Raw genomic sequence first — 53,982 nt, forward strand, 5'->3', positions numbered from 1 at the left:
GATGTCATACCAGTCAAGGTCACAACATCATCTCTGAACTCTAAGCACAGCAGGTCAGCAGCGTTCTCATGTCGTAACTACATAGAAGATCGACAACGCTGGCGACCCTCGCCACCGTCCTCGTCCTGGCCCTGACCGGCAACGGCACGGCGGCCGCGGCCGTCGCCGCTGCGGGAGCTACTGCTGGCGGTTTGCAGATCACCGTGCACATCCGGCGATGACTGCTGCCCGGGCACCTGCCGGGGCGCCCGGGCAGGCCCTGCTGGTTCGAGAGATCTCCGCCATCACCTGCTCCTCCCTGTCGTTGCCACAGTAGGACCAGGCACTGACAACGGCCCTTCCAACAGGAGGGACCACCGGCTCCTCCGCCCTTGTCCACGGCCCGACCCCGGTGGTCGGGCCGTGGACAAGGGCGGCACGGCACATCCCGTCTGGAACGACGCCGCCGACTACCAGGACATCTTCGGCAAGGACCGCTACTTCCTGGAGCCGATGGACCACGGCATCGACATCGAGCACCGGGTCCGCGACGGCCTGCTCGACATCGGCAAGAAGCTCGGCATCCCCCCGCTGGTCACCAACGACTCGCACTACTACACCTACGCGCACGAGGCGACCGCCCACGACGCCCTGCTGTGCATCCAGACCGGCAAGAACCTCTCCGACCCCGACCGCTTCAAGTTCGACGGCACCGGCTACTACCTGAAGTCCACGGACGAGATGTACGCCATCGACTCCTCGGACGCCTGGCAGCAGGGCTGCGCCAACACCCTCCTGGTCGCCGAGATGGTCGACACCACCGGCATGTTCGAGGCCAAGAACCTCATGCCGAAGTTCGACATCCCCGACGGCTACACCGAGGTCACCTGGTTCAAGGAGGAGGTCCGCCGCGGCATGGCGCGCCGCTTCCCCGGCGGCATCCCCGAGGACCGCCAGAAGCAGGCCGACTACGAGATGGACGTCATCATCCAGATGGGGTTCCCCGGCTACTTCCTCGTGGTCGCCGACTTCATCATGTGGGCCAAGAAGCAGGGCATCGCGGTCGGCCCCGGCCGAGGCTCCGCGGCCGGCTCGATCGTCGCCTACGCCATGGGCATCACCGACCTCGACCCGATCCCGCACGGCCTGATCTTCGAGCGGTTCCTCAACCCCGAGCGCGTCTCCATGCCCGACGTCGACATCGACTTCGACGAGCGTCGGCGCGTCGAGGTGATCCGGTACGTGACGGAGAAGTACGGCGCCGACAAGGTCGCCATGATCGGCACCTACGGCAAGATCAAGGCCAAGAACGCGATCAAGGACTCCGCGCGCGTGCTGGGCTACCCGTACGCGATGGGCGACCGGCTCACCAAGGCCACGCCCGCCGACGTCCTGGGCAAGGGCATCGACCTCAACGGCATCACCAACCCCTCGCACCCGCGCTACAACGAGGCCGGCGAGATCCGCGGGATGTACGAGAACGAACCGGACGTGAAGAAGGTCATCGACACCGCCAAGGGCGTCGAGGGCCTCGTCCGGCAGATGGGCGTGCACGCCGCCGGCGTGATCATGTCCAGCGAGCCCATCACCGAGCACGTGCCCGTCTGGGTCCGGCACACCGACGGCGTGACCATCACACAGTGGGACTACCCGAGCTGCGAGTCGCTCAGCCTGCTGAAGATGGACTTCCTGGGCCTGCGCAACCTCACGATCATGGACGACGCCATCAAGATGGCGAAGGCCAACAAGGGCCTCGACATCGACCTGCTGTGGCTCCCGCTCGACGATCCGAAGACCTTCGAACAGCGTGCCCCTCGAGGAGGTCCTGGACGTCACCTACGGCCTGATCGTCTACCAGGAGCAGGTGCAGAAGGCCGCCCAGATCATCGTCGGCTACTCGCTCGGCGAGGCCGACATCCTCCGCCGCGTGATGGGCAAGAAGAAGCCCGACGAACTGGCGAACAACTATGACCTCCCTCGACGACGTCCTCGACGAGGGCAGGCGCGTCGCGTTGATCCGGTACCTGGCCGAGGGAGCCGGGCCAGGACGTCCTTTCCCTGGCCACGCGGGGAAACTCAATATTTCTTCTAGGCGGGGACTTTCTTTTTAGAGTGAGATATCGATGTAGTCGATGTCTGTGAATTCGACTTCGAGATGGTCGGCGCGTCGTCCGTGGTCTTTGAAATATGTTTCTTGGATGCCTTCGGCGATAACTTCGTTGAGAGACTGGTCGCCCATGCCCTTCTGGGCGTCGAAGAGGCGCCGGGCGTAGTCGGCGGGGAGGTGCACTGTGATGCGCCGTGTGCGGCCGTCGTCGGTCGTGCCGATCGGCGCGCTGTAGCCGAACCGGGCGCGGGCTTCGACGGTGATACCGGTTGTGGTGGCGGCCTGCTTGCGGCGCCGGTCGCGGACGCGGGGCTGCCAGCGGGCGCGTACGGCCGCGTCGATCCGGTCAGCGATCGCCTCGGGCGGCTGTTTGCGCGCGCCGGTGCGGTAGCGCTCCACGGAGCGCTGGGTGATGCCGAGTTCCTGGGCGACGGCCCTGGTCGTCTTCAGCTGCTTCACCAGGAAGTTGATACGCCCTTTGAGAGTCTTGGGCGGGTCGTGGGTGAAGACTTCCTGGTCGGCCCGCTCGATGGCCTCCTGGACCAGGGCGTCGTCGGCGTCGGCGTTGCCCGGACGGATCCCTCGCACCACGGCCTACTCCCCTTCGTCCGCGACGGCGTCGCCGCCCTTGATGTGGCGGGCGGGGTTGTAGCCCTGTTCCATCAGGTCCACAGCCCACGCCATCTCCTGGACACCCTCCAGCTTGCAGAAGCCCGGGTTCGCCCCGAGACGGAAGGTGCCGTACACCGGCGTGCCCTCGCCGCCCAACGGCAGGAAATCCAGCGGGGAGGGCCCCGGGCTGGCGTAGACGACGCAGTCCGACAGCACGGCGAGCGGGTACCGACCGGTCAGGGCAGCGAGCTTGGCCATCTTGCGGTGCATGTTCACCCGCGCCTTGGCGATGACGGCCGCGCGGATGTCGGGCCGCCAGGTGGGGCGTTCCAGGGCGGGCCAGCGCTCCCCGTCACGGTAGTGGCGGCCCTGGGGTCGTTCGCGGAGTTTGCCGATGCCGCCCTTGACCGTCGACTTGATCGCCGACAGCACCATCGCGCCCTGCCGGTGCCGGCGCACCGCGGCGGGAAGGTTCTCATCACTCAGGTCGGCACGGCCCGGGGGCAGTTCGGCGAGCGCAGCGTGCAGAGCGTCGAGGCGGGTGTCGTCGGCGGCCGTATACGCCTTGTGCAGCGCCATCGCGTCCAGGAACGCCGCCGGGTCGGTGTCCTTGTCGACGGGGATGCTCATGTCGGCGATGGTAGTGAGGTAGGCGTCCTTGAGCCGGTCGTGCCACGGATCCAGGTACGCGCCGGTCTCCTGGCGTAGGTACGCCTCAAGCGGGCGGACCGCGCAGCCCAGTTCCTCCGCGTACGCCAGGGTCGCGGTGGTGTACCAGCCAGGTCCCTCGGGGCGCAGACCACTGGGAGTGAAGGGACTGGGCAGGCGCGCGTCCAGCTCGATGCCAGACAGGTCCACCAGCCAGGTGCCGGGAATCTTCTTGTCGAACACCGGCGTCGTGACGTGGACGGGCCCGGACAGGCCAACTGCGAGGCGGGCGGCGGCGGCGAGGAAGGCCGTGTTGATGTCGATGCCCACCGCCCAGGGCAGCAAGCACTCCTCGTCACTGAGCAGGTGGGGGTCGCGCACCCACTGATAGGCCTCCTCATCCAGGAAGCCGCGCTCCCAGCCCTGGGCGACCGGGTGCTCGAGGGGCGCCTCGGGCGGGGCCGGATCCATGGGATGGGTGAGTGCGCCCGGGTTCGGGCCGGAGACCCACGCACCGGTCACCTCGTCCTTGACCGGACGGGTCGGCGGCCGCAAAGCGGTCATCAACTCAAGCCCGGTCACGGCCATCGAGCCGCGCGGGGTGAGCACCCGGGAGGCAAACACGCCCAGAACGCGGGCGAGGTCGGCGGGATGGAGGGTCGCGGCGTCGCCCCAGGCACGAGTGTCGAGGGCGTCCCAGGAAAGGACCGCCAGTTGCACGCACTGCCGCTGCCCGCCCTGCGCGGGCCGGTAGATCCGCGGCCACGGCCCGAACCCCCGCTGGGTCAACTTCCACTTCGCCTTGGTGAGTTGCTTGATGACCGGGTGGTCCTCGGCCAGGCGCAGGCCCCGGCGGTCCTCCAGTTGCTCCGGCAGCCCGAACCGCGCGGCCGCGGACGCGGTGAGGACGATCAGCGGGTCGGAGTCCTTGCCGTGCCGGTGAAGCCGCGCCTGCCCGAGGCCTGACTCCCCCAACGTCCACTCCACCAACTGCGCAATGGTGGCCGCCGGGCAGTCCAGCAGCACGCCACCCAGGCAGTAGGCGGTGCCGTCCCCGTCCAGCACGGCCAAAGGGCCGTTCGGGAAGCGGGCATCGGATGCGGGCGCGGCGGCCTTGGGTCGCGCCGGACGCCGTGATGTCGACGCTGGCCTCGGGGCGCCGGACGGACCGGATGCAGCCCGAGCAGGCCGGTGGGGGCGCGGGGAACGCTCGGGAGCAGGCGCCATGTCGTCAGCGGGCCCTTCGGCGGGCGCAGGGTGCTGGGGTGGGGGCGTAGGCCCGGCGAAGGTCTCCGGCACGGGCTCGGTGGCCGGTTCGGCCGGGTGCTTCGCCGCCCAGCCCTCCAGCAACCGCAGATAGGCCTCACGGCGCGGCGGGCGCGGCTCCGAGCGGCCGTTCTCCCAGTTCTTCACCGTCTGCGTCGAAGTCCGCAGCACCTGAGCCAGCCGGGCCTGCGTGATACCGGCCGCCTCCCGCAGCCGAGCCCGCTCCGCCGACGGCGGCAACTCCGGCTCACCCGCCAGTAGTTCGTCCACCGCCGCGAACAGCTCATCCTGACTCGGTCGGTCCGCCATCGCCACCTCCACCACGGACCTTAGCATTATTTAACCCTGGATTTAGCCATTGGGCGCTCTTGTGCGGCCTCGTCTGATCACTCGTCACCACATCGCTGCGCTGTCAAAGCAGCAGCTGGAGCCAGTTCGGGAGCTCCGCTCCTGCGGTGCGCCCCAGGCCCGTGGCGATTCCGCCGATGAAGCCGAGGATCACGACCGCGGCGGCGCGGCGTAGGCGGGAGGTCTTGCGCTGGGGAGCTTCTGGAGCCGTTTGGGTCATGCTGCGAGCTTGAGGCGTGCGGAGGGTGGTGCGCAGCGCGCAACAGTTGCCAATGGAGCGCAACGCGTTGCCAATTCGTGCGCAACAGTCTGACAGGCCCAAGTGGCGGCCGACACTGGGTCAGTGACGACCAGTAGACGTCGAAGTGGGGCCGGCGCCCTCGGCCCGCTCCACCCGGATGCGGGCCCGGAGCGCCGGGAACTCGCCCTTGCTCTGCGCGAGTTGTTTCAGAGGCTCGAAATGCCCCTGCGGACGTACGCGAACAAGGAAGCGCGCGCCGCCAGCTCCGTAAGCCGCACGCTCAGTGGCGAGCGGCCCGCGCAGGAGGACTTCGTGAAGAACCTCCTCCACGACGCGGGCGAGCCCCCTCGGCCGCCGCTGTCCGAGGAGGAGACCGCCCGGGTGTGGGCGCTGTTCCGCAAGGACGAAGAGAGCCGCATGGATCCGGCGAGCCGCATCCGGCTCCTTGAGCGCAGCAGGCGCGAACTGGAGGAGCGCCTGCGCGAGTTGGAGGACAGCCGGGCCGCTGCGGACACGGACGGCACCGCGGCCGAGCTGGACTCCCTGCGCCACCGGCTGCACCAGCGCGAGCAGGAGCTGGCCCAGGTCGAGCAGGAACGCGATCAGCTGGCGCGGCGAATCAGAAAGCTACTCGCCGAGGCCGGACTCCAGGACGGCCACAGGCCCGTGGTGATCCGGTCGTCGTTCGCCCGGTGGTACGACCCGGAGGCACGGCCCGATCGGGGGCGGTACTGGCCCGCGTACGTCGACCTCCTGAGGCGGCGGGGGTGGGCGGACCCGAGGGTGGCAGACCTGGACGAGGCGACGGACCAGGTGGTGGAGAAACTGGCCAACCCGAGCGCGGCGGCGGCATACCAGGCCAAGGGCTTGGTGATCACGCCCGTGGGGTCCGGCACGAGCACCCACATCACCGGCACCGTGGCCAAGGCGGTCGACGCGGGCTACCGCCTGGTCATCGTGCTGACGGGACCGAGCAACACGCTGCGATACCAACGGCAGCGGACCCTCGACCGCGATCTGGTGGGGCGGGAGAACATCCTGCGCGGCGCAGACGAGTCCGAGGACTTCGAGTACGGGGACGATCCCGACTGGTTCAAGGCGGACGGATTCCTGCGGCACGGCCGACGTCCCGCCTCGGAGGGTTCGTTCGACATCGTCCGTCTGACGACGCGCGACAACGATTACGCCGGCCTGCGCCAGAGTCTCGCCGCGCTCGAGTACGAGAAGCGGATGCCGCAGCTGCCGCTGAACGATCCTGAGAACCTGCACGCCACGGCCGTACGGCTCATGGTCGTGAAGAAGAACAAGACCATCCTGTCCAAGCTGGTCAAGGACTTGCAGAGCATCCAAACGCCGCTGGTGGAGATCCCCACGCTGATCATCGACGACGGCACCGAGTGGGATCCGGGTGTCGTGAACACCCACAGGAAGGCGACCGGAACGGGGAAGGCGGGCTTCACGTCCGTCCAGACCGCCACGGCGGAACTGCTGGGCCTCTTGCCCAGGGCGCAGTACGTCGCCTACGCCACGTCACCCTTCGTCGGCACCCTCATGGACCCAGCCGCCTCGGAGGACCTGTTCCCGAGGGACTTCATCGTCTCCCTGCCGCGCCCCGCCGGCTACGTGGGTGTGGAGGACTTCCACGACATCGACTCGGACGTCCCGGAGGAGCGGCGGACCTTCGCCAACTCCCCGGAGAAGGCGCACGTCCGCCACCTCGTGCTCCGCGACAAGGACGATGACCAGGGCGAACGACAGGCGATGGACATGTTCGTGCTGACCGGCGCGGTGAAGCTGTACCGGGCCGCGCGTGGCGGGGGCGAAGCAAGAACCGACTATCGCCACCACACCATGATCGTTAACTCTTCGGATCGCGTCATTCGGAAGCGGGAACAGGCAGCGCGCTTGCGCCGCCTCTGGTATGAGGGCTCCTACGACCGGGCCGACGGTCTGGGACGGCTCCGTGAGCTGTACGAAAGGGACGTCGAGCCCGTTTCCTGCGAGCGGGCCGACGGGCTGCCCGTCCCCGAGTCCTTCGACGAGCTCGTACCGTACGTCGTTGCTGCGTGGTCGCGGATCGACTCCGACGGCAACGCCGTCGTAATCGAGAGCGGATCCACACACGACGAACACGGCGGGTACGAGCTGGACTTCACGCGGCGGCACATCTGGAAGATCCTCGTCTGCGGCTCACGGCTCTCCCACGGCGGCACCGTCGAGGGCCTGACCGTCATCTACCAGGGGCCCCGCACCGACAGCGCGGTGGTTCTAGCCGGGATGGGACGCTGGGCCGGCTTCCGTATCGGCTACCAGGACCTGATGCGGCTCTACTTCGCGCGGGTCCCGAACGATGCCGATGAGGGCCTTTTCCACGCCTTCGCGGCGATCTTCCGCGACCAGCGCTCGTTCCAGGAGGATCTGGCACGCTACGCCGTCGAAGTCGACGGCAGGCCACAGCTCACGCCCGCCCAAGTGCCCCCGCTGCTCGCGCAGCACCTGGGCGCGGTGGATCCGGAGCAGCGACGGAACGCTCTCTTCAACGCCGAACTGGTCGAGATCCGCTCGCCCGGCCGGTGGATCGAGCCGCTCGCCCACCCCGTGGACGCGGCGGCGAAAGCCCGGAACGTCCAGCAGTGGCGGCCACTGCTGGACGTCCTGGCGGAGCCCCGCGTGCTCAGCGGTCAATCCACCTCCCTCCGCGCCCGCACCGGCCTGGTCCCGCACGCCCGCCTGATGCATGTCTTCTCCGAGCTGGAGGGCACCGGGCCGCAGCTGCGCCCACACCTCCCCTACCTGGAGCAGCTGGGACGGGAGCCCGGGGGCCAGTGGCTACTGGTCGTGCCGCAACCCGCTGGTGACGGACCCACGGCATCGATTCTCGGCTTTGAATCGCTGCCGCTCTTCCGCCGAGTGCGTCGGGCCCACCGGGGGGACACCTTCGGCAGGATCACGAACCCGTTGCACGAGTCCGCGGTCGAGGCTGCAGTGGGTCGGGCCGACGGGGCGTTGTCACTCCTGGGGGCGGTGCTCCTATATCCCATTCACGAAGGGGAGGACGGCTCCGTCAACGAGGGTGAGGCGGACCCGTCGCAGATCGTCTTGGGGGTCGGCATCTACACCCCGGAGAAGGAGGAGGGCCCTTTGCTTCGCTTCGTGTCCGTACGCAGCCCTTGATGCGACCGGCGTTGAAGCCGGGGATGTCCCCTCGGTCCCTGGGTTGGCGGCGGGACGCCAGTACGACGCAGCAGACCCCCCAGGTTGGCGAGATAAGCGTCAAATTCCTGGCCAACTATGAAGCAAGGTCTCATCAGGCAGCCGGCTCGTGATGGCAATGGGCTGCCGTCCAAGACGCAGGGGATATTTCTGTCAACTCGGCTGCGGCGGCGAGGACTTGAGTTTGGGTTGACTACCCGTATGCAGGCGACGAACGACGCTGTTCGAGGCGGCGGCGATACGGCCGTAGATGCCAGCCGACTCGATGCACGCTTTCGAGACCCGCTGGGGCGCACACACCAGGTCCCGTGGCTTGAGGCTGCGCAGGACGTCGTCTTGGAGGACCGTCCTGCGGTACGGCCTTTCCCCGTCCGGCACGGGCGGCGGGTTGCTCCGGGCTGGTGGTGGTCGTCGACGACCGGGCGGCTGGTGGCGTACGGGTCCGGTGTCATGCGGACCCAGCTCATGCTGCTGGACCGGGAACCGGCGGTGGTGGCGCTGGCCTGCCGGCCGGTGGAACTCGTGTGGCGCGAGGACGGCAAGGTCGTCGGTCATGCACCGCAACTGATGGCCAGACTGCAGGGCGGCAGCGGCCTGTTGCTCGACTGCGCCGGACGCAGCGGGCCCTCTGCCCGGCTGGCGGCGCGGGCACGGGTTGTGGCGGATGCTGCCAAGGCAGTGGGCTGGTCCTACCGGCTCGCGAGGCCGCCGGATCCGGTGCTGGTGGCCAATGTGCGGTGGCTGGCGGGTTACCGGCATCCCCGGTACGCCGCGGGATCACGGATGCCCGCTCTGATGGAGGCGTTCGGCAGTCCGCGGCCGGCGGTAGAGGCGGTGCGGGAGCTCGGTGACCCGATCGCCGTGTGGCCCGCGGTCTTTCACACGCTGTGGAGCGGCGTGCTGAGCGTGCGGCTGGACGAACCGCTGCACGAGCGCGTTGTCGTCTCGGTCGCTCGGCAGGAGGCCGAAGCGGCATGACGCAGGCGGTTGTCGAGGTCGGGGCGCGGGTCCGCTACGACGGGCGGCTGTGGACGGTCGCTGTGCTGGAGGGTGCCCGGGTCTCGCTGGTGACCGACGAGGGTGCCTCGGCGGTGGTGTTGCTGCCCTACCTGTTCGCCGATCCGTCCTTCGGGGTGGAGGGCGGGTGGGCGCCAGGGAAGGTGGCGCCGTTCGGGCTGCTGGAAGCGCTGCCTGTGGGGGTACGAAAGCGGGCTCTGGCGTGGCAACGGCATGTGCGGGAGGTGGAGACCGGCTTCCCCGACGCGGTGGGGCAGGGCGCCCCGCGTGAGCAGTTCGACCCGGCGACGCGGAGCCTGGCGCAGCGGGAGCAGGCGAAGGCCGAGGAGTTGAGGGCGGCGGGCTGGGTGGCGAGTGCGGCGACGGTGCGCCGGATGCGGGCGCGCTACCGCAGCGAAGGCCTGTGGGGGCTGGTGGACGGCCGGGCGGTGCGGGAGCGGTCGGCGGTGGGGCGGGCCGATGAGCGGGTGGTCGCGGCAGTCAGGAAGGTGCTGGAGGGGCAGCAGGAGCGGTCGACGGGCACGCTGGTGCGGCTGCGCCGCCAGGTGGGGTGGCTGCTGGAGGAGGAGTACGGCGCGGGGGTGGTGGCCCTGCCGCCGGCATCGACGTTCAACCGGCTGGTGCACGCGGTCGCCGACGGGCAGGGGCTGCTGGGGACGGCGGCGCAGCGGCGGTGGCATGCGTCGCGTCCGGCCCCGCCGTTCACGCCGACGGTGGCACTGCGGCCGGGCGAGCTGGTGATGCTGGACAGCACGCCGCTGGATGTACTGGCGGTGCTGGACGACGGTGTGACCGGCCGCCTCGAACTGAGCATCGCGCTGGACGTGGCGACGCGCAGCATCTGCGCCGCGGTGCTGCGTCCAGTGGGCACGACGTCGGTGGACGCGGCGATGCTGCTGGCGCAGATGGTGGGGCCGGCGGCGATGCGGCCGGGCTGGGACGCGGCCCTGTCCATGCAGCGGTCGGTCATCCCTTATGACCGGCTGGTGGCGTTGGACGCGCGGCTGGAGCAGGCGGCCGCCCGGCCGGTGATCATGCCGGAGACGGTGATCGTGGACCAGGGCCGGGTGTACGTGTCGGCCTCGTTCATCTCCGCGTGCGAGAGCCTGGGAGTGTCGGTGCAGCCGGTGCCGCCGGCGAACGGCCCGGCGAAGGGAAACGTGGAGCGGACCTTCCGCGCCATCGCCGACGGCTTCAGCCAGTACCTGCCGGGCCACACCGGCTCCGATGTCTCCCAGCGGGGCGCGGCCGCGGAACAGGATGCCTGCTGGAGCCTGACGCAGCTTCAGGAACTGCTGGACGAGTGGGTCATCTGCGCGTGGCAGGAACGCCGGCACGAAGCGCTGCGGCACCCGATGATGCCGAAGGTCGCCGTCTCCCCCAACGAGATGTGGGCAGCTTTGGTGGCGTTGACCGGGCATGTACCGGTGCCCTTGTCCGCCGACGACTACGTCGAGCTGCTACCTCTTCGGTGGCAGGCCGTCAACGACTACGACATCCGCTTCAGCTACCGCACCTACGACCACCCCGGTCTGAACCCCTACCGGCGCCGGCGCTCGCCGCGGGCGGACAAGAACGGACGGTGGGAGGTCCACCACAACCCCTACGACCCGAACCGGGTGTGGGTGCGCCTGCCCGAGGGATGGCTCGAGGTGCCGTGGGTCCACGCGGAGGCGGTCCGGCGCCCGTTCACCGCGTTCACCTTCGACCACGTCCGCCGCACCGTGGAACGCCGACAAGGCCGTGAAGAGCACGAGGCGGCCATCGCCCAGGCACTCGATACGCTGCTGCGCCGTGCCAGCCAGGGACTGGGCAGCAGGCGGGAGCGGACGGTAGCCGCCCGGGCCCAGGCGGCCGCGCAGATGACCGGCCCCTCCCCCGCCACCACCCCGCAGCAGTGGCCTGCGCCTCTCGCGCCGGGGGCGTCGTTCGAGCTGCCCGGCTCCTTCACCGTCCCGTTTCAAGATGCCGACGGCTGGGACGCCGACGACAGCCTGGACGACATCGAGGACAACGCGAACGACGAGGACTACCTTCTCGCCGCCCTCGCCGACGGCCAGGACACCGCGGCAGACCACGCGGATGAGGCCGAAGCCTCCCTGCCGACGGCCGAAACGGCCCGGGACCAGGCCGCTGAGCAGACGCCGGACACCGCCGCGGCGGGCGGCATGCGCATCTACGACCCGTACCAGGAGGCCCAGGCATGGTGACAGCGGCCCAGCCCGCCACCACGAGCACGTTCAGTCCGCTGACCACGTGGGACGGATGGCAGCAGTTCGTCGACACGCCCCACGCCCCGGCGCTGGACGTTGGCGACCAGGAATGGACGCTGGAGCAGCGGGAGGACTACCACGCACGGTTCGTGGTGCTGAAGACCCCCGCGATGGACATCATCTCCACCGCGGTACGCCGTCTGCTGCTGCTCAACCGCGGCCAGCAGGGCGGAGCCAGACGCGGCCTGATCATCTCCGGGCCCGCCACCACCGGGAAGACCACCGCCATGCAGCAGCTCGGGCGCACCGTCGAACTCGCCGACCGGCGCCGCCACCCGAACCAGGACGGGCGGCTGCCGGTCCTGTTCATCACCGTGCCGCCGTCCTCCACCCCGAAGATGCTCATCAGCGAGTTCGCCCGCTTCCTCGGCCTGCCGACGCTGGAGCGGATGAACCAGATCCAGATCACCAACGCCGTGTGCGAGCTGCTGTGCGAGATGGGCACTCAGCTGGTCCTGGTCGACGACGTGCACCTGATGGACACCCGCAGCCGGGCCGGCGCCGAGACCTCCGACCAGCTGAAGTACCTCGGCGAGCGGATCCCGGCGACCTTCGTCTACTCCGGCATCGACGTCGAATCCTCGCCGCTACTGACCGGCGTGCGCGGCTCCCAGCTCGCCGGCCGCTTCAAAATCGTGCGCAACCAGCCCCTGCGCTACGGCAGCCCGGCCGACAAACAGATCTGGCACGACCTCGTGCACAGCATGGACAGCGCCCTGCGGCTGCGCCACCACCGGCCCGGCACCCTGCCCGCGCACGCCGCCTACCTCCACGCCCGCACCGGCGGCCGCATGGGCAGCCTCTCCCACCTCATCCGCGAAGCCGCCCTGGTCTCCCTGCTGGACGGCACCGAGAAGATCACCAAGAAGCTTCTCGAACAGATCGAACTCGACACCGCCGCCGAACAACGCGCCCGGGCACCACACCGCCGCCGGACGCCCACGCAACGTCAGCCCTGACCCACGGCGTCTTCCTCAACTCTCTGTCCCGCCCCCCGTTTGCCCACTGCTCGGATGCCGGTACATCCGAGCCCGCCAGGAACGACCTCTGCTCCCTGATGCACGACTCTCTTCCACGACAGCCGCAGCCGCCGCGTACGGCCGCGGCACGACCGGGGCCGGTACGGCTCGCGCCACTGCAGGGCGAGACGAACCTGTCGTACCTGGACCGGCTGGCCGACCGCTACCGACTCGGCGTCCGAGACCTCATCCCAGCACTCCTCCAGGTCGGCGGAGGCCTGTTCAAGGGGTATCGGACGGACGGCGAGATGTATCTCAACGCCGAAGCCCGGGCCCGCATATCGGTGTTCTGCCGCGTGCCCGAAGAGATCCTTGGGCGGGCCCTGCCCGCCTGGGCCGCTCAGGAGCCCCTCGCGCCGGACGGGGAGGGGGCGGCCGGGCGGTTCCGCTTCGGGAGCGTAGTGCCGGCCGCGGGAGAAGGCTGCCGACTGTGCACGGCCGCACGCACCGGACGGACCAAGCCCACCCGGCTGTACCTGAAACCGCACACCCGCATCTGCCCACGCCACCGGCGCTGGATGCTCGGCACCCACTGGGTCGACGGCGTGCCGGTCGACACCGAGCAGATCGATCTGACCAGGCTGCCGGAATTGCTCTCGGCACACCGGCAGCACCGAGACCTGCTGCGCCATCGGCCGGACGCGGTCGCGGCGTTCGAGGTCGCCCATGCCGTGGCCGTCTCCTGGTGGGCGCAGCGGTGGCCCGAGGAGGAGCAGTGGCCGCGCCGGGAACGCCGGGCCGCTCCGCCGGGGGCTGATCCTGGCTGGTGGCGGCTGCTGGTGCGGGACGCGGTCACCTACCCGGAGGCCGTCGCCCTCGCCTCGGTCCTCACCGACAACCGCACCAGACAGCGGCTGCTCACCGACACCGGCGGGCACCTGCCGCACACACTCGCGCACGCCCCGGAACTCGTCGCCGAGCTGGCGCGGGTCACGCGGCGGCCGTGGCTGCCCGAGCGGATCGCCTCAACTTCGGCCGGTCCCCTGCTGGTGTGGGTGCAGCAGCGAGTACGGGCCGACGCGGACGCAGCCGTCGCCGAGCGTCTGTGGATGCTGCACATGGCGCACCGGCCCCGCCCCATCGCCCGCGAACTCACCGCCTACCGCAACGCCGCACAGCAGCCGGAAGAGACGGCGGGCGCAACGCGGCTGCACCTGGGGCTCCGGCACACCTCGGACCAGGCATTCACTACCGGCCTGGCCCACGCCCGCGCCTACGCCGCCGTCCACGGCCACCTCGCCGCCCCGATCGGCGAGCGATTCAACGGCTTCACGCTCGGCCGATGGCTGTCAAATCACCGGAAATTCCCCGCGATGCCCCCCGAACACGTCGCGGAACTCGAGGCGCTGGATCCCTGGTGGAGACCCCCATGGACAGTGATGTGGCAGCGTTCCTACTACGAAGCCCGCGACCATGCCCGCGCCAGGGGCGGCCTGCGGCCCGAACGCGGCTTCCCCACCACCACCTTCGGCCTGGGCGAATGGCTGTACAACCAGTGCACCGGCTACGACGACCTGCATCCCGGCCAGCAGCGCCTCCTGGCCGACATCGGCCTCACCCACGAGACCGTCCGAGCCGCCCGGCCCCGCCGCAAGCACATGGCCACCCACTTCCAGCGTGTCCTCGCCTGCGCACGCGCCTACGCCGACACCCACGGCAGCCTGGTCAACGCGACCGCCGACACCGTCCAGGACGGGCTGAAGCTGGGGCAGTGGCTGTCCAACCAGCGCAGCAAGGACCGCGCCCACCAGCTGCGGCACGGCACCCCCTCACCCCGCGCGCTGGCACTGTCGGCGATCGACCCCTGGTGGAACCCGCCATGGACCCTGGAATGGCAGCGCTCATGGCACCAGGCACACACCCGCGTCCAAGACGGCCACGTCCTGGACACCGCAGCCGGATTCCCCGGTATCACCAGCGCGCTCGCCACGTGGCTGACCACCCAGTGCGCCCAGTACGACACCCTCCAGCCCGACCAGCAGAACCTCCTCACTCGCATCGGAATCACCGCGGACCAGGCCCGCAGCGCCGCCGCACGACCCGCCGAACGCGAAGCCGACTTCGCCGTCGGACTCGGCTACGCGCGCTCCTACCACGCGACGCACCGAACCCTCGCTGCCGCGATCGGCACCGTCCACAACGGCTTCCAGCTCGGACGGTGGCTGCGCCGGCAACGGCAGCACGCCCGTACCGACCGGGGTACACCTCCCTCTGCCGCGGCGAAAGCGCTGGCCAGGATCGACCCCTGGTGGTGCCCGCCCTGGACCCTGGCCTGGCAGCGCGCCTGGCAGCACATCCACGACCAGATCAAGGCCGGCCACCACCTCGACGCCGACCACAACTTCCGCAGCTTCGCCCCCACCCAGCGCGCCTGGCTACGCCTGCAGCGCACCCACTACGACGGCCTCCACCCCGACCAGCAGCGCCTCCTGACCAACATCGGCCTCACCCACGAGGCCGCCCGCACCCGGCCCCTCAATCCCTACGCCGAAACCGCACTCGCGCATGCCCGCGCCTACGCCGCCGCCCACCACACCCTGGCCGTGGCCTACTCCACCGTCCACGACGGCTTCCCCCTCGGCCGCTGGCTCAACGACCAACGCCAACAAGCCCGACGCGAGACCACCCCCAACGCCCGCCACCAGGCCCTGACCGCGATCGACCCGTGGTGGAACCCGCCCTGGGACCTGGCCTGGCAGCGCGCCTGCACCCGCGCCCGCACCACCCAGGCCTGGCCAGGCGGCCCGCCGGCCGACGTACGCGCGTGGACGGCCGCACAGCGCACCGCCCGAAACCGTCTACGCCCCCAACAGCAGAAGCTCCTAACCGAGCTGGGAATCGCGCCCGGCACCGCGGACACCGCCGGCCGACGGCGTAGGACCAGCCGCGTCTACCCACCCAGCCCCGGACTCGACCACGCCCGCGCCTACGCCCAGGCCCACGGCCACCTCTCCCCCAGCGCCGACACCCACCACGACGACTTCCCCCTGGGCCGCTGGCTGGTACAAACACGCCGCAAAGCCCGACAAGGACGCCTGGCCCCCACCACCACCCACGCACTCGACACCCTCGACCCCTGGTGGAACCCACCCTGGCCCCACACCTGGCAACGCACCTACCAACAGGCCAAGTTGCACCAGATCAACGGCCAGCCCTACTCCCCCACCCTGAAGCAATGGACCGAGCAGCAACGCACCCGCTGGAACACCCTCCACCCCCAGCAGCAACACCTCCTCACCACCATCGGCATCCACCCGAACGTCTGACCGCCTCGACCAATCTGCAGCGAGGCAACAACGCGGTCAGGCACGCTATGCCGATGAGCGACGCGCGCTTCTTCAACGACGAACCGTTCCTCGATGACGAGGGGTCCGACCTGCTGGGGCGTGAACAGTACGCGCGGCACGCGGTGGAATTGCTGGGGCGCGTTCGGGCTCAGACCGAAACCGGCGTCCTGGCTTTGATCGGTTCCTGGGGTTCTGGAAAGTCGACGGTCCTGGGCAAGGTGATACGCCTCCTGCAGCGACAGGACGGCGGCGAGGACTGGCTGATCGCGGAGCTCAACCCATGGCTGTAGCTCCGATCTGGAATCGCTGACCGCCGCGCTGTTCAGCGAGATCCGCGCCGCCCTTCCCAAGGAAGAGCGCTGGTCGGAAGTCCGCCAGAGGATCGGTGGCTTCGGACAAGCCATCAGCCCCCTGGGCAAGCTCACCGCGCTGGCCGGCCTGGACTCGGAGGGCTTGATCCAGTCGTTCAGCGACCGCATCACTGGCGACACCAGCGCCTCGGCCGCCAAACGAAAGGCCGAAGACGCCCTGCGGCAGGCGGGGCAACCCGTCCTGGTCGTCATGGACGACCTGGACCGCCTCACCCCCGACGAACTGCTCCTCGTCTTCAAGCTGGTGCGCTTGGTAGGCCATCTACCGAACGTCTACTACCTGATCAGCTTCGACGAGCAGACGCTGCTGGATGTCCTGCAGCGCAGCGACCTCGTAGGAAACAGCGAGGGCAGGGCCCGCGAGTTCCTGGAAAAGATCATCCAGGTGCGGCTCGACCTTCCCGCATTCCGCGAACGCGACGCCGCCGCCATGAGTATCCGCGCCCTCAACACCCTGCTGGACTCCCACAGCCTGTCCATGACACCAGGCGAGGAACGACGCTTCTCCGGCCTACTTCCGGCACCTGCAAGAAAGGCTCCAGACGCCACGGGCCGTCAAACGCTACTTCGGGCAGGCCGACGCCACCCTCGGCTCCCTCGCCGGAAATGTAGACCTGGTCGACTTCCTGATCGTCACCTTCCTGCGCGCCAACGAGCCTGGCGTCTACCGACTCCTGAAGCGGCACCGCGCCGTACTGACCGGCAGCAGCATCGACCCAGCCCAACGGCGCAGCACACAACAGCCCGGCGAACGAGCCGAACGCTGGCGCAGCCGCCTGCGCGAAGCCGGCGTGGCCGATGAGCACATCGAAGGCGTGCTCAGCCTGTTGGCCCAGATGTTCCCCACAGTCCAGCAGGATCTCGGCAACGGCAGCGACACGAAAGCCACCGCCCAGCGCCGTGGGATCGGCAGCGCCGACTACTTCGACCGGTACATGGTCTTCGGCATCCCCGACGACGACCTCCCCGAAACAGTCTTCGACCAGGCCCTGGCCCAACTGGCTGCCGACACCCCCGAAGAAGCAGCAGCGGACCTACTGCTCCGCCTCCGCGAAGACACCCACCGCATCACACGCCGAATCGAACAGCGCCGCAACACCGGCAACTCCGTCCCCGCCGCCCCGCTGCTGAAGGCCATGGCAGACAGCTACGGGCAGCTGACCGCCGAACCGGAAATGATGGGCCTGGTCAACAGCGGCATGAGCATGCAATTCCTGGCCCGGGACCTCCTCACCGACCTCCCACCGGAACAAAGAGCCCCCGTACTGGCCGCCATGGCCGCCACCCCAGACGGAGCAGTCCTCGCAACGCGGACCCTGCACCGCGCCACCAACGCGGACGACAACGACTCCGAAGAAGTACAGACCACCGAAAACTGGTCTCTTCAGGCCCGCGACACCGTAACCGAGCAGATCGCCCAGCACCTCGCGCCCACCACGGGCAGACCCGCTGAGGAACTCACCGAGTCCGACACCGACCTGATCTGGATGTGGCGCCACACCCACCCCAGCACCCTGCGCCCCTGGCTGCGCCAACGCCTCAACAACGGATGGGATGCCCTCCCCCTCCTGGGCAAACTCCTCCACCCCACCTCACGCCCGTTCCGTCTGATCGACGAGAGTGTCCTGGCCAGCCTCGACGCGATGTTCGGCCTCGACAACCTCTACACACGCCTGGACCCCCTCCTCCAGGCCGAGACCGGCAACAGCCCTGCCGACGAACACCACGCCAACATCCTCCAAGCACTCCGCGAGCACCGCCCCAGCCAACCCTCACCCCACAACGGCACCACCACCTGACCACCCTGAAAGAAAGGGCCCGCGCTCCTTCTTCAAGTAGCGGCCCAATCCATCTGCATGCCACCCAGGCAAACTGCACAACCCCAGGCCAGCAACCAACAGAACCCCGTCAGGCCGCCCTCAACAGCACTATCAGCACCAAAATACGAACCACTAAAACTGAGAAAGTCCAGCTCAGAGGGCACACACCACGCACAAAAAACGACCCGCGACAGCCGAACACACACACCGCGCCCTGAACCGCCATCGCCTGCCCGACCGCCTCGGCCACCGCCCGCACCGACGACGTCCGCACCAGCTGCGCCCCCGCCGACAACGCCACACCCGTCACCGCACCGCCCTCACGCGGCCCGGCCAGGGCAAGGTCAGCCAGCGCCCGCCGCGTCCGCTGCTCCTCCCGCTCCCGCCGCACCACCGCACGGTCCGGCAGGACTCTTCCGGCCTCCAGGTCCCGGCGCACCCACCCGGTACAACGACGCCAGCGAGGGCACCTCTCCCCCGGCATCCTTCAGGTGCCGGTGCAGCACCGACACGTTCCCGCCCGCCTGCGCCAGCACCTCCCACGCCTGCTCGGACAACTCCAGCCGCGCCCGCGGCCTGCGCTCCACGCGGCCCTCCGCCCGCGCAGTCTCCAACCAGCGCCACACCGTCCGCGCATTCACCCCACCGACCTGGGCGCCCGCACGCACGTGCGCCGTCGTCAACGCCCCGACCGCATCGAGCTCCAGCAGCCGCGCCACCAGCACCGGCCTGGACACCCTCAACCCCGCCGTCACCTCACCCCACGCACCCGACTCCCCCACCCCACACCCTTCCCCCGGCGGACACCGACACCGACCACCGTGATGCCGCACAGCCCTCGGAAGGATCAGAAGTGCCGTTCCCAAGACAGCGGAACGGAGCGGGGTGTACCGCCCCATGACAGCCGCAGCCGCCGCACACACCGCCCCACGGCAGTGACCCCGCCCTTGTTCAGCACCCCACCAGCGGAAACACGCCGACCTGACGTGCCGTCACTGACACCAAGCCACCGACACCAAACCGGCACATCGCACCCGGCGGTTCCTGCTCAGCGCAAGGCCCGGCGCGAGTACGAGAACCGCGTCACCAGCCTCGGAGTATCGACCTGACCGAGATCATCGCCATGGCGTTATCCGCTGTACCGAATTTCCTACCGGCGCCAATTGCATCGGATGCGAATACGCGACACCCGTCCTGAAGGCAAGCCCAGGCCCACACAGAAGCGGCCCACCAGGGGCGTCGACCTTGATTGAACCGTAGCGGTCTTGTCGGTGAACATCTGCGGATCTCACTCCTTCGAGCGATTGAACTGCGAAGACTCCCCCGAGTCGCATCTGATGCGAAATTCTCGCGTCAGATGCGAAAGACGGAGAGTGATGGCGGATGGGTGGGGACGGCCTCGTTCCAGGGTCTGCTCGGCTGCACCTGATCGACGGCTTGCCGCTGCTGCGGCCGGACGAGCAGGTCTTCGAGGCGATGATCAAGGGCTGGCGCAACCAACAGCTCGCCCGGAACCTCTCGCCGGGATACGTCAACGACCAGGAACGCACGGTCCGGGCCTTCACCCGGCACGCCGATGCGATGCCGTGGCAGTGGACGCCACAGCACGTCGACGAATGGTCGGCCGATCTGCGGGCCGTGCACGGCTGCGTCCGCTCCACCCTGCGCAACTACCAGGGCTCGGTGCGGCAGTTCTGCGACTTTCTGACCAACCCGGCCTACGGCTGGGGTGAGGAGTGCCTGGGGTACTTCGGGACCCACCCCGTCCAGGTGGTCTACGACTGGAACGCCGCGACGCACGCCGACGAGGCCGAGGGCGAGCCGGAACGCCGGGCCTTCACCAGACCCGAGCTGGAAGCGTTCTTCGACCACGCTGACGAGGAGGTCCTGCGTGTCCGCGGCAAGGGCCGCAAGGGCTGGCTGCCGGCCTTCCGGGACGCCGCCTTGTTCAAGACCGCGTACGCCTACGGCCTGCGCCGCAACGAGACCCGGATGCTGGATCTCACCGACTTCGGTCGCAATCCGGAGGGCCGGGAGTTCGGCGAGTACGGCACTCTGCTGGTCCGCTACGGCAAGGCCAAGAAGGGCTCGCCGCCCAAGCGTCGCAGCGTGCTGACCGTCTGGCACTGGACGCCCGGCACGATCGATGAATGGATCACCGAGGTGCGGCCCGGGATGCGGCATTCGACCAGTCGGGCTCTCTGGCCGTCCGAGCGAGGCCCTCGGGTCGGTGTTCAACGGCTGGACTCCCGCTTCGCCGCCTACCGGGACGCCGTCGGTCTGGACCCCGCGCTGGAGTTCCACTCGTTGCGCAGGTCCTACATCACCCACCTGATCGAGGACGGCCACGACCCGCTGTTCGTCCAGCAGCAGGTCGGCCATGATCACGCCTCGACCACCGCGATCTACACCTGCGTCTCCTCCGACTTCCGCACCCGCTCTCTGCGCCGCGTCCTGGACGCCACCATCGAGGCCGCTCTGCGGCCGGAAAGGACCTCCTGATGCCACGCCAGATCAGCTACCGGTGGCGCCTCCGCGAACTGATGGCCGCCCGCGGCATGTTCACCGTCGCCGAGCTCATGCCGCACCTGACCGAACGCGGCATCACACTGTCCTCCTCCCAGGTCCACCGCCTGGTCTCCGGCACCCCGGAACGGCTCTCCCTGCCGGTGCTGGCCACCCTCTGCGACATCCTCGACTGCACACCCACCGACCTGATCGCCACCTCGGCCCAGAACCTCCCAGCCCGACGCGCCGCCGGCGAGGAGGCGCCGATCAATCTGGCCGCCCGGCGGCCGACACGGGTCCGCCTGACACCCGAGGGATGAGCAGTGACGCCGGAGGAGTACGAGCGGTGGCACGTCCGGACCTGCGCACGCTGTGGGCGTCGGGCGGCGAAGTCCGCCGAGTGGTCAGACGGCTCGATCTGCCGGACCTGCTACGAACGCGCGATGCGCGTCCGCGGCCGCTGCCCCGGCTGCCGAACTGACCGACTGTTGCCGGGCAGAAACGACGCTGGTGCACCGGTCTGCCGCGACTGCGCAGGCATCACCCGCGACTTCTTCTGCGACCGCTGCGGCTTCGAAGGGCTCTTGCTCGGCAGGCGCCTCTGCGAACGCTGCACCCTCGCCGACACTCTCGGCCGACTCCTCGACGACGGCACCGGCCGTGTCGCTCCTTCACTGCAACCGCTGGCCAATGCCCTGCTGGAGATGGACCGGCCCAAGAGCCGCCTGATCTGGCTCCGCAACCCCAACGTCGTCCGCCTCCTGCGGGACCTGGCCACCGGCACCGTCCCACTCACCCACGACGGGCTGCACCAGGAAACACCCTGGCGCACTGTCGTCCACCTGCGTGACCTGCTGATGGACAGCGGCGTCCTGCCACGCGTCGACCGGCAGCTCATGCTCTATCAGCGCTGGCTGACCGAACGGCTCGCCGCTATCGAGGACCCCGACCACCGTCGTCATCTTCAGCACTTCGCCACCTGGCACCAGATGCGGCGCCTGCGGAGCAAGGCGGAGAAAGGGCTGTTGGGGCGCTCCCAGACCAACCAGACGAAACAAGAGATCACCCAGGCCGGCGCCTTCCTCACCTGGCTCGCCGACCGAGGCCGCACCATCGAACACTGCCAGCAGGCCGACCTCGACGCCTGGCACACGGAGAAGCTGGCCACCCGGCGCCCGGCCCAGACGTTCCTGCGCTGGTGCATGAAGACGAGCCGGATGTCCCGCCTCACTCTGCCACCCCAGGTCATCAACCAGGACCAAGCGCCACTACACCAGCACCGACGACTCGCCATTCTCCGGCGTGCCCTCAACGACGACTCTCTGCCCCTGCGAGCCCGGGTCGCCGCCGCGCTGGTTCTCCTTTACGCGCAACCCGTCACCCGCATCGTCCGCCTCACGGTCGACGACGTCCTCGACGACGGGGCCACCGTCGCCGTCCGGCTAGGAGACCCGCCGTCCCCGCTGCCGGAGCCCGTCGCCGACCTCATGCGGGCCTACATCCAGTCCCGCCAGCACCTGCCCTACGCCAGTAGCAGAAGCTCACAGTGGCTCTTCCCCGGCCGCCAGCCCGGACAGCCGATGAACCCGGTCAGCCTCCAAGTCCACCTGCGAGAGATCGGCGTCCCGCCGCAGCGCGGCAGGACCTCCACGATCCGCCAAATCGTCCTCCAGGCCCCGGCCCCCGTCATCGCGAAGGCCCTCGGTTACCACGACAAGACAGCCACTCGCCTGGTCACTGAAGCCGGAGGAACCTGGAGCCGATACGCCCCTGGCAACCATGAACGGCGCAGATGACTGACAATGCCGGGATGACCCGACCCAGAATCCGTGTCGCCGCATACGTCATCCGGAACCGCGCCGTCCCCGAAGTTCTGGTCTTCGACCACATCGGTATGCCCGAGGCCGGCACCCAAGTTCCTGCGGGGGGAGTCAAATCAGGCGAAGAACTGGAAGATGCGGTCCTTCGAGAGGTCGCCGAGGAAACTGGTCTGCTGACAGCCACGGTCGTCCGACAGATTGCCGTGGAGGGCAAGCCCCATCCTGACACCGGTCAACCACGACGAACCACGTTCTTCTTTCTGCAAGCATCAGCAGAAACCCGCGATGCGTGGAACCACCACGTCAAGGGCGATGGAGAGGACGCTGGTCTTATCTTCGCCTGCCGGTTCCTCCCCCTCCCTCTGGAGCAACCACTGGCGGACGACCAAGACGCATGGCTGGGCCACATTGACCCGCGCTGGACCACCGTCACCGTCGACAGTCAGTAATCAAAGGCCGGCCCCAGCCGCTGAATACACGACACCTCAACATGCGGGCTTACCAGTCCCGAGGCCGTCAACCGCGACGAAGCCCGCCGGCTCCTGGCCTCCGGGCTCCCCGCCTGCCCCCACTGCCAGCCCGACATCGACCTGCGCATCCTCGACTGACCCATGCGCCGAGGTGCGGAGAACGGCCTTGCGGTTGAGCGGAACCGGGCAAATTTGCCGGGTTCCGCTCAACCACAAGGCGGCAGCCTTCCAAGCTCCGCAGTTCAGCTCAGAGACGTGGGCCGCCTCGGGGGCGGAACGGCCCGCAGCAGCTCCCACAGCGGCCGGGACCCGGAGGCGAGCAGACCTTCTCCCTCCTGCACCACTTCAAACGCCTTGCCGTCCGCTGGGAAAGACGCCTCGACCTGCACGACGCCCTCGTCTCCCTCGTCTGCGGCCTCATCTGCTGGAGACGCCTCAAGAAAGCCAGCCGTGATCGGGCGTGATCGACAGCGGAAGATGGCTGGTGAAGGCGGACGACGGCATGGCCGTCCCCTGTGGTCCGGTGGGTTGCAGCGGGAAACGCGATCGCCGTTCAAGGACACATGACTTGAGCACGTTAGAAGCGGTCGAGGTCCCGCAGTCTCTGGCGGTGGCGTACGCCAGAGGCTTCAGCGAGGATGGCCGGGCCTGGATCGCCGGCCTGCCGGCCCTCGCTGCGGAATGCCTGGACCGCTGGGAGCTGAAACGGGACGGCGCGGTCGGAGCCGGGGAAGCCTCGCTGGTGCTGCCGGTGCTGCGTAGGAACGGCACGCGCGCGGTCCTCAAACCGCAGATGCGCAGAGAGGAGACCACTGCCGCACTCATCGGACTGCGTACCTGGAACGGCGACGGGATGGTGCGGCTGCTCGACCACGACCCCGAAACCAGCACCATGCTCCTGGAGCGGCTGAACGCTGCCCGCACGCTGACCTCGATCGAAGACGACGACGTTGCGATGGGCATCCTCGCCGAGCTTCAGGCCCGGCTGGTCCGCGTCCCTGCGCCCCAGGGACTGCGCAGCCTCGGCGACATCACCGCTGAGATGCTGGAGAAGGTTCCCAAGGCGGTTGAAGCTCTGGCTGACCGGGCAGACCGGCAACTCCTGTGCGGCTGGGCGTCGGCGGTGGCCGAGCTTGCAGGCGAGCCCTGAGACCGGATGCTGCACTGGGATCTGCACTACGGCAACGTTCTCGCCGCGCAGCGTGAGCCGTGGATCGCCACCGATCCCGAACCGCTCGCCGGGGACCCCGGCTTCGACCTCTGGCCCGCCCTGGACAGCCGGTGGGACGACGTCGTTACGAAGAACGATGCGCTGCGCGTCGTGCGGCGCCGCTTCGACCTACTCACGGAGGTCCTCGGCCTGGACCGCGTTCGCGCGACCGGCTGGACGCTCAGGAGCCTGCTGCAGAACTCTTTATGGGACATCGACGACGGCGAGACCGCCCTGGCCTCGTCCTCCGTCGCGATCACGACGTCGCTGCTCAACCGGTGCCCCTGCCCCCCTTGAGGGATGAAGACCCGCCACCGGGTATTCATCCCCGCGGACCGGCCGAATCGTCACACCTGCCAAACCCGCCTGGAAGCCCCCAACAAGATCGTGTTACGAGCTCTAACCACCAGCCGCCCCGCGCGGGCAGGAAACGAGGCACCACGCTCCGGCAGTGGATCGCCCGCCGCCGGCGCATCGCCCTGTCCCACATGCTGCGCGGCGCCTGCTACGGCATCGGCACCGGAGCAATCGGCCTCGCCTTCATCTGGTTGGAACGCCTCATGTAGCCGCCCTCATTCGGATGCTCTACCAGTTGGTCAGGTCCACGAGGAGCTCGCAGTGTGGGTCGTCCAGAGACGGTCTCTGGTGCTGCGCTTCCTCGATGAGACTCGGAAGGGAAGCGATCAGGGCGGTGGTCGCGTCGGTCAGGCGAACGTCGACGCCGACGGCTCCTGGGTGTTCGGGATGCTGGACGTACAGGCGCAACAGGCTGTCGCCCAGCATCAGGAACCCGATCAGGAAAGGGTTCTCGTCGTCGTCGGGCTCGGACAAGGCGCGTACGACGGTGAGGGTCTGGCCGTACTCGGCTTCCGGGTCCGGAGTGATCTCCTCGGGGTGGAGGCGGATGACGGTCATCCCCATGGCTTCGCTGATGTCGCTCGTGCCGTAGAGCTGAGTCCCCGCCAGCACGGTGCGCAAAATGCCCGGGATGTAGTAGGGGGCAACGGTGTCGTGGGGGATCTCGTACAGGAAGGTGGTGCCGTCCTCGTCGTCACCGGCATGGACGGCAACCCGGACGGCGCCGGACGCGGGCAGAACTCCGCGAAGCCGGCAGCCCTCGGCCAGGGGGCTGTTGAGGTAGTACAGCAGCAGGCGGCTGACCGCCGCCTGCTGCTCACGGTCTTCAGAGTCGATCACTGGTTCATCCATGCAGGACACTTGTTGTGCGGCTGGTTGCGGCAGAAGGCGTTGATGACGCCGATCTTCTCTCCGCGGCCGGCGTCGTACTTCTTGTCCTTGGTCTTACGCGAGTATTGAACGATCACCACGAACCTAACCTGCGCCGGGCGCCCGCCGGTCCTGATGGCGACGCCCTCGTACTCCAGGCGTCCCTCACCGTCGTCCTTGTCGACCTTGTCTTTCAGTGCCGCGTTGAGGGTCGAACACTTCTTGATGTTGTGCCGGTGGGTGAAGTGGTTCCAACCGAAGTCGGAGTTGCCGTATCGGGTGACGATCTTACGCCCGTCGTCATCGGTCGACGTGCATTTGACCCTTCTGTCCCAGGGGTGCGGGACAACCGGGGCGGGTCTGGCCTGCGCGGGCAGGGCTGTACCGGCCAGGAGAGCTGCGGTGGTCAGGGCGGTGACCCCAATCGGAATGATCTTCCTCATGGCGTGAGCATGGCATTAGCCCGATGTGTGCGCACTACAGTTTTGGATCGCACCGCCTTTTCCGGCCACTTCTATGCGCCCCAGGTTGAACGCGTGAACGGCGTCGCCCGAGGAGCGCGAGCCGCACCGAACTGACGACCGAGGCGTGCCCGACCAACCCTCCTTGCGCGCCACGCACCAGTTCTCCCCCATCCTGCCCCGGCTGCAGATCGCCAGCGGCATTCCGCTGCGTCAGTCGGGGTGCGCGTCCCAGTGTCCGCGAGCCATCTCTCCCGCGTACTCAGCGGCGAGAATTTCCCACCTGGGACCTCACCGAGAAGATCGCCCCTCGGGCGGGAACTGCGCCACCGGGGCCCGGACGAGCAGGGCGTGGGCCAGCTTGTCCCGCTTGAGGTGAATGCCGGTGACGAAACTGAGCCCAGTTCCCGTAAGCGCGGTGAAGAAACCAGGCAGATCGGCCGTGTGTTCTTCGAATCGCCGGGCACGAGGAGCAACGGAGGTTGATAACTATGGTTCCCCTGCTTCTCGTCCTGCTTCTGGCTCTGATCCTCTTCGGCGCGGGATTCGCACTGAAGGCACTGTGGTGGATCGCCGTCATCGTGCTGGTCGTCTGGCTGCTGGGCTTCGTGCTGCGCAGTGCGGGCACAGGCGGCCGCAAGGGCCGCTGGTATCGCTGGTAACCCACAACACAGCAGCCGGCCTGTGGGCCCCGGGAACACCCGGGGCCCACAGGCCTGTCGAGTCTCAAGGCATCCCCCAGGGCAAACGGTGTAACCACCACCCTCCCGGGCACAAGGCCCCATGGCTGGGGCCCGGTGAAGCAGCGGAACCTGCACCTCCAACCACCGGACCCCAGCCACACCCCAACACCCCCACAACCAACTCCCACCCCCACAGCCAGAGGCGGGCAGCCCAACCCCGCCTATCGATCCAGGCGCCCGCTTCCTACGCAGCAGTCAGACCGTCCATCAGCTGGTCGGCCACGGTGCGCAGGTGGCACAACGCGGCCTCGTCGAGTTGCTTCTGCGGTCACCCGGCGGGTTCGATACGCAGGACGGCGGCCTTGTCCAGAACTTCGGCGACCTTCAGGCTCATGGCGTCGTTGATGGTGGCAGCGGGCCCCTCACCGCAGGTGAGCCTCACACCGCCTCCGCCGCCGGAAGAAACGCCGCCCCCACCGGAACAGCCCGATACGCTGAAACCCGACCCCGTCAGCTGCGCGGCCATCTCAACCTCGCCGCCCCTGATGGCCGTCACCTCGATCGGCCCGAGCCCGTACGTTTCCGGCACCGTCACGACGTCCCCCACGGCGACCTTGATCTCGCACCTCCCGTCGGCGCACGGCCCGGTCGGAGAGGGCGACGGTTGATCCGACGCCGGGGTATTGGACGCCGATGCCCCGGTGTCGGACCCACCGGGGCCCTCAACTGGCGACCCGTCAGAGGGATCCGAGGAACACGACGTGAGTGCGGCGAACACGACAGCGACGGCTACGGCGACAACGGCAGTGGAAGACGATCCTCGACGCACCATGGTTGCCATTGAACACTGCCCCGGCCACGGGGTCACTCCCCGCCGCCCAACTCGGCACGCCGCCAACAGAGCTGGTGCCAGCCGAGTGGATCGAGCAGCACCTCGACCTCGCCTCCCCACGGGGCGACGGTGGCAGGTCATGAGGCGCGGCGGAAGGCGGCGACCGGGGGGGCCGATCATGCCGGGCCCGTACTTGACCGGGGGGGGCCGATCATGCCGGGCCCGTACTTGTCGCGCACGCGGTCGATGGCGGCTTCGGCCACCAGGCGGGCTTAACGGGCGGTGTCGAGACTGATCTGCTGGGCGACCTCGCCGGTATCGAGGAGGTCCTCACCCTTCAGCGTGAGGCCGGTCAGGCGCCCGCGCGGCAGGCCGGTGGCATCCATGCGATGGTGTGCGTGCTGCCGACGCCATGGACCCTGTGGTGGAACCCGGCAGCGTCAAGGCCGGTCCGGCGGCTGTCACTTCCTGGCCGCGCCGGGCTCCCCACTAAGGCGTCATCTCATGTGGTGGGGGCCGATTTCGGGGTTCGTTCAGCTACTCCGCGACGCTCGCGATGAGCGTCTGGATCTCGGCACTGAGGTTGCGCATGTCCTCCCCTGCCGCGTGCATCGTGGTGGTCTCGAACTGCCATTCCTCGGAGGGTGCCCGGTCGCGGATTCCCCACGTCAATCGGACGTGGCCACCAGGGTGGTGTTCCGCTGAGAGGGTCAGGTCGTAGCAGGGGGAGTGCCAGGTGCGCACTCCTTCCCAGCCCCGGAAGTCTTCGGCAAGTGAGGCGAGGAAGGTGTCGAGACCGTCACCGTCCCAGGTCTCCACCGAGGTCTCGACACTTCCCCAGGATCCGCGGGCCCTGACGAGGAAGTCCAGTGTTGGTTCGTCCTCGTACCGCCGGGTCGGCTCCGAGAGCAGTAGGCGTGCGGGCCCGGAGTCTCCCACCTGGACCATAGGGCGGCCGGACTCGTCGTAGTCGATCACGCGGGTTAGGTCAGAAGACCGGGCTGGGCAGCCGTCGCCCTCTCGGACGGGCCGGCATGGGACGTAACCGCTTTGAGGCATGATCGCCAGCTATGGCTGTGGATCTTGATCGCGATCTCGTTCCGGACGGGCTGTGGGAGATTGCGGCGCCGCTGATACCGCCGTTCAAGCCACGTCGGCAGGGCGGTGGAACGGCTCCGGTGGCGGACCGGAAAGCGTTCTGCGCGATCGTGTACGCGCTGACCACGTCGTGTGCTTGGCGTCGCTTGCCGCCCTGCTTCGGCGTGAGCCCGGCCACTGCGCACCGCCGGTTTGCTGCCTGGACAAGGGCCGGCTTTTGGCGGCGCCTCCTAACGAAGTCCTCGACCGACTGGGTGCCGTGGGGGCGATGGACTGGTCCGCTGCTCTGGTCGACTCTGCCTCGGTCCGGGCGAAAAGGGGGGGCCAGCTCGTAGGGCCGAATCCGGTCGACCGGGGCAAACCCGGCGCCAAGCTCCACATACTGACTGACGACCAGGGCCTGCCGCTGGTCACCGCAGTCTCTGCTGCGAACACCCACGACAGCCTTGCTCTCAAGCCTCTGGTCGCGGCTCTCCCCGCCGTGCGCTCGCGGCGCGGACCCGACGCCGCAGACCGGCCAAACTCCGCGCAGACAAAGGTTACGACTACCCGGAGATCCGCCGCTGGTTGCGGAACCGGAACATCACACCCAAGATCGCGCGACGTGGCATCGAGTGGAGCGAACGCCTGGGCCGTTACCGCTGGAAGGTCGAACGCAGCATGTCCTGGCTGTTCAACTACCGGCGCCTGACAATCCGCTATGAACGCAAGAGCCGGTACTTCGCTGCCTTTCTCAGCCTTGCCGCCACCCTGATCTGCTACAAGCGGCTCGTCAAACTCGCCACGTGAGATGACGCCTAAGGGATTCCTGGTAGGACTCCGCGTAGGTGGGACAGTCCTTGATCAGGTCGCCGCAGAACGCGGCGACGTCGGTGCCGATGAGTTCCAAACTCCCTTGCCCTCGGCGGCGCCCTCCTCGAAGAAGTGGACGATTCCAGGTAGGAGAGTTCCGAGACTGACCGGGCCCACCTTGAACAGGTACTTCTGCATCTCCTTGTAGACGATCTGATAGTCGGGTGGGAGCGCCTTGACCCGGGCCATGTTCGCCCACCACTGTTTCTTGCCTTCGTTGATGTCTTGGATGCTCACGTCAGCCTCCCAGCCTGCTCAATTTCCTTGCGACGTTCCTGTTCAACTGCTCGCGCCACCGGTCGCGATACGTCCGGGCCCCCTGCTCCGCCGGCCAGCGCCGTGCAAAAGCCCCGGACGTCGTCACCGAGCGCCTCGTGGACGCTCTGCCCATCCGCTGCCGACACTTCGAGCAGCCCCAGCGCGGAGTCGAGGATCGGCGTGAGGTTGCGGCCGGTGAAGTCTCCGTACGGGAAGAGATGGGCGACGATCTGCCTCCACGCCGTCCGGTAGTCGTCCGGCAGGTCCTCGACCCGGGCTTCGAACGCCTCCCAATCCCTGGTGAGATCGCCGCCTGTGACCTTCTCCCAGGGGTTCATCTCCCGCCCTCTTTGAGCCTGTTGATACGCGATGCGAGGTACTGCCATTTCGCCCGGAACTTCGCGAGTTCCTCGCGTCCGACGTCGTTGAGCGCATAGAACTTGCGCGGCGGACCGACCCCGGATGGCCGTTTCGTCACTTGGACGAGCCCGTCTCTCTCCAGCCGCACCAAGATTGCGACGCCGGGGCATCCGTGCGGTCATCTCGCAGCCCTCCGACCAAGTCGGTCACCGCCTGCGACGAGGCCGACTCGGCGGCCGTCCACCCGCCTTCGACGCGGACGCGTACAAGCAGCGGAACGCCGTCGAGCGGTGCATCAACCGCCTCAAACAATGGCGCGGCATGGCCACACGAACTGACAAGCTCGCGATCGCTTACCAGGCCGCACTCCACGTCGCAGGCATCCTCATCTGGACCCGGCGCTGACCAAAGAGACAGAACCTGGCCGCTCTGCGTGAGTGCTTCCAGCCGGCCCCGCCCGGGGGTGCCGGACTCGGTTGCTTGATGAGGCCCGCTGCGTCGGCGACTACGACCCCAGCGAGCTGAGGAGCTGAGCCCACCCGGGGCTCGCGTACGAGTACCGCGGACCCGGAATACGTACCTGGTACCAGCTGTCCGCACTGACCTCGACATAGCTCAGGTACTGCTCTTCGGCGAGTGACCACGTACAGAGAGTCCGATGCTGAGAGGGCAACGTCGGGGGAGCAAAGCCGCCGGCCCACTCAGCGGCAAGTCAGTCAGGTGAGGTTCTTCTCCAGTGCGGTGAGGTAGCTGTGCATGGAGTGGTCGCGGACGCCGTCGCTGGCTGGTGCGAGCGGGTCGGCGCTCAGTCCTGCCGCGTGGTCGAGCAGCCCGCCTACTACCGGCATCGCGTCGCCCGACCTTGCCGTGGGAGTCGATGTAGCGCAGTGCGTCGACGTGGATGTAAGGGGGTGCGAGCGGGCGGGGCCACCGGCAGCGAAGGGGCAGCCGAGGCGGCAGGCCACCAGCCTTCGATCGTGATGCTTACAAGCAGCGCAATACCGTCGAGCGGTGCATCAACCGCTTGAAGCAGTGGCGGGGTCTTGCCACTCGGTACGAGAAGACCGCCACTATCTACCTGGCCGGACTCCACATCGCAGGCATCCTCCTCTGGTCCGCCCGGTGATCCGGTAAGGACTAAGATCTGGCGATCTCTTGCCGGAGCTGGTGGGTGAAGCGACGCAGGAGATCCAACGTCTCTCGGAACTCGGCCCGGCGGTCGTCCCTGCCGTCGGTGGGCCGGGTGTTCCAGACCCGACGCGCGAGGGCATCGGCGAGATCGACGGTGTCGTTGGAGCAGAGCAGGTAGAGGGCTGAGCGTGCTTCCTGCAGCCGGTTCGCCAACTCGTTGGCTCCCGGACCGCCGTCACTCAGCTGTGTTTCCTTCAGGTGGTCCAGAAGCTGAACTACGGCCGTGTTGAAGCCGGTCCCGGCTTTGAGTTTCTGTTCTCGGAGCCACATGCGGTCCTGTCGGCGCGCGGTGAACCACGACCCGAACACGACCCCTATGAGGCCGATAGCGGCCCCGATGGCCACGGACAGTACGTTCTCCACGATCAATTCCCCCCGACGTACGGCGACGCCAGGCTACAGAGACCGTCGGAGACGCCGCACCCGATGAGCGCGCCCCTACCGATGTCCCTCACATGGCAACGCCACCGTGACGGCGGCGCAGCGCGGCGGAGCCGACGCGCAGGACTGAAGAGCGCGCCCGATCCCCGGTCGGCCCACGCGCTCGCCCCGCCTCTGCCCACCTCGGGTCGTGGGCGGTCGCAGCAGGCGAGACACCCTTTCGCCGAGCTGCTGGTCGGGCCGGTGACCCAGCAGCCGCAGCGCGCCGGTGACCAGCGCGTCAACCAGCTCGGCGCGGGCCTGCTCGTCGTTCCAGGCGATGCGGGGCTTGCCCGGGTCGGTGTATTCGTGCGCAGTGCACTTGCGCAGCGGCGACCGTGTCGGCGCCGGAGACCTCGCGGATCACCGCGCGGACGGCGGCGATGATCTGGGTGACGGTGTCCTGGGTGGCGACGGCGTCGTCCAGCACGGTGGAGTCCAGCGCCCGGCGTGCTTGCCCTTGAGCACGCCGGTGGTCTTCACGACCTCGCGCACTGCGTCGAAGGTCCGTTTCGGGCGGGCGGAACGGGCCAGTCGGCGGCGGAAGTAGGCCAGCAGCGACGAGGCGAAGGCCATGTCGTGAAGGCCCAGCCCGCTTTCAGCCTTCCACCGCAGGTCGCACGGTAGTTCCTGGACCGTCTCGAAGTCCGACAGCCCGTTAAGGGCCTGCAAGGTGATCGCGGCGGCCCGGATCTGCGGCGGCAGGGCCAGATCCCATGATCTTCACGAGCCTTCAAGTCCACGCCCTTGCTGTCCAGGACCGGGTCTACGGCCTCAAGGGCGGCCGGCCGCCGAAGCGGTTTGGTCGGCTGAATGAGTCGGCGTCGCACTTTTCACGCCAGGTTGTCTTCTCCTGCGGATCGCCCGCGGCATTCTCACGGAACACGATGGAATAGCAGCGATAGGCCCGGGAGTAGGACGTACCGAACATGGTGGTGTCCTTGAAGTCCGCGAAGAATCGGACGGTGGTGGCCAGCCGGCCTTCCGTGTGTGTGGGAGGTAAGCCTGCCGTCGTGCCGTTCGGCGATGCTGCGCACGGCTTCTTGACCAGGGGGGTATGGCGAGAGCGCCATCACGTCACGTGCGTACGACCGGGCCAGGGATGCTGTCTTGTTCAAGGCTTCTGACTCGTTTCGCTCATTTGCACGCTCCTGGCGGTCAAGCATGACCATGAGGACCAGGGCCGCGATGAGCACCGCGACGATAGGGGCGAGCTCTGGTCCCTGTCTTGTTCGGGTGGTAGCTCTCCCGGCTGAAGCAGGTGTCTCCCGTCAACCACCAGCAGAGCTGGGTGTTCGTGTCGCCGTGGTGGAAGTCGCCGTCGCCGTTCGGTCCGGCCACGGCTCCGTTGATTCCTTCCGGCGAGTCACAGATGCGCTTTCCCTCGAACGCCGACTGCGGAGACCGGTACTGCACGTTGTCCGCGCTCATGGAGAGGGCCAGCTCACGCTGCTCGTCCTCGAAGTACTCGGCCATGCCGTTCAGAATGACACGCTGGGATGCACTCACCAAGGTCGTGCACTGCACAGTGCGGCTGAAGAGCAGTGGGTAGCCCATGAGCGAAATCGTCGCCTTCGGCGCATCGACGTGGATCTGTTCCAGCACCGTCCGAGTCCCGGCTACGGCATTGTCGATGTCTGCCTTCATCGAGGTGTTCTGCGTGAGGACTGCTGGCAGCATGCCGTGATGCGACTCAACACCGCCTACGAGGGTGCCCTCGGCGACTACTTCGCCGAGTCGGCCACCGACAGCCCATACAACGCTCACACCGACCGGCCCGCCATGTTCGCCCTGGCCGGTGACGTCACCGGTCTGCGTGCCCTGGACATCGGCTGCGGCGCCGGGCACTACATCGCCGAACTGCGAGCGCGAGGGGCAGCGGAGGTGGTCGGTGTCGAGGGCAGCGCGACACTGCTGCGCCACGCCCGCGACCGAGTCGGCCGCGACACGGCCGTCATGCTGCACCAACACGACCTGGAGGAACCACTCGATTTCCTGTCGGACGACTCGTTCGACCTTGCCGTCGCGGCCCTGGTGCACCATCACTTAGAGGCCCGCGAGCAACTGCTGGCCGAAGGGCACCGCGTGCTGCGTCCCGGCGGGACACTGCTGCTGTCCACGGTCCACCCGACGGCCGACTGGGTGTGGCACGGTGGCTCCTACTTCGACGAGGACCGTGTCGAAACCCGCTTCGGGACCAGCGGTTTCACCAACTCGCACCGCCGCATGACGATGCAGACCTTCCTGGGTGAACTCCTTGATGCCGGGTTCGCTCTAGAGCGATTTGTGGAGCCGCGCGCCGCGGAATCCGCCCGCCGCGTCGACGAAGAGCGCTACCGCAAGACCCTTCAGACGCCGTTCTTCGTCGCCGTCCGTATGCGGAAAAACTAGGCATTCCGGCGTGCCGGGTCCGCTGGCTGGCTGTGAGGGGCTGTCGATGGGGCGTGAAGCGGGGACGCTCCTGATGCGTCCCCGTGATTGGCTCAGTCGGCGGGCTTCGGCTTCTTGGTCTGGCAGGCCGGGACGGGCGGGAGCAGTTCGAGAAGGGCCCGCTCGGCGATCGTGGTGCCGGAGGGGTAGCGGCGGTGACGGACAGGACTCTGCATGCGTCGGACTCATCGGGAAGCTGAAGAAGCGAGAGGAGCGGACGGGGGTTACTTCGAGAGCTGCGCGAGGGTTGTGGACACTCCGGTGAGCTGGGCGGCCGTCATCTGGGCTCATTCGTCGTCGGGGCAGCGGGCCAGGTGCGGGGCGAGCGTGCCCGTGATCATCCGGTCGAGACGGCCGAGGGCGACCTCGGCACCGGCCGTCGCTCTCGCCGCGGCCGACGCCTCCACCCCGTAAGCCGGCGCGGCCCGCACAGCAGCCCAGAAGATCGCTGCCTCGATGACCCGCCCCGTATCGGCGGCGGGCCAGGAACTGGCCGCACGGATCGTGACGCTGCCCTTGCCGGCCGGCTCCACGGTCCGCGCCGCAGTGAAACAAGCCCTCACCACCAACACGGTGCTACGGCTGTCGCACATCGACGCGGCGGGACACGAAAGCGACCGCACGGTCGAGCCCCGAGCCCGCCCGCGCCGTCGTGGGCCGGATACGGATGAACGTGCCCAGTTCTCGGCCGCCGCGGCACCGGATCTCCCCGCAGCAATCCCATCATCAGGCGGAGGCGCGCTCCAGGTGGGATCGTGGCCCGATCACGCAGCGATGCCGGCCGCACCGATGAGTTTCGGGGACGGAGCCGGTCTGCACAGGTATGGAGACTCACACGCACGCTCGAAACAGCCGGTGCGAACCTGGTCTATGACGTGCGCGGGCCGCTGCCGGCCGCAGATGGACGCGCACCGTTGTTCATGATCGGGCAGCCCATGGACGCCAGTGGCTTCGCCGCGCTCACCGCGCGCTTTCCTGAGCGGACCGTGGTCACCTATGATCCGCGCGGTCTCGGTCGCAGCACTCGTAAGGACGGGCGGGTCGACCACACGCCGCAGACCCAGGCCGACGACGGGCACGCTGTCATCGAGGCGCTCGGGGTCGGGCCGGTTGAGATGTTCGCCAGCAGTGGGGGAGCCGTCAGCGCGCTCGCGGTCGTGGCGACGTATCCGGCCGACGTGGCGACTCTGGTCGCACACGAGCCGCCGCTCATCACCCTCATAGCGGACGCCCCGGCAGCCGTACGGGCGCGGGCAGGCGTCCGGGAAGCCTACGAAAAACGGGGAGGGAGTGCCGGGATGGCTGCGTTCGTGGCGATGACCTCGTGGAAGGGGGAATTCACCGACGCGTACTTCGCACAGCCACAGGCCGATCCCGCCGCGTTCGGGATGCCCACGGAGGATGACGGCTCACGTGACGATCCGCTGCTGTCCGACCGGTCATGGGCGGTCAGCAGCTATCGGCCGGATGCCGACGCCATCGCGGCCGCGCCCACCCGCGTTGTGATCGCTGCGGGCGAGGAGTCCGAGGACGTCCTGACCGGACGCACCGCCGTCGCGACCGCTGAACTGCTCGGACAGCAGGTGACCGTGTTCCCGAGCCATCACGGCGGGTTCATGGACGGGGAATTCGGCTATGCCGGGAAACCGGACGAGTTCGCACATCGGCTGCGCCAGGTCCTTGACGGCACCTGGCAGGCTGCCCCCTGACCGACCAGCCTTCCCACGCTGAAGAGCTCGACCTTGGACTTCGGCGCCGGCGACGCCTCCGTTGTCACGGCGAGCCCCGTACGGCGGCTCACCGGTCACCGCTGAAGTGGTCGCGAAGTTCATCGCTGCAGTTGTCCGTGCCGGCCCGGGTTCTCGTGAAGGCCAGCACGCCGTCGTCGTTGCCTTCCCTCTCGGCCCTGGCCAGCTGCCTCTCGATGTCCGGGATGTACGCGGCGCACTCGGCGCTCACGGGCTTCTCGGGCTTCGGGTCAGGTGCCGGAAAGGCGTTCAGTGCGGCGGTGGCAGCGATACCTGCCACGCACAGCACCGCCCAAGCGGCAACCCACGTGCGGCGGCTCATCCGTAACGGCTTCGGCATCTGGGCATCCTACGAGCGTCGCAGCGGGCTGTCGCCGAAAAGGAAAATGAGCCCGCGCGACATGTACGTCACAGCGAAGGTCACCCACCGGGGCTTGGCGTGCCGCCGTGCTCAAGGGCGTCGCAACACCCGCACCAGCCCCGGTGCTTGCCGGGCCCGGCGGCCGGTCGATCAGGGGCGGGCGGCGTTGAAGAGGGGGTCGAGCGGATCGCCTTCGTGTCCGACTACGAGGCAAGCCTCCGCTACCGGACCCCAGGAGCACTCCATGAGCCGGGCCAGGACCGCTGCCTCGGGCGGCAGTTCATCCAGGTCGATACCGAGCGCCTGGGCCGCAGGGCCGCGTCGCCGGTCGAAGTCAGGCACGTCCTCCCGGTACTCGTCGGCGACCGCCTGGAGCTCTTCGGCCGTTCGGCCTGGAGCGTCTCGCCACCACGGTGCCACGAGAAACAGTTGCACCAGCTCCAGCAGTCCGAGCGCAAGCAGGCCGGCCTCGCCGTCAAGGCTCACATACACCACGGGGCGTTCTTCACCGCCCTCGCCGACGAAGCAGAACGCGTCTCCCGAACCGGCTCGCGCGAACTGCTCCAGTCGAGCCCCAGAGGCGAGCCGGACCCCTTCCTCCAACTCGTGGGAGTCCGGATCGGTCGCGTCGAGGTCGGCGACGCCGGCGAAGAACGCGACGGCCCTCTCATCGGTTCCCAGAAGGGACAGCAATGCACCCGGCATGTCGGGGCGCCAGGTGGGTGCGACTGACCCGGCCGGTATGTTCGATCCGTCCATCCGGCCACCGTATCCCTGGCTTGACAGCGGTGAGTTGGTGGTGCGGTCAGGGACTGATCTGACTGCATCTCGGCTGTGGTCGGTCATGGCAACCACAGTGGGAGTGCCGGTCCCAGGTGCGGATGCAGCCGGCCTCGGGGCCCCGAACAGGCCGGGGTGAGGCGGCGCCGGCTCGCACGGCCCTGTGCACGCCACGCCGGCGGCGGAGCGCCGGGCGCGGGGCGGACGTTCCGCCCCGCTTCACCGACCGCTCGGCCACCTGCCGCCGGCCTCGGCTGTCCTGGACATCGACGGCTTGATCGGGCTGTGGCTGGCAGTGTCTCGCCACGCTCGCCGGCTGGTCCGAGGACGAGAGCGAGGCCTTCCGAGCGGCCTTGTAAGCGCGCACCTCCGCTTCAATGTCGCGGGCTCATCACGGGAACAGCCGGGGGGCGGCGGGCTGTCATTGCGTCAGCGGGGCCTGGATGGTGAGGAAGGAGTGTGGCGGGAGTGTCAGAACCAGGCCCGGGCCGGTGACCTCAAGACCGCTGAAGGGCTGCGGGGCGACGGCCGCGGCCGCGTCAGGGGTGTTGTGGGCCTGGAGCCTGTCGGCCGTCAGCAGCCGGGCGGCCGGCTCCCCGATCGACCCGCCGCGCAGATCGAGGGTCACTTCGGCCGGCTCCTGCGCGTCCAGGTTGGTCAGCGAGATGAGGACCGTTCCGTCCTTGACGCTGGCCGAAGCGGACAGGGTGTCCAGTTCGGCGTCCCCCACGCGGCGCCGGGCGTTGTCCGAGCGCAGGTGGACATCGAGCGAGGCGGCGTCCTGGTGCCCCTTGTTCATCTCGAAGACGTGGTAGGTCGGAGTCAGAACGAGCGCGTCGCCGTCGGTGAGGACCATCGCCTGCAGCACGTTGACCGTCTGGGCGATGTTGGCCATGTACAGACGGGCCGCGTGCCGGTGGAAAATGTCGAAGTGCGTGCTTGCCACCAGAGCATCACGCAAGGTGTTCTGCTGGAACAGAAAACCTGGATCGGTGCCCGGTTCCACGTCCCACCAGGTGCCCCACTCGTCGAGGACGAGGCCGACTTTCCGGCCGGGGTCGTAGCAGTCCATGACCGTGGAGTGGCCGGTGAGGATGCGGTCGATCTTCCGGGCGGACAGCATCGTGCGGTAGTAGTCGTCCGTATCGAAGACGGTGGCGCTCCCCTTCGCCTCCCACGGGCCGGCCAACGTGTAGTGGTGGACGGAGATCCCCTGGAAGAAGGTACGGGGCGTGGCCTCGCAGCCGAAGCAGCTGATCTGCTGCATCAGCGTCTCGGTCCACTTGTAGTCGTCACCGTTGGCGCCGGAGGCGATGCGGTAGAGCCTGTTGTCGCCGTGGTCGCGGCAGTACGTGGCGTACTGCCGGGCCAGGTCGGCGGAGTACTCGGCGCGCATGTTGCCACCACAGCCCCACGTCTCGTTGCCGATACCCCAGAACTTCACGCTCCAGGGCTCCTGGCGGCCATTGGCCTTGCGCAGCCGGACCATGGGGCTGTCCCCGTCGCGGGTGAGGTACTCCACCCACTCACTCATCTCCTGCACCGTGCCACTGCCCACATTGCCGTTGATGTACGGCTCGGTGCCGAGCAGTTCGCACAGGGCCATGAACTCGTGGGTGCCGAAGTGGTTGTTCTCCTCCACGTTGCCCCAGTGGGTGTTGACCATGCGGGGGCGCTCGTCCCTGGGGCCGATGCCGTCCTTCCAGTGGTACTCGTCGGCGAAACAGCCGCCGGGCCAGCGCAGGTTGGGGATGTTCAGGTTGCGCAGGGCCTCGACGACGTCGAGGCGGATGCCGCCCTCGTGAGGGATCGGTGAGTCCTCCCCCACCCAGAAGCCGCCGTAGATGCAGCGGCCGAGATGCTCGGCGAAGTGACCGTAGAGGTGTCGGCTGATCGTCGGTCCCTCGATGTCGAGGTTGATGACCGCGGTGGCAGTGGCAGGGGGCACGAGTGGTCCTCCCGGTGTGGGTGGTCGGTATCGGGCGGGGAAGCCGGAGGGGGGCATCACAGAGCGAGCGCGCACACGACGGAGGGCGCGAACAGTGCCGGGGCGGGTTGTTCGAGGGCTCCCGAATCGAGCACGCGCAGGGCCGCCACCGTGCCGCTGTGCTGGTTGGCGACCAGCAGATGACCGGCCGCGTAGGTCAGGCCGCGTGGCCACGCACCGCCGCTCGCGTATTCACCGACGGGGCGCAGCGTGGTGCCGGTGACCCGAAACCCGGCCACGGTGTCGGCGCCGCGGTTGGTCAGCCAGACGAAGCGCCCGCAGGCAGAGGCGACGATGCCGCCGGGCTGGTTGACGACGTCCCGGGCCGTGGTTGCAGGTACGGAGGCGACGGCTGTCAAGGTGCCCCGGGCAGCGTCGTACCGGTGACAGGTAAGGGTCGAGGACAACTCGTCCGCGCTGAAGAGCAGGCCCTGGGCGGGAGAGAAGGCTAGGTGGCGAGGGCCGGAGCCGGAGCGCATGCGGTTCGTCGCCGTCCGCTCCAGGCGGCCGGTGCGGGTGTCGAGCCGGTAGGTGAAGACCGCGTCCGCACCGAGGTCGGTGGCCAGGACGTAACGTCCCGCCGGATCGACGAGCACCTGGTGGGCGTGGCTGCCCTCCTGCCGTCCGGCGACCGGTCCCGCCCCGTCGTGGACGGCGACATCGGTCAGCTCCACCGGGCGTCCGTCCCCGTCGAGGCGGACCACACCGACGCTGCCGCGCACCGTGTCGCTGCCGTAGTTCGCGGCCAGCAGCCAGCCCCCGGACGGGTGGACGCTCAGGTGGCAGGGGTTGTCGCCGCCGCTGCCGACCGGGGCGCCCAGCAACGTGAGGGCACCGTCGGGGTGCTGCCGGGTGACGGCGCTCACGGTTCCAGGACCGGTTTCGTTCGTGCTGTAGACGACGTCGAGGGTGGGGTGCGCCGCCAGGAACGAGGCACCGCTGACGCCCAGGGGAGGTACCTGGTCGTCGTACGACAGGCGGCCGGTCGATACATCGAGCCTCAGGGCGGCGAGCCCGGTACCGTCACCGCCGGTGTCGGGCGTGTAGGAGCCGGTGAGGACATGAACGATCGGAGAGGAGGAGGGCGTGGGCATGGGGATCACCGGTGGTTCCTCGGATCGGGCCAGGAGAGACCGGGCCGGGAGAGGGGGCGTGGCGCTGCTTCAGCGGACGATGTCGTCATAGTGGTCGAGCAGGTCCAGCTCATGGCGCCTGGGCAGGCCCTCCCAGTCACCCGTGGTACTGACAGCGAACGCACCCAGCACAGCCGCCGTCCGCAACCGCCGCCGCGGAGACTCCCCCGCAAGCAACTCCGCGAGATACCCCGCGGCGAACGCATCACCCGCACCCACCACATCGTCCACACCGACCGGCACAGCCGGCTGGCGGTAGGTCTGTCCGTCGAGGCGGGCGTACGCCCCCTCGGCACCGAGCTTGATCACGGCTCCGCCGGGTCCGAGGTCGCAGATGCCCTGGGCGAGTTCCCCGGGTCCGTCGGCGCCGGACACCACGAGCCCGGCCTCGTGCGGTCCGGCGAAGACCAGGTCGCACCTGCGCAGCAGGGGCAGCAGGACACCGCGGGCCTCGTCCTCGCTCCACAACAGCGAACGGAAGTTGACGTCCAGTGAGATGGTCACCCCGGCGTCGGCGGCTATGTCCACGGCCCGGGTCACGGCTGCGGCGGGTCCCTCCCCGAGCGCCGGGGTGATGCCCGTGACGTGCAGGACCGACGCCCGAGCGACGATCTGCTCGGGGATGTCGGCGGCGGTCAGGCGGGCCCCGGCCGTGTGGGTGCGGTAGTAGCGCGTACGGGTGTGGGTGCGGGTGCGGCGTTCCTTCAGCAGCAGGGAGGTGGGGGCGGGGTCGCGCGCGGCGACGGTGGTGACCCCTTCCGCCCGCAGCTCTCGCAGGATGAGGTCGCCGAGCGCGTCGTCGCTGACGCGGCTGATCCAGGTGGCGGATCCGCCGAGCCGGCTGACTCCGACAGCGACGTTCGACTCGGCTCCGGCGATTCCGAGACGCAGGTCGGTGCCCAGGGAGAGCGGGCCCGGCTGCGACGCGGACAGCGCGGCGAGGGTCTCGCCGACCGTCACGAGGTAGGGCTGATCGTCCGGCCGGTTCATCGGCCGGCCCCCGCGGCCGTGGCCCCGGCACCGACCGCTTCGAGGAGAGCGCGTGCCCTCTCGGTCAGCGCGCCGAGTGCCGCGCTGTCGGAGTCCCCGTCCACGCCGCGCAGCAGCGGAGAGCCGATGCCCACGGCGCAGGCTCCGGCGTCGATGTAGTCCCGGGCCCGGGTGATGTCGACGCCGCCCACCGCCATGAGCGGGACCTGCGGTAGCGGCGCGCGCAGTTGGCGCACATGGGCGGTGCCGCCGGTGCCGGCCGGGAACAGCTTGACCGCGGCGGCCCCGGCCTGCCAGGCGGCGTACACCTCGGTCGGCGTCCAGGCGCCGGGATAGCAGGGCGTGCCGCTCTTCGCGGCGCTGCGGATCAGCTCGGCGTCCACGACCGGCGACACCAGGAACCCGGCTCCGGCCGACAGTGCGTCCCGGGCCTGCCCCGTGGTCAGCACCGTGCCGGCGCCGACTGCCACCTCGGCCCCCAGGTGGTCCCTGATGCGGGCCAGGGCGTCCAGGGCGCCCGGGGTGGTGAGGGTGACCTCGAGGCAGGTGACACCGGCGTCCGCGAGGGCGTGGGCCACGGCGGGCAGCCCGCGGGCGCCGGACGACCGGAGGATGGCCATGACCCTGGTCCGGCGGAGTTGCGGTGTGATGGGGGGCCGCTCCATCACACCACCGCCCTGCGAGGTGCGCCGAAGACCTGGGTGTCGGTCATGAGACTTCCTTTACGAATCGATCGGTTGAGTGATCGTTTGCCCGCCGGGTTCTGCCCAGGTAACGGTCACTTCAGTCCGGACGTGGCGATTCCGGAGACGAATCCGCGCTGCATGATGAGGAACAGCACGAGGACGGGCACGACGTACATCACGGCGCCGGAGGCGACGAGGTTGGACATCGGTTCGCCGTGGCTGTTGACGTAGCCGGTGGCGAGTTTGACCGCGAGGGTGGTGTGGGCGTCATCCAGGAACAGTGAGGGGCCTATGTAGTCGCCCCATGTCCAGCTGAAGGACAGGATCAGGCTGGTGGCGATGACCGGCCAGGACTGGGGAAGGAAGATCCGCAGGAAGATCCGGAAGGTGCCGCAACCGTCGACGATCGCCGCTTCCTCCAGTTCCTTGGGCATGTTGCTGAAGAACTGCCGGAACAGGAAGATCAGGTACGGTGCGCCGGCCAGTCCCCACAGCACCCACGGCATGTAGGTGTTGATCAGGTGGAGCTTGGAGAACATGAGGTAGGTCGGGATGAGGGTGATGATCGAGGGCAGCATCATCGTGGACATCAGGACGCCGAAGATGGCCCGCTTGCCCGGGGCGCTCAGCCGGGCGAAGCCGAAACCGGCCCATGCCGAGGCCAGGGTGACCAGCACGGCGTAGATCGTGGCGATGGTCACGGAGTTGCGGGCGTAACCGAGGTAGTCGAAGGTGGTCAGCGCTCCGGCGAAGTTGTCCAGGCTGGGGTGGTGGGGCCACCAGTGAATGGGCAGGACCCGCAGTTCGGAGGCGCCCTTGAGCGCGGTGATCGCCAGCCAGCCGAAGGGGCCGAGGAAGAGCGCGAGCAGCGCCACCAGGAGCATGTAGACCGCACTGCGGCGGGCGAACACCATCACGCGTCTCCCATCGTGCGGGGCTTGTTCTTCGCCGGCTCCGGCTCAACGGAGTAGAAGACGGCGCCCTTGCTCAGTCTGAAGAGCAGGAAGGTGACGAAGACGATGATCGCGAAGAGGACCCACAGCATCGCCGACGCGTAGCCGTAGCGTCCGTTGGCGAAGAACTGGGCGAAGACGTCGATCATGTAGAAGTAGTTGCTCTGGGGGACGGCCGTCACCCCGGCCGGCGTGGGGTTGAGGGCGATCAGCAGCGGCGCGAAGCTCTGCAGTGATCCGATGATCCCGGTGACGACCTGGAAGAAGATCACGGGGCTGAGCAGCGGCAGGGTGATGCGGGTGAAGGTCTGCCAGGGGTTGGCACCGTCGACCCGCGCCGCCTCGAGAAACTCCTTGGGGATGTCCTGGAGTCCGGCCAGCGAGACGATCATGATGTTGCCGACGCCCCACATCGTCAGGACCATCAGCACCCAGCGGGCGTAGGGATCGGTCAGCCAGGTGACGCCGTCGATGTGGAACAGGTCCAGCAGGCCGTTTGCCGCCCCGGAGTCGCGGTCGAAGATCAGTTTGAAGGTGAGCGCCGCGCCGACCGGCGGGACGACGGCGGGCAGGTAGAGCAGGGTGCGGAACAGGCCGCGGGCCCGTATGGGCTGGTTGACCAGGACCGCGAGGATCAGCCCCGCGATGATCGACAGCGGCACGGTGATCCCGGTGAACAGAGCGGTACGGCTCAGGGAGGCCATCGTGTCCGGGTCGGTGAAGACCTCCTTGTAGTTGGCCAGGCCGACGAAGCGGCTGCGGTCGGACAGGCCGTCGGAGTTGGTGAAGCTGAGCCACAGCGCGTATCCGAGCGGGTAGGCCGTCAGGGCCGTGAAGCCCAGCACCCAGGGGCCGGTGAACACGTAGAACGCCCCCACCCTGCGCTGCCTCAGCGAGAGCCGGTTGCGGTGCCGGCGGGCGGCCGCCCCCGGAGAGGGGGACGGCACGATCAGCGCGGAGTCCTCGAGGAGCTGTCCGCCGCTCACCCCACCAGCTCCTTGCCCTGGGCGATCGCGGCGTTCATCTGCTTGTTCAGCGCGTCCGCGACCTTGCCGGCGGAGGTGCCGGACTTGACCGCACCCGGCAGCAGTTTGTTGATCACCGCGTCCAGCGCGGTCGACTGCACGTACGGGGTCATCGACATCACCTGCAGGTGCGACAGCTCCTGCTGCTGCACCTCGAAGCTCTGCTTCTGGAAGGGCGTGGACTGCGGCATCATCGAGCGCATCGACTTCAGCACCGGGATCCCCCAGCCGCTGCCCGCCCGGTCCTTGGCCGGCTTGCCGCCCATGTACCACTCGAAGAGCTTCCAGGCGACGTCCTTGTTCCGGGCGTCCTTGGGGATCCAGTAGCCGGTCGCGGCGAAGCAGGGGCTGATGCGGTGGCTGCCCAGCTGCGGGGCGGGCGCGAAACGCGAGGCCTTGGCGAGCTTGGCGTCGGCGCCGATCGACCCGCCGAGCCAGTAGCCGTCGCAGGCCATCGCCATCCGGTTGGCCTGGAAGGTGGGCCAGTCCCAGCCGTCCGGGTTCGGGTTGACCGGGCTCGGGCCGATGTCCGCCTTGGCGTACTCCATGTACCAGCGCAGCGCCTTCAGCGCCTCGGGCGAGGAGAAGTCGACCGAAGCGAGGTCCTCGGCGAAGAGGCTGCCGCCCGCCGAGGCCGTCATCCCCTGGAACATCTGGAAGCCGCCACCCCCGGCGTTCATTCCGTAGACCTTGACCTTGCCCAGCCGGCGCTTGGCCAACCGCTTGCCCATGTCGAGCCACTCGTCGTACGAAAGCGGCTCGGTGGCGCTGGGGTGGTCCAGGTTCGCGGCGTCGAGCATGTCGGTGCGGTACCAGAACATCGCGTCCTGGGAGAAGTCCTTCGCCAGGCCGTAGCGCGGGCCCGCCCCCTGCTTCTTGCCGTCGAAACGCCACAGATCATTGACCGGGTCCAGGTCGGAGACCTTCAGCACCGAGCTCTTGGCGAAGTAAGGGTCCAGATCGGCCATCAGCCCGCGGGCGGCGAAGTACGGCGTGTCCAGCGCACCGCTGCCACGGACCAGGTCCGGCGGGTTCTTGCTGGCCAGCATGGCGTTGAGCTTCGTCGCGTCGTAGGTGAGGACGCTGATCTTCGCACCCAGCGTCTGCTCCGCGTACGCGATGACCTCCTTGGTACCCAGCTCGCCCTCGTTGGTCATGACGGTGAGCGTCGTCTTGCCTCCACCCGACGCCTTGCCGCCGGAACCACCGCCGTTGTCGACGGAAGCGGCACAGGCGGACAGTGCGGACGCGCCGAGCGCGGCACCGGCGGAGACGGCGAGGAAACGCCGTCTGTCGAGGGACGTGGGCAACGTGGACATGGGCACAGGCCTTTCATCTAGGGCACACCAGGCATGCGGGGCGGCATGCGGGCGCCCGAAGGAGGCGGGGGTGGAGGGGGACGGAGCAAACGCCGGACTCGTTCGGCGGGTGAACGACTCCCCCGGACCCGGATCCCGTCTGTGTGCGGGGATGCCGGGCCGGTCGTCGCAAGACCGCGGTGGTGACGGTGGCCACGTCCGCGGCGGGCTTTTCGGAACGCTTCCTCACGCACCTCACGCGCCGTCAGCTTTCAGCCAACGACAAGGGAGGGACGATTTGGCCGGTTTCTCAGGCTCGCTGGCTTCCTGGTAGCGGCCCAAGGGGCCCGTCATCTGCGGGCCTTCCGCTGTGATGGACAGCTTTGCCGATCATGCGGCGGGCGTTGACTCAGCCGGGGTGGCGGCGTTCGGACCGTTCTGCTCGACGGTGCTGCCGGCTGAGTTGGTGCAGTTGCGTGTGCTCGCCCACTTCGGCCCGCGCAGCTCGGCGGGATGCGCGCCCGACGCGACGAGCACCCGCCGCTACGCGTTCGACCAGCCCCGTTCGCAGAGCACTAGCCGGTAGCCGTCCGGGTCCTCGATCGTGACGCCCCACCGGTTCCAGTACGGGTTCGGTGACGGCACCCGCTTGCCCCCGAGCTCCTCCAGCCGGCTGACCAGGTCATCGGGCACCGGGCCGTCGACGTAGATCACCAGCAGGTCCTCCTCGGTGGGCCGGGGCTCGACGGGGCGGGCGGGCTCGTGGACCAGCTCCAGATGCCAGCCCGCGTCCGGCCAGCCCAGCATCAGGAGGTCGTGCTCACCGGGTTCCGGTCCGCGCTCGGACCGCCACACCACATCGAGTCCCAGCCCCCGCACCCAGAACCGCTCGGCCACCGCCAGGTTGCGAGAGGGCCGGGCGACGCGGATGTGACTACGACCGTTGACGGGCATCATGACCTCTTCCTGAGCTGCCTGTTCCAGGTCAGCAGCCTAGGTTTCAGGCTCTCGCGCGGCCATCGGCCCATCGTCTTGGATCAAAGGTGCTGGTCCTGTGAGCGGGACGCTGCCGGGCGCAGCGTGCGCTGTCCAGCCGTCCTTGCCGTGCTGCATAAGCGGGGTGGTCGCGGGCGATGGTGGGCATGCCTACGCGCGCGGCCGTCCCTGGTCGGCCAGCGCGCCCAGAAACGCGGCGTCATGCCCCTGACGGTAGATGTCAGCACTGACATTTGGATCGGTCGGGTGAAGACCGAGCCGGCAGGGAGCCCGGGCGGTTACGGACCCGTACTCACAGAGGGGAGACTATCCATCAAGCATGTGTGGCTGAGCCGGGCCAGGTCGCCATCGATCGCCTGCCCCTGCGGGTGGAGCGTAGGGGACTTCTGCTTCTGCGTCATCACTCTCACTCCCCCCTCGTCCTTTCCTCAGCTCAGCGAGCCAATCCCGCACTTGTCCGTCATCGTGCAGGTAGTCGCCGCCATCGCTCGTGGGGAGATCGATTCCGTGAAGGCGGTTCGGGGTCACCGTTTCGCCCCGTGGGCAGTCGGCACCGTTGGCTTGTGGAGCGGACCGTCTCGTGGTCGGCACCGCTTGTTGGGCCCGGGGCCAGGTGTTCTCCACAACACATTCAACCGTTGCCCCGTCGGCCCGGCCAGCGCATTCCCCTGTCTCTCATCACTGAAGGAGATGGCTTGTAAGGAACCAGCCCAGCGAGGAACCTCGCTCAGCGTGCCGTAGGTGTGCCGGTCGCCCGGACGGTTGCGCCGTCGTCCCGCTCACGGCTCGTCCTCCCAGTCATACTCAGGCGACGGCAACGGGTCCGTGACCCAACCCGCCGTCAGCACGAGCCGCGTGTGGCGGTGCAGGGCGAGGAAGCCGAAAGGCCGGTCGAAGTCGGCGGTGATCCCTTTGGTCACGTAACGGAGGTCGGACAGGCCCCCGGCGACTACGTCGAAGGCCGTCAGCGCGGCGGCCTCGAAACCCAACGCGCCGAACCGGGCCATGATGTTCTGCTCGGCCGACCCGATGGCGAGCGGGAAGCCGCTGATGCCGGGGAAGTGCCCGCGCGAGGCGTCGCATGCTGTTGTGAGCCCGAACAACCGGTGCAACCTCAGCAGATCGTGGCTCGCGTTCATGTGGTACGCCACGGTCGTCACGTCCAGCCACGGCGGCTCGGGCCGCGTGCAGCGCACCTTCTCCACCCGCAGGCCCGGACCCACGTACCCGTACGGCAGCCGCGGCCCCGGCACGACCGCGTACCGGCCGGCGAGGATGTCGACCCCGGCTCCCAGTACTTGCCCCGGCTTCATGGGCTCCTCGCCTAGCAGCAGGTGAACGTCCAGGGCATTGCTGCCCAGCACCTTCAGCTCGGTGACGTGTCCGCCCGGTGTGTCCGCCACCCCCACCCGGTCCAGCACGGCACTGGAGCGCCGCAGCCCCAGCCGCGGCCTGGTGGCCCAGGGCTCGTACGCCGTCTCCAATTCCACCTCGTGGAAGGGGCGCAGCCACTGCGTGCGCATGGTCAGCGCGCTCGCGAGCACCATCTGCGTGTCCTCGCTGAGCGTGACCGGCATACGGTCGATCAGCCCGCCGGTCCGCTTCACCGTCCAGGCGTCCAGCGCCTGGCGGTCGGCCACAGGGTCCCCGGTGAGTATCCCGTGGGCGTCGGCCGGCAGACCCGCCTCCCAGTCGTGCCCCAGCTCCAGCGTGCGTTTCGTCCACAGCCCCAGAGCTGCGTCCAGTCCCCGCATGGCGCCCATCGCGGCGAGCAACTCACGGGCGGCGTCCGTCGCTTGCCAGGCTGGAAGCCCGAGCGCCTCCGCCAGCTCGGCACGCGCAGCGCCCTCGGCCCCTTCGGCCAAGTGGGCCAGCAGCGGCCACACCCCCGCCGCCGAGAACGCCGTGCCGCCCTCCGAGACACCCGCCCACCGCGCGGTCAACCCGTTCACCGCCCGGGCCGTCGTCTTCGCGACTCTCATTCCACCCCATCGCCGGCGCGCCTACGACGCGCCCAGCCGTGCGACAGGTTCCGTGTCGCCGCCGTCCGCTCCAAAGCCACCGTACCCGCACCCCTACCTCAGCCTGCGGGCACCACGTGGTCGTCGACGGCAGACCCCGCCGCCCCCCGGAGCTGGTGGTGCCCCTCTCGCCTACCGGTTGACGGACCGCATGCCTGCCTCGTCGTACCGCTCGCCGGCCGCCTCGGGCAGCTCCGCCTCGATGCGGGCCAGGTCGTCCTTCGTCAGGTCGATGTCGACGGCGGTGGCGTTCTGCTCCAGGTAGGTGCGGCGCTTGGTGCCCGGGATCGGCACCAGGTCCTCGCCCTGAGCCAGCACCCACGCGATGGCCAGCTGCGCCGGCGTCACGTCCTTCTCGGCGGCGATCTCCTTCACCTTCGCCGCCAGCCGCTGGTTGGCCTCCAGATTGGCGTCCTGGAAGCGCGGGTTCTGGCGGCGCCAGTCGTTGGCGTCCAGGTCGTCCGGCGAGGTGAACCGCCCGGCGAGGAAGCCACGGCCCAGGGGCGAGTACGGGACGAAGCCGATGCCCAGCTCCCTGCAGGCCGGCAGCACCTCGGCCTCCACGTCCCGCGACCAGAGCGAGTACTCGCTCTGCACGGCCGTGACCGGGTGCACGGCGTGCGCACGCCGGATGGTCCGGGCGCTCGCCTCGCTCAGCCCGATGTAGCGCACCTTGCCCTCGGCGACCAGTTCGCCCAGCGCGCCGACCGTCTCCTCGATGGGCACGTTCGGGTCGACCCGATGCTGGTAGTACAGGTCGATGTGGTCGGTTCCCAGACGCTCCAGGGAGCCGTGGACGGAGCTGCGGACGTGTTCGGCCGAGCCGTCCTGCGGGCCGACCGTGCTGATGTCGCCCGGTACAGCGTCGTCCATCCGGTAGTTGAACTTCGTCGCGATCACATACTCGTCACGGCGCCCCCGGATCGCTTCGCCGACGAGTGACTCGTTGGTGAGCGGGCCGTACATCTGCGCGGTGTCGAGGAAGTTCACCCCGAGGTCCAGGGCGTGCCGGATCGTCGCGACGCCCTCCGCCTCGTCGGCGGTTCCGTAAAAGGCGGACATGCCCATGCACCCCAGGCCGATGGCCGATACCCGCAATTCCCGCAGACTGCGCTCCTGCATGTCGTGTCCAGCCTTCCCTGCGCGTTTGATCGTCCTTCGGGCGGCACGAAGCCTCCCGTCCATACAGGCACAGATGCCACCGCCCGGCATCCCCGCAGGAGCGGGCGCCGAGACGGCCTCGTGCGCCGTTGCGTTCTCGACGCTATGACTTCGAGCGCACTCCATGGCAAGTGGGATGTGGGGAAGGCCCGGCTCCCGGTCGGAAACCACACCAGTGGACGCTCCGGGGCTTGGAGCCACCCTGTCGACCTCCTGGCTGCTGGTTTCCTCCCGGGCGATGTTGACCGTGGTCACTTCCGGGGGGCGCCGCCGGGGACGGAGTATCCGGTGGCCTGCATCTCCTGTGCCGTGTCGGAGCGAAACAGAGGGAGACGGGGACCGCGGAGGACAGAGCGTGACCGGCACGGGCGTGGGCCGGGGCGCAGTGCTGCCGAGAGGCGTGATGGCGAAGGCCGGTGATCACCGATGACGAGATGGACGCCCCGACCCGATGGCGGACGGCCCTCGGGGAAACCCTGCTCCCACACCTGGACGGCGGACCCACCCCCGCTGAGCGGGACGTGCGCGTCCTGCGCGGCACGTGGGCGCGGGCCGGCGGACCTGCTGCTGTGCCTGACCTGCGGCCACGTGGGCTGCAGCGACAGCTCTCGTGCCGCTCACGCCACGGCCCACTTCGACTCCAGCGCACATCCGGTGGCACGCACGCTGGCACGCGGGGAGGCATGGGCCTGGTGCTACGAGGACGAGGTGTATCTGGACGTGCTGGAGGAGCCCGTGCCACGTGCCGTCCCGCGGACGCCCGAGTCGGTCTGGGACTATCCACGGCCGCCCGTCGTGCGGGAGGACGGCCGTGACGTGCGGGTGGAGTGCGCCGGCCAGGTGGTGGCCGAGACCCGCAGGGCAGTGCGGCTACTGGAGACCAGCCATCCCCCCGTGTACTACATCCCTGCGCAGGACGTCCGTACGGAGCTCCTGCGTCCGGCGGTCGCGGGCCGGACCCGGTGCGAATGGAAGGGGTCGGCCCGGTATTGGGACGTCATCGTGGGAGACGACGTACGCGCTCGTGCCGCTTGGAGCTATCCCCGTCCCGAGCCCGGCTACGCACCTCTCGCCGGCTGCTTCGCCTTCTACCCGAGCCGCATGGACCGCTGCACGGTCGACGGAGAGGAGGTCACCGCGCAGGAGGGCGACTACTACGGCGGCTGGATCACGGCGGAGGTGCGGGGCCGTTCAAGGGTGCCCCGGGCACCCGACTGTGGTGAGACGGCGGCGGCGACAGCGCGACAGCAGTTGAGGCGTGCCGTGTCAGGACTCTCACGACGTCCGGGGCCGGCGCTTCAGCGCTGGAAGACCGCCGTCGCCACCGGCACTGCCAGCAGCAGACTGAGTCCGATCAGGGGGAGGCGGTCCAGCCACAGGATGGCGGCGAATTCGCGCAGGGTCGCGGCCAGCCAGTAGGCGGGGGACGTCGGTGCGCCCACGACGTGCACGGGCACGCCGACGCGGCGGGCCAGCAGGGTCGTGCGGTAGACGTGGAAGCCGCTGGTGACCACCGTGGCCAGGTGGCCGGGAGTGGTGCCGTCCACGAGGGCCGCGCTGAAGCGCAGGTTCTGCCCGGTGTTGATGGAGCGGTCTTCGCGGACGATCCGGTCGGCGGGCACTCCGCGTCCCTGCAGATAGTCGGCCATCGCGTCCGCCTCGGAACGGACCTCGTCGGCGCCCTGGCCGCCCGAGAGGACGAACACCACACCGGGCGCGCCCGGTGCGCGGGCGGCGTCGATCGCAAGGGCGCGCTCCAGCCGGCGGGTCAGCAGCGGGCCGGGCCGGTCGCCGTCGAGCCCGGCGCCCAGGACGACGACATGGGTGGTTTCCGGCAGGGGGGTGCTACGGCCCCGGACGAACACGTAGGCGGCGAAAACCAGGAAAAGAAGAGTGAGGTATCCCGCGACCGCGTTCACCGCGACCACGAGGGCACCGAACGCCTCGCCGCCGACCGCGTGGAAGACGGCGTCGAGGCCGAGCACCGCCAGCACCGCGCAGCCGGCCGCCCCGGTCGCCAGCAGGGCTGCCTGCGGTCCGTAGCGCCGGACCAGGAGGACGCCGTCCGCCAGCAGCATCAGTCCCAGCGCTAGCGCCATGAGCAGGGCGGCGACGGCGAGCACGGTGGCGGTGGTCGGGTGGGCTGCCGCGCCGCGACCGGCCACGCCGAGTCCGGCAGAGGTCACCGCGAGGCAGAACAGGACGGCGGTGGAGAACCGGTGCGGTGCCAGCAGGGCGTTGACGACGCCGCCCGCGGCGAACACGACCGCGGCGAGGTACTCCGGGTACTCCGGCATGTGCAGCACCGCTCCGCTCTTGAGTCCGCTGGGCGGCTGCCCGCGCCCGCCTCTCGCCACCCGCGGGTTCCCGGCCCGGTACGGGTGGCTGCCGGCCATCCTCCCAGACCTGCGGTGGTGCGCCGAACGCGGGCGGGCGGTGGTGCGTTCGGCGGGACCGGCATGTCGTGCCGGTTGCAATACCCGGCGGCCGCGCACTGCTTGCTCCCGTTTCTCAGCGGACTTTGGGGGCTGTCTTAAGGGTTCTTGAAGATGGCCTTCGAGCAGAGGTCTGCGCCGGGACGGGTTCTAGGCTCTCGAACACCCCCCACAGGTCCGGTGGCCGCGATCGCGGCCACCGGGCATGGGGCCGAGTCAGCCGACAGACCGACAGAGGTGTCCTGCATGGGTTCCCGCCGAGCCGATCGTCCGTCCCGCTCTCACGCCCGTTCCCGTAGTGGGCCGAAGAGGCGTGGTCCCGCGCTGGCCATGGGAGCCGTTGCCGCGCTCGCGGGCGTCGGGATCACCGTCGCTGTTGTCAGCGGTGAGGACGGCGACGCTTCGGACCGGGTGGTCGCGAGCGGCACAGGCAGGACGCCGGACGCCGCGGACGCCTCCGGCGGGGCGGCGCCGCTCGCCACCGCTTCGGCGAGCGCGAGCACTACGCCCGGCAGCTCGCCGAGCAACAAACCGAAGGAGAAGGCGAAGCAGAAGCCGAAGCAGTCGGCGAGTCCCGCTCCCCGTGCACGGGAGGTGACCGCGTCGAAGACAGTGGCCGGGACGGCGGCGAAGAGCAGCGGCGGCGGAGCGCCGGCGGGCGGCTCCGGCAGGGTACGGCCGGGCGGCATCGGGTCGGGTTCCGGGGCGGGTTCCGATGCCGGTGACGGGCCCGAGGCGCAGGTGCTTGCGCTGGTCAACAAGGAGCGGGCCACGGCGGGATGCTCGCCGGTCACGGCCAACGAGCGGCTCACCCGGGCCGCCGACGACTACAGCGACGTCATGGCGAGCAGCGGCGTGATGTCCCACACCGGGCCCGACGGCTCGACGATGACGACCCGGGTCGAGGCCGCGGGGTACCAGTGGTCGACTCTGGGCGAGAACATAGCCCGGGGCCAGGCGGACGCGGCCGCGGTGATGAAGTCCTGGATGAACAGCGCCGGACACCGCGCGAACATACTCAACTGCTCTTTCAAGGAGCTGGGGGTGGGTGTCCACTTCGGCGACGGCGGCCCCTGGTGGACGCAGGATTTCGGCGCCGGTCGCTGACCCTCCCCCCTCACCACCCCGCCGGGCCGCCCGATGTAGGTCATTGGCCGCGGTCACCGCAGACGCCGCCGGCGCGGGTCGCCGGCCCGCCCCCTCGCTGCGCCGGTTGCCGGCCCCGGTCATCGGATCGTGCCGCCGGTCCCGGCCGCATCGGCCAGTTGGAACGACACCCGCACCCGGGCGCCGCCCAGTGGCGCCCGGGCGATGGTGAGTTCGCCGTCTGCCGCGCGGGAGGCCCGGGCCACGATGTCCAGGCCCAGCCCCGTGGAACCGCCGACGCTCACCCCCCGTGTGAGCGCTGTGTCGGGGTCCGCCACGCCCGGCCCCGCGTCGTCGACGGTGAGGAGCACGTGCCGGTCGGCCCGCTCCACGCGCACGGCGAAGGCAGTGCCCTCGGGGGTGTGCCGGAACACGTTGCCGATCAGGGCGTCGACGACGGCCGCGAGGTCGTCCTCGGTGAAGGCCACGGGCGCGGGGCGCGGGGTGAGGGAGCGCTCACAGGGTCGTGCTTGCTGGGTGGCGAGGACCGACCAGAAGTCCAGCCGCATGGCCACCACCTCTGCGACGTCGCACGCCTTCGCCGCGCCGGCCGCCGAATGGGCAGGCTGCGCCGCGGCCAGCGGGGTGCGGGCCGCGGCGATGATCGCATCCAGTTCGCTCTCCAGCTGGCCGGCCGCTTCCGCGACCCGACGGGCGCTGGGTGTCGACCCCATTCGGTCGGCCTCCAGGTAGAGAGCGGTCAGCGGGGTGCGCAGCCGGTGCGAGAGGTCCGCGACCAGCTCGCGCTCGACGGCGAGCAGGTCCAGGACGCGGTCGGCCATGGTGTTGAACGCCGCACCGGCCTCCTGCAGTTCGGGCGGGCCGTCGGGTTGGACACGTGCGTCCAGGTCGCCGGAGCCGAGAGCCAGTGAGGCCTGCTTGAGGCTGCGCGAGGAGCGCACCACGCGGGCGCCGAGCCGGTCGGCCACGAGGACCGAACCGCCGACCAGACCCAGCGCGAGCAGTGCCATGACGCCCCATGAGGCGGCGACGCCCCGAGTGAGGTCCGCGGCGGGCACGAAGGCTTCCACGACCGCGACGCGGTCGCCCTGCAGGACGACGGGCTGGAGGTAGGCCCAGCCGCCTGCACTGTCCACGGCCAGCGTCTCGCGTCCGCGTACGGCCCGCTCGAGTGCGCTGCGGGGAGCGTGGGGGGGGCCCCCCCACAGGGCCGGGGGGGGGGGCCCCCCCGCGAGGGGGGGGGGGGCCGGCCGCGCGGGCGGCCGCGGGGGCGCGGGCCG

General features: G+C 69.1%; 43 protein-coding genes and 11 pseudogenes. 23 read left to right on the forward strand and 31 right to left on the reverse strand.

All coding sequences use genetic code 11. The features are described from left to right. Positions 1-441 precede the first annotated feature (441 nt). Positions 442-1,954 (forward strand): annotated as a pseudogene (gene dnaE, locus ACFCXS_RS35480) (DNA polymerase III subunit alpha); the annotation flags it as partial. Positions 1,955-2,086: 132 nt separating this feature from the next. Here dnaE and tpg read toward each other — a convergent pair. The 3 genes from tpg to ACFCXS_RS35495 form a co-directional block, all read right to left on the reverse strand. Next, on the reverse strand, positions 2,087-2,677 hold the full coding sequence (tpg, locus tag ACFCXS_RS35485; RefSeq protein ID WP_376647487.1) for a telomere-protecting terminal protein Tpg: 591 nt from the start codon (positions 2,675-2,677) through the stop codon (positions 2,087-2,089). Positions 2,678-2,680: 3 nt separating this feature from the next. Then, positions 2,681-4,921 (reverse strand): telomere-associated protein Tap, encoded by a 2,241-nt coding sequence (gene tap, locus ACFCXS_RS35490; protein WP_376647488.1) that lies wholly within the window; start codon positions 4,919-4,921, stop codon positions 2,681-2,683. Positions 4,922-5,024: 103 nt separating this feature from the next. Next, positions 5,025-5,180 carry a hypothetical protein gene (locus ACFCXS_RS35495; protein WP_159054754.1) on the reverse strand — a complete coding sequence of 52 codons (156 nt, stop codon included), beginning with the start codon at positions 5,178-5,180 and terminating at the stop codon, positions 5,025-5,027. A 240-nt stretch (positions 5,181-5,420) separates the two neighbouring features. On the opposite strand from ACFCXS_RS35495, the gene ACFCXS_RS35500 reads away from it, so the two are divergent. From ACFCXS_RS35500 to ACFCXS_RS35535, 8 genes are all read left to right on the forward strand, one after another. Beyond that, the gene (locus ACFCXS_RS35500; protein ID WP_376647489.1) at positions 5,421-8,375 is read left to right on the forward strand and encodes a Z1 domain-containing protein; all 2,955 of its coding nucleotides are present in this window, start codon (positions 5,421-5,423) and stop codon (positions 8,373-8,375) included. Positions 8,376-8,615: 240 nt separating this feature from the next. Then, the gene (locus tag ACFCXS_RS35505) at positions 8,616-9,392 is read left to right on the forward strand and encodes a TnsA-like heteromeric transposase endonuclease subunit (RefSeq protein ID WP_376647490.1); all 777 of its coding nucleotides are present in this window, start codon (positions 8,616-8,618) and stop codon (positions 9,390-9,392) included. Continuing rightward, complete coding sequence (locus tag ACFCXS_RS35510; protein WP_376647491.1) at positions 9,389-11,641, forward strand: transposase; 2,253 nt, start codon at positions 9,389-9,391, stop codon at positions 11,639-11,641. The genes ACFCXS_RS35505 and ACFCXS_RS35510 overlap by 4 nt, the downstream gene beginning before the upstream one ends. After that, the gene (locus tag ACFCXS_RS35515) at positions 11,635-12,663 is read left to right on the forward strand and encodes a TniB family NTP-binding protein (RefSeq protein WP_376647492.1); all 1,029 of its coding nucleotides are present in this window, start codon (positions 11,635-11,637) and stop codon (positions 12,661-12,663) included. Before ACFCXS_RS35510 ends, ACFCXS_RS35515 begins: the two co-directional genes overlap by 7 nt. Before the next feature lie 98 nt (positions 12,664-12,761). Next, entirely contained in the window at positions 12,762-15,989 is a 3,228-nt protein-coding gene (locus ACFCXS_RS35520; protein ID WP_376647493.1) for a Helicase associated domain protein, read from the forward strand. 53 nt (positions 15,990-16,042) lie between these two features. Then, entirely contained in the window at positions 16,043-16,300 is a 258-nt protein-coding gene (locus tag ACFCXS_RS35525; protein ID WP_376647494.1) for a P-loop NTPase fold protein, read from the forward strand. 40 nt (positions 16,301-16,340) lie between these two features. Then, positions 16,341-17,183 carry a P-loop NTPase fold protein gene (locus ACFCXS_RS35530; protein ID WP_376647577.1) on the forward strand — a complete coding sequence of 281 codons (843 nt, stop codon included), beginning with the start codon at positions 16,341-16,343 and terminating at the stop codon, positions 17,181-17,183. Further along, positions 17,173-18,180, forward strand: a complete 1,008-nt coding sequence (locus tag ACFCXS_RS35535; RefSeq protein WP_376647495.1) for a hypothetical protein — start codon at positions 17,173-17,175, stop codon at positions 18,178-18,180. The genes ACFCXS_RS35530 and ACFCXS_RS35535 overlap by 11 nt, the downstream gene beginning before the upstream one ends. A gap of 365 nt (positions 18,181-18,545) precedes the next feature. Here ACFCXS_RS35535 and ACFCXS_RS35540 read toward each other — a convergent pair whose 3' ends face one another. Beyond that, positions 18,546-18,938: a hypothetical protein gene (locus ACFCXS_RS35540; RefSeq protein WP_376647496.1), complete on the reverse strand. Its 393-nt coding sequence runs from the start codon at positions 18,936-18,938 to the stop codon at positions 18,546-18,548. Between the two features lie 646 nt (positions 18,939-19,584). On the opposite strand from ACFCXS_RS35540, the gene ACFCXS_RS35545 reads away from it, so the two are divergent. From ACFCXS_RS35545 to ACFCXS_RS35570, 6 genes and pseudogenes are all read left to right on the forward strand, one after another. Then, the gene (locus tag ACFCXS_RS35545) at positions 19,585-20,703 is read left to right on the forward strand and encodes a tyrosine-type recombinase/integrase (RefSeq protein ID WP_376647497.1); all 1,119 of its coding nucleotides are present in this window, start codon (positions 19,585-19,587) and stop codon (positions 20,701-20,703) included. Next, the gene (locus tag ACFCXS_RS35550; protein ID WP_119582293.1) at positions 20,703-21,029 is read left to right on the forward strand and encodes a helix-turn-helix transcriptional regulator; all 327 of its coding nucleotides are present in this window, start codon (positions 20,703-20,705) and stop codon (positions 21,027-21,029) included. The genes ACFCXS_RS35545 and ACFCXS_RS35550 overlap by 1 nt, the downstream gene beginning before the upstream one ends. Before the next feature lie 264 nt (positions 21,030-21,293). Further along, a complete protein-coding gene (locus tag ACFCXS_RS35555; protein WP_376647498.1) occupies positions 21,294-22,505 on the forward strand; it encodes a hypothetical protein in 1,212 nt (403 codons plus the stop codon). Positions 22,506-22,519: 14 nt separating this feature from the next. Beyond that, positions 22,520-22,978, forward strand: a complete 459-nt coding sequence (locus ACFCXS_RS35560; protein WP_115069673.1) for an NUDIX domain-containing protein — start codon at positions 22,520-22,522, stop codon at positions 22,976-22,978. A gap of 24 nt (positions 22,979-23,002) precedes the next feature. Further along, positions 23,003-23,137 carry a DUF6233 domain-containing protein gene (locus ACFCXS_RS35565; protein WP_376647578.1) on the forward strand — a complete coding sequence of 45 codons (135 nt, stop codon included), beginning with the start codon at positions 23,003-23,005 and terminating at the stop codon, positions 23,135-23,137. Between the two features lie 430 nt (positions 23,138-23,567). Then, positions 23,568-24,506: pseudogene (locus ACFCXS_RS35570) on the forward strand (aminoglycoside phosphotransferase family protein). Between the two features lie 288 nt (positions 24,507-24,794). On the opposite strand, the gene ACFCXS_RS35575 reads toward ACFCXS_RS35570, so the two are convergent. Together ACFCXS_RS35575 and ACFCXS_RS35580 are read right to left on the reverse strand one after the other, a co-directional pair. Next, positions 24,795-25,406, reverse strand: a complete 612-nt coding sequence (locus tag ACFCXS_RS35575; RefSeq protein WP_376647499.1) for a hypothetical protein — start codon at positions 25,404-25,406, stop codon at positions 24,795-24,797. Then, on the reverse strand, positions 25,403-25,879 hold the full coding sequence (locus ACFCXS_RS35580; protein ID WP_376647500.1) for a hypothetical protein: 477 nt from the start codon (positions 25,877-25,879) through the stop codon (positions 25,403-25,405). Before ACFCXS_RS35580 ends, ACFCXS_RS35575 begins: the two co-directional genes overlap by 4 nt. Positions 25,880-26,388: 509 nt before the next feature. On the opposite strand from ACFCXS_RS35580, the gene ACFCXS_RS35585 reads away from it, so the two are divergent. Continuing rightward, positions 26,389-26,559 carry a hydrophobic protein gene (locus tag ACFCXS_RS35585; RefSeq protein ID WP_376647501.1) on the forward strand — a complete coding sequence of 57 codons (171 nt, stop codon included), beginning with the start codon at positions 26,389-26,391 and terminating at the stop codon, positions 26,557-26,559. 349 nt (positions 26,560-26,908) lie between these two features. Here the strand turns inward: ACFCXS_RS35585 and ACFCXS_RS35590 are convergent, their stop codons facing one another. Both ACFCXS_RS35590 and ACFCXS_RS35595 read right to left on the reverse strand, forming a co-directional pair. Further along, the gene (locus tag ACFCXS_RS35590; RefSeq protein ID WP_376647502.1) at positions 26,909-27,187 is read right to left on the reverse strand and encodes a hypothetical protein; all 279 of its coding nucleotides are present in this window, start codon (positions 27,185-27,187) and stop codon (positions 26,909-26,911) included. Positions 27,188-27,949: 762 nt separating this feature from the next. After that, positions 27,950-28,360 (reverse strand): DUF6228 family protein, encoded by a 411-nt coding sequence (locus ACFCXS_RS35595; protein WP_376647579.1) that lies wholly within the window; start codon positions 28,358-28,360, stop codon positions 27,950-27,952. Positions 28,361-28,482: 122 nt separating this feature from the next. Here ACFCXS_RS35595 and ACFCXS_RS35600 point away from each other — a divergent pair. Then, a pseudogene (locus ACFCXS_RS35600) lies at positions 28,483-29,299 on the forward strand (IS5 family transposase). Here ACFCXS_RS35600 and ACFCXS_RS35605 read toward each other — a convergent pair. The 3 pseudogenes from ACFCXS_RS35605 to ACFCXS_RS35615 all read right to left on the reverse strand — a co-directional run. After that, positions 29,283-29,599 (reverse strand): annotated as a pseudogene (locus ACFCXS_RS35605) (DUF1048 domain-containing protein). The pseudogenes ACFCXS_RS35600 and ACFCXS_RS35605 overlap by 17 nt on opposite strands. A 1-nt stretch (position 29,600) precedes the next feature. Next, positions 29,601-29,958, reverse strand: a pseudogene (locus tag ACFCXS_RS35610) (DUF1048 domain-containing protein). Then, positions 29,955-30,134: pseudogene (locus ACFCXS_RS35615) on the reverse strand (PadR family transcriptional regulator); the annotation flags it as partial. The pseudogenes ACFCXS_RS35615 and ACFCXS_RS35610, both read right to left, overlap by 4 nt. On the opposite strand from ACFCXS_RS35615, the pseudogene ACFCXS_RS35620 reads away from it, so the two are divergent. Next, positions 30,122-30,385: pseudogene (locus tag ACFCXS_RS35620) on the forward strand (IS5/IS1182 family transposase); the annotation flags it as partial. The pseudogenes ACFCXS_RS35615 and ACFCXS_RS35620 overlap by 13 nt on opposite strands. A gap of 311 nt (positions 30,386-30,696) precedes the next feature. On the opposite strand, the gene ACFCXS_RS35625 reads toward ACFCXS_RS35620, so the two are convergent. Next, the gene (locus ACFCXS_RS35625) at positions 30,697-30,828 is read right to left on the reverse strand and encodes a hypothetical protein (RefSeq protein WP_376647503.1); all 132 of its coding nucleotides are present in this window, start codon (positions 30,826-30,828) and stop codon (positions 30,697-30,699) included. A gap of 77 nt (positions 30,829-30,905) precedes the next feature. Here ACFCXS_RS35625 and ACFCXS_RS35630 point away from each other — a divergent pair. Then, a pseudogene (locus tag ACFCXS_RS35630) lies at positions 30,906-31,106 on the forward strand (IS5/IS1182 family transposase); the annotation flags it as partial. An 11-nt stretch (positions 31,107-31,117) separates the two neighbouring features. Here ACFCXS_RS35630 and ACFCXS_RS35635 read toward each other — a convergent pair. The 3 genes and pseudogenes from ACFCXS_RS35635 to ACFCXS_RS35645 form a co-directional block, all read right to left on the reverse strand. Beyond that, entirely contained in the window at positions 31,118-31,534 is a 417-nt protein-coding gene (locus tag ACFCXS_RS35635) for a hypothetical protein (RefSeq protein WP_376647504.1), read from the reverse strand. A 228-nt stretch (positions 31,535-31,762) separates the two neighbouring features. Beyond that, positions 31,763-32,299: pseudogene (locus tag ACFCXS_RS35640) on the reverse strand (transposase); the annotation flags it as partial. A 450-nt stretch (positions 32,300-32,749) separates the two neighbouring features. Beyond that, positions 32,750-33,271: a hypothetical protein gene (locus ACFCXS_RS35645; RefSeq protein WP_376647505.1), complete on the reverse strand. Its 522-nt coding sequence runs from the start codon at positions 33,269-33,271 to the stop codon at positions 32,750-32,752. Between the two features lie 6 nt (positions 33,272-33,277). On the opposite strand from ACFCXS_RS35645, the gene ACFCXS_RS35650 reads away from it, so the two are divergent. After that, a complete protein-coding gene (locus tag ACFCXS_RS35650) occupies positions 33,278-33,982 on the forward strand; it encodes a class I SAM-dependent methyltransferase (protein ID WP_376647506.1) in 705 nt (234 codons plus the stop codon). 92 nt (positions 33,983-34,074) lie between these two features. Here ACFCXS_RS35650 and ACFCXS_RS35655 read toward each other — a convergent pair whose 3' ends face one another. Further along, positions 34,075-34,197, reverse strand: a complete 123-nt coding sequence (locus ACFCXS_RS35655; RefSeq protein WP_376647507.1) for a hypothetical protein — start codon at positions 34,195-34,197, stop codon at positions 34,075-34,077. Positions 34,198-34,308: 111 nt separating this feature from the next. Beyond that, a complete protein-coding gene (locus ACFCXS_RS35660) occupies positions 34,309-34,584 on the reverse strand; it encodes a hypothetical protein (protein ID WP_376647508.1) in 276 nt (91 codons plus the stop codon). A gap of 300 nt (positions 34,585-34,884) precedes the next feature. On the opposite strand from ACFCXS_RS35660, the gene ACFCXS_RS35665 reads away from it, so the two are divergent. Further along, entirely contained in the window at positions 34,885-35,730 is an 846-nt protein-coding gene (locus ACFCXS_RS35665) for an alpha/beta fold hydrolase (RefSeq protein ID WP_376647580.1), read from the forward strand. Between the two features lie 88 nt (positions 35,731-35,818). Here ACFCXS_RS35665 and ACFCXS_RS35670 read toward each other — a convergent pair whose 3' ends face one another. The 12 genes from ACFCXS_RS35670 to ACFCXS_RS35725 all read right to left on the reverse strand — a co-directional run bounded on the left by ACFCXS_RS35670 (position 35,819) and on the right by ACFCXS_RS35725 (position 49,121). Beyond that, on the reverse strand, positions 35,819-36,049 hold the full coding sequence (locus ACFCXS_RS35670; RefSeq protein ID WP_376647509.1) for a hypothetical protein: 231 nt from the start codon (positions 36,047-36,049) through the stop codon (positions 35,819-35,821). A gap of 231 nt (positions 36,050-36,280) precedes the next feature. Beyond that, a complete protein-coding gene (locus ACFCXS_RS35675; RefSeq protein ID WP_376647510.1) occupies positions 36,281-36,976 on the reverse strand; it encodes a hypothetical protein in 696 nt (231 codons plus the stop codon). 355 nt (positions 36,977-37,331) lie between these two features. Beyond that, positions 37,332-38,858, reverse strand: coding sequence for an alpha-N-arabinofuranosidase (locus ACFCXS_RS35680; RefSeq protein WP_376647511.1), 1,527 nt, complete (start codon positions 38,856-38,858; stop codon positions 37,332-37,334). 56 nt (positions 38,859-38,914) lie between these two features. After that, a complete protein-coding gene (locus ACFCXS_RS35685; RefSeq protein WP_376647581.1) occupies positions 38,915-39,991 on the reverse strand; it encodes a lactonase family protein in 1,077 nt (358 codons plus the stop codon). 69 nt (positions 39,992-40,060) lie between these two features. Next, a complete protein-coding gene (locus ACFCXS_RS35690) occupies positions 40,061-41,020 on the reverse strand; it encodes a sugar kinase (protein ID WP_376647512.1) in 960 nt (319 codons plus the stop codon). Next, the gene (locus tag ACFCXS_RS35695) at positions 41,017-41,685 is read right to left on the reverse strand and encodes a bifunctional 4-hydroxy-2-oxoglutarate aldolase/2-dehydro-3-deoxy-phosphogluconate aldolase (RefSeq protein ID WP_376647513.1); all 669 of its coding nucleotides are present in this window, start codon (positions 41,683-41,685) and stop codon (positions 41,017-41,019) included. The genes ACFCXS_RS35690 and ACFCXS_RS35695 overlap by 4 nt, the downstream gene beginning before the upstream one ends. Before the next feature lie 113 nt (positions 41,686-41,798). After that, complete coding sequence (locus ACFCXS_RS35700; RefSeq protein ID WP_376647514.1) at positions 41,799-42,620, reverse strand: carbohydrate ABC transporter permease; 822 nt, start codon at positions 42,618-42,620, stop codon at positions 41,799-41,801. Continuing rightward, positions 42,620-43,645, reverse strand: coding sequence for a carbohydrate ABC transporter permease (locus tag ACFCXS_RS35705; RefSeq protein WP_376647515.1), 1,026 nt, complete (start codon positions 43,643-43,645; stop codon positions 42,620-42,622). Before ACFCXS_RS35705 ends, ACFCXS_RS35700 begins: the two co-directional genes overlap by 1 nt. After that, positions 43,642-45,003: an extracellular solute-binding protein gene (locus ACFCXS_RS35710; RefSeq protein ID WP_376647516.1), complete on the reverse strand. Its 1,362-nt coding sequence runs from the start codon at positions 45,001-45,003 to the stop codon at positions 43,642-43,644. Before ACFCXS_RS35710 ends, ACFCXS_RS35705 begins: the two co-directional genes overlap by 4 nt. Positions 45,004-45,525: 522 nt before the next feature. Continuing rightward, on the reverse strand, positions 45,526-45,936 hold the full coding sequence (locus ACFCXS_RS35715) for a VOC family protein (protein ID WP_376647582.1): 411 nt from the start codon (positions 45,934-45,936) through the stop codon (positions 45,526-45,528). An 821-nt stretch (positions 45,937-46,757) separates the two neighbouring features. Continuing rightward, complete coding sequence (locus ACFCXS_RS35720) at positions 46,758-47,960, reverse strand: serpin family protein (RefSeq protein ID WP_376647517.1); 1,203 nt, start codon at positions 47,958-47,960, stop codon at positions 46,758-46,760. Between the two features lie 171 nt (positions 47,961-48,131). Further along, complete coding sequence (locus ACFCXS_RS35725) at positions 48,132-49,121, reverse strand: aldo/keto reductase (protein ID WP_376647518.1); 990 nt, start codon at positions 49,119-49,121, stop codon at positions 48,132-48,134. A 465-nt stretch (positions 49,122-49,586) separates the two neighbouring features. On the opposite strand from ACFCXS_RS35725, the pseudogene ACFCXS_RS35730 reads away from it, so the two are divergent. Then, positions 49,587-50,195, forward strand: a pseudogene (locus ACFCXS_RS35730) (DUF427 domain-containing protein); the annotation flags it as partial. Positions 50,196-50,458: 263 nt separating this feature from the next. On the opposite strand, the gene ACFCXS_RS35735 reads toward ACFCXS_RS35730, so the two are convergent. Then, a complete protein-coding gene (locus ACFCXS_RS35735) occupies positions 50,459-51,556 on the reverse strand; it encodes a YdcF family protein (protein ID WP_376647519.1) in 1,098 nt (365 codons plus the stop codon). Between the two features lie 285 nt (positions 51,557-51,841). On the opposite strand from ACFCXS_RS35735, the gene ACFCXS_RS35740 reads away from it, so the two are divergent. Continuing rightward, positions 51,842-52,702: a CAP domain-containing protein gene (locus ACFCXS_RS35740; RefSeq protein ID WP_376647520.1), complete on the forward strand. Its 861-nt coding sequence runs from the start codon at positions 51,842-51,844 to the stop codon at positions 52,700-52,702. A 119-nt stretch (positions 52,703-52,821) separates the two neighbouring features. On the opposite strand, the pseudogene ACFCXS_RS35745 reads toward ACFCXS_RS35740, so the two are convergent. After that, a pseudogene (locus ACFCXS_RS35745) lies at positions 52,822-53,907 on the reverse strand (sensor histidine kinase); the annotation flags it as partial. Positions 53,908-53,982 lie beyond the last annotated feature (75 nt).

The organism is Streptomyces sp. NPDC056373 (assembly GCF_042262425.1).
Classification (GTDB): Bacteria; Actinomycetota; Actinomycetes; order Streptomycetales; family Streptomycetaceae; genus Streptomyces.

What these genes read in the sequence shown, in the direction of transcription:
- ACFCXS_RS35645 (WP_376647505.1), bottom strand. Translation starts at nt 33,271, where the DNA reads ATGCTGCCAGCAGTCCTCACGCAGAACACCTCGATGAAGGCAGACATC.
- ACFCXS_RS35695 (WP_376647513.1), bottom strand. Translation starts at nt 41,685, where the DNA reads ATGGAGCGGCCCCCCATCACACCGCAACTCCGCCGGACCAGGGTCATG.
- ACFCXS_RS35580 (WP_376647500.1), bottom strand. Translation starts at nt 25,879, where the DNA reads ATGAGGAAGATCATTCCGATTGGGGTCACCGCCCTGACCACCGCAGCT.
- ACFCXS_RS35505 (WP_376647490.1), top strand. Translation starts at nt 8,616, where the DNA reads ATGCAGGCGACGAACGACGCTGTTCGAGGCGGCGGCGATACGGCCGTA.
- ACFCXS_RS35725 (WP_376647518.1), bottom strand. Translation starts at nt 49,121, where the DNA reads ATGCAGGAGCGCAGTCTGCGGGAATTGCGGGTATCGGCCATCGGCCTG.
- ACFCXS_RS35650 (WP_376647506.1), top strand. Translation starts at nt 33,278, where the DNA reads ATGCGACTCAACACCGCCTACGAGGGTGCCCTCGGCGACTACTTCGCC.
- ACFCXS_RS35560 (WP_115069673.1), top strand. Translation starts at nt 22,520, where the DNA reads ATGACCCGACCCAGAATCCGTGTCGCCGCATACGTCATCCGGAACCGC.
- ACFCXS_RS35735 (WP_376647519.1), bottom strand. Translation starts at nt 51,556, where the DNA reads ATGGCCGGCAGCCACCCGTACCGGGCCGGGAACCCGCGGGTGGCGAGA.
- ACFCXS_RS35690 (WP_376647512.1), bottom strand. Translation starts at nt 41,020, where the DNA reads ATGAACCGGCCGGACGATCAGCCCTACCTCGTGACGGTCGGCGAGACC.
- ACFCXS_RS35515 (WP_376647492.1), top strand. Translation starts at nt 11,635, where the DNA reads ATGGTGACAGCGGCCCAGCCCGCCACCACGAGCACGTTCAGTCCGCTG.
- ACFCXS_RS35675 (WP_376647510.1), bottom strand. Translation starts at nt 36,976, where the DNA reads ATGACCGACCACAGCCGAGATGCAGTCAGATCAGTCCCTGACCGCACC.
- ACFCXS_RS35720 (WP_376647517.1), bottom strand. Translation starts at nt 47,960, where the DNA reads ATGAGAGTCGCGAAGACGACGGCCCGGGCGGTGAACGGGTTGACCGCG.
- ACFCXS_RS35685 (WP_376647581.1), bottom strand. Translation starts at nt 39,991, where the DNA reads ATGCCCACGCCCTCCTCCTCTCCGATCGTTCATGTCCTCACCGGCTCC.
- ACFCXS_RS35495 (WP_159054754.1), bottom strand. Translation starts at nt 5,180, where the DNA reads ATGACCCAAACGGCTCCAGAAGCTCCCCAGCGCAAGACCTCCCGCCTA.
- ACFCXS_RS35500 (WP_376647489.1), top strand. Translation starts at nt 5,421, where the DNA reads ATGCCCCTGCGGACGTACGCGAACAAGGAAGCGCGCGCCGCCAGCTCC.
- ACFCXS_RS35595 (WP_376647579.1), bottom strand. Translation starts at nt 28,360, where the DNA reads ATGGTCCAGGTGGGAGACTCCGGGCCCGCACGCCTACTGCTCTCGGAG.
- ACFCXS_RS35715 (WP_376647582.1), bottom strand. Translation starts at nt 45,936, where the DNA reads ATGCCCGTCAACGGTCGTAGTCACATCCGCGTCGCCCGGCCCTCTCGC.
- tap (WP_376647488.1), bottom strand. Translation starts at nt 4,921, where the DNA reads ATGGCGGACCGACCGAGTCAGGATGAGCTGTTCGCGGCGGTGGACGAA.
- ACFCXS_RS35700 (WP_376647514.1), bottom strand. Translation starts at nt 42,620, where the DNA reads ATGGTGTTCGCCCGCCGCAGTGCGGTCTACATGCTCCTGGTGGCGCTG.
- ACFCXS_RS35525 (WP_376647494.1), top strand. Translation starts at nt 16,043, where the DNA reads ATGAGCGACGCGCGCTTCTTCAACGACGAACCGTTCCTCGATGACGAG.
- ACFCXS_RS35510 (WP_376647491.1), top strand. Translation starts at nt 9,389, where the DNA reads ATGACGCAGGCGGTTGTCGAGGTCGGGGCGCGGGTCCGCTACGACGGG.
- ACFCXS_RS35625 (WP_376647503.1), bottom strand. Translation starts at nt 30,828, where the DNA reads ATGCCGGTAGTAGGCGGGCTGCTCGACCACGCGGCAGGACTGAGCGCC.
- ACFCXS_RS35520 (WP_376647493.1), top strand. Translation starts at nt 12,762, where the DNA reads ATGCACGACTCTCTTCCACGACAGCCGCAGCCGCCGCGTACGGCCGCG.
- ACFCXS_RS35655 (WP_376647507.1), bottom strand. Translation starts at nt 34,197, where the DNA reads ATGCAGAGTCCTGTCCGTCACCGCCGCTACCCCTCCGGCACCACGATC.
- ACFCXS_RS35585 (WP_376647501.1), top strand. Translation starts at nt 26,389, where the DNA reads ATGGTTCCCCTGCTTCTCGTCCTGCTTCTGGCTCTGATCCTCTTCGGC.
- ACFCXS_RS35550 (WP_119582293.1), top strand. Translation starts at nt 20,703, where the DNA reads ATGCCACGCCAGATCAGCTACCGGTGGCGCCTCCGCGAACTGATGGCC.
- ACFCXS_RS35710 (WP_376647516.1), bottom strand. Translation starts at nt 45,003, where the DNA reads ATGTCCACGTTGCCCACGTCCCTCGACAGACGGCGTTTCCTCGCCGTC.
- ACFCXS_RS35545 (WP_376647497.1), top strand. Translation starts at nt 19,585, where the DNA reads ATGGGTGGGGACGGCCTCGTTCCAGGGTCTGCTCGGCTGCACCTGATC.
- ACFCXS_RS35740 (WP_376647520.1), top strand. Translation starts at nt 51,842, where the DNA reads ATGGGTTCCCGCCGAGCCGATCGTCCGTCCCGCTCTCACGCCCGTTCC.